Source organism: Martelella sp. FOR1707, assembly GCF_053484265.1.
In genome coordinates this window covers 452,165-509,835 of the sequence record NZ_JBAKFP010000005.1, presented here as the reverse complement: position 1 = coordinate 509,835, position 57,671 = coordinate 452,165, and the positions used below count along the sequence as shown (strand labels likewise).

Here is a 57,671-nt window from a genome sequence, read left to right as displayed (position 1 = left end):
GGAGATGTTGGTGCTGGGGGCGATCGCCACATAGCCGCCGAGCGTCCATGGCCGATCGAGGTTCACGCGGTCGATGAAATCCTCGTAGAAGGAGCGCAGCGATTCGCTCGGCGCATTGTCGGCGAGGATCGAGAAATGGTAGATCGCGGCCTTCTTCTCGCCCATTAGCGAGAGCGTATGGGCAAGCTCCTGACGCACCCGCGACAGGTTCGGCTTTTCCGCGAGAATTGCGCGCATGATCCCCGCCGCCTGTTTCAGCTTCCCCTGGCGCTTCAGGATCAGCGCATAGGTGAATTTCTGCGACAGGGCGGACATTTCCGGATCCCGGGTCAGATGCGCCGAGAGCGCCATCGCCTGGTCATACTGACCCGATTCGATCAGCCTCTTGATTTCGGGAAACGGGTTGTCCGCCAGCGCCGCCTTCCCGCCAAAGCCGACGATGAACGCCATGAGGGCCGGAGCCGCCATGCGTTTCAGACGGAGAATGAGACGTGCGAACTGCATCCGATGACCGCGAACTCTGTACCACTGCGTTTCGCGACCGCATGGCTTTGCCCGAGGTCTGCGAAAAGGCTTGAATTACATGCTTAGAACGGATCCGCGCCTTTGCGAAAGGTATCACCGCTCGATTGCCCGGAATATCTGCCGATCATGATCACGGGCCTTGCCCGGCCCGTGATCGTCCCGGCGACGGTCAGTTCCGGTCGGCGACGAAGGCGCCGACGGCGCCTGCCCCATCCAGCGACCCCTGGCCGTTCAGCATATAGGTCCCCGCCATGCCGGCAGCGCCGGCTCCGTAGAAGCCGCCCTCGACGGCGGAAGCCCCCTGGTTGATGACGCCGTAGTCATTACCGATCGCGATCGAATTGGCGTTCGAGTTGAACTCGGCCCCGGAAATGGTGGCATCGAAGGTGATATCGCCAAGATCGCTTTGCATGGCGCCGGCAAGCTGACCGGTGCCGAAATCGACATTGGCCTGGAAACCGCCCTCGATATAATCGAGATACTGGCCGGGGATCGTCGCTCCGCCCAGATGGCTGCCGGTATAGGTGGCAAAGCCCGTGAGCGGCATGTCGGATTCGGCCGTCATGTCGTTGCTTGAGCGGAGCGCCATCAGGGTTAGCTCTTCGTCATCCCCACCAACGTCGATCAGGGCCACCACCGGGCCATCCTTGACGTTCGGATTGTCGAAATAGCCGAGCTGCAGATAGGCATCGGCGTCGTCGGTCGTGTAGCCGCCCGCGCCATCGTAATAGAATGTTGTGGTTTCCCCGGCATAGGGACCCTCGTTGATCTGAACGGTCACGCTGTCATCATCGTTGACACGAATACCGGCCTCCGCCGTCCCCGACCCGTCGATCCGGCCCGTGTCCCAGTTCACGTCCCCGTAATAACCAAGCGCGTTGGTTGCGATGCCATCATTGCCATTGTTGCCGCAGCCAGCCGCGAGCGCGGCCGCGCCCAGCACGACACATGTCAGATATCTCATTGTCCCTCTCCAGTCACTCGTCAGATTAACAAGTAGTTAACTTTCTCAATCTCCGCTTGCAATGTCAACCAGAGGTAAAAGAAATTATAACCTGCAACTCAGGCAAGACGAATCGAGAAGAGATCAGCGATTGTTCCGTTCCGGCAACCCATGTAAGAGAGCGGTACGTCATACCGGACAGGGCCGAGAGGAGACCATAATTCAATGACCACCCAAACCCAGTTGCCGCTTTTCTACAGGAAGCCGCAGGTGCTGCGCTTCGAGGACCACAAGGCGATGGGGCTTGTCGGCAGCCAGGATTTTTCCTTCACGGCCGAGGCCACGGCAATCCCGCTTTCGGTCAGCGAATTCATGCCCTCGATCCGGCATTATCCGATCGTGTTCGTCGGCGGAAAAGAGCCCTCTCCGGTGGCGATCGTCGGGCTGAAGCAGGGCCGCAATCTGATGCTCGAGGAAGACGGCGCCTGGGCGGCGCGCACCTACATTCCGGCCTATATCCGCCGCTACCCCTTCATTCTGGTGCAGTCGCCGGACCAGGACACCCGCTACCTCGCCTATGACAGCGAGAGCGGCCGGATCAAGCCGCTTGCCGATGCGCCGGATGCCGCGCCGATCTTCAACGAGGACGGCACCGCCAGCAAGGCGGTCGAGCCTATGCTGCATCTGTGCGAGGCCTATCACCAGCACCGCGCGCAGGACACCGCCTTCCTGAAGGCGATTTCCGAGGCGGATATTCTGGTCGCCCGCCATGTCGACATGGATTTCCCGGACAAGTCGCGCTACCGCCTCGACGGTTTCAGCGTCATCGATATCGAGCGTTACCGCGCGCTGCCGGCAAGGACGCTGAAACAGTGGACGGAAAAGGGCTGGACGGACGCGATCGCGCTCCACCTCGCCTCCGCCCAGAACTGGGGCCTGTTGATGGAACGCAACCAGCGCTTCGTCAAAAGCGCCTGAACGGCCAACCGGCGGCTGGCCGCCGGTCAGGGCATATATTGCCCGCCATTGATGTCGATGATCTGGCCGGTGATAAAGCCGGCCATGGTCGGCGAGGCCAGGAACACGAAGCTCCAGGCGCAATCCTCCGCCGTGCCGAGCCGCCCGAGCGGGATCGCGTTCAGCGCCGCGTTCATGGCTGCGTGCGGCGTCTCGTCGTGAAACGGCGTCTCGATGACGCCGGGCGCCAGGGCATTGACGCGAATGCCGTCGCCAGCGAGTTCCTTGGCGAGACTGCGCGTCAGTGAATGGACGGCCGCCTTGGCCGCGGCATAAACACCCGATCCCTTGTTGCCGCCATGACGCCCGGCGATGGAGCCGAGATTGATGATCGAGGCGCGATCGCTTTCCCTGAGCAAGGGTGCGGCGTGGCGCACCATTCTGAGGATCGAGCGGGTGTTGAGATCGAAGACCTGCTCATAGATCGCCTCGTCGAAATCGGAGACCGCGACCCGGCCGATCGCGCCGGCATTGTTGACAAGGCAATCGAGCCCGCCCATCAGCTCCGCCGCTTCCTTCACGATCCGCTCGGTATCCGGCGCGCGCGAGACATCGCCGCCGACCACATGGGCCTTGCCGCCCGCCGCCCTCAGCTCCGCCGCCAGCGTTTCGGCCGCTTCCCTGCCGCTGTAATAATGCAGGCACACCTCGGCCCCGGAACGAGAAAACGCGGCCGCGGCCGCAGCGCCAATGCCGGAACTTGCGCCCGTTACCAGAACCTTCATTCCAACGAGATCGTCGACGGGTATCATGGGGCCAACCTTTCAATCGAGAATGCGAATTTTATAGACCGAAAGCCTCTTGCAAGGCCACCGGTGATTTTGCTCGAGAGCTGCCACTCAAATGCAAAAACCCGGCCGAAGCCGGGTTTTGGCGTCAATCAGAGCTTGATCAGTTGCAGGTGCTGATCTTGTTCAGCGCCGCGGTGATGCCGATCAGGGAATAGGTGTGGGACGTCTTGGTGCCGCGGGCGGAGGTGGCGTCCACCTCCATGGTGCGGCCGGCCTTCATGGCGGCCACCAGCGTCGGCTCCTGCGCGGCGTTTTCAAGCCAGCCGCCCTTGCCCTTGTGATACATCGGGAAGCTCTTGCCATCGACCACTACGTCGATAGTCGAGCCTTCCTTGAGGGTGAAGCCCATCATCGCCTGCGGCTCAAGCGAAACGTTCTGGCCCGGATATTTGGTCACCACGAAGAAGTTGTCGCCGTGATCGACATTCGCCGGATCCTTCTTGGCCGGCACCGAAAGGGCGTAACACACCTTGCCGGCATCCGACTGGTAGGAATAGGCGACCCATGCGTCGAATTTCTGGATGGGCGTCGGCGTCTGCGCGGAAGCGATCGAGGCGCCGGTGAATAGAAGTACCAGTACGAGGACGATTCTTTTTGCAAACATGTGATCCTGCCGATTTTCTCTGCTTTGGGCCGGTCGCGGCACCATAAAGATGCGCGCCCCGCGACTTTGAGACTTGTCCAAATACATACGCAAGCGAGGTTACCAAAATCTCAACACCGAAACGGTTTCCGACCTGGTCTCGCGCATGTGCGTCCTGACGATTATGCCACGACAAATGCCGCCAATCACGGCAAGATTGCGGCAGAGGGCGGATCGAATTCCAATCAGTGCTTGCGGATCGATGTCAGCGCCGAATCCGCGCGATCATAGTGCTCATCCTCGATGTTCCTGCGGATCATGGTCAGGGCCGTGGTCAGCACCGCCAGATCGTCGGTAAAGCCGACGAACAGGAAGATATCCGGAATGAGATCGGCGGGCATGATGAAATAGGCAAGCGCCGCGTAAAGCACCACCCGCGCGCCGAGTGGCGTGTTGCGGTCGGTGGCGCAGTAATAGGCAGCGACGGCATCGCGGGCGAAGGGGATGCGCGCCGCCGTGCGGGTCAGCTTGCGCCAGAAACCCTCGCGCACGATCCGCTCGTTTTCGGCCTGCGTCTCCTCGTCGCCCGGCTCAAGAATGTCGCCATATTTGATATCGCTCATGACAAACTCCGTGTTACCGGCGATATAGGGCGTGCGCGCTCAAATGCCATAGCGCCGGGCCGCCGCATCCATGATCTTCGACATTTCGATGTCGAGGGCGGAAACGCCGCCGGAGGAATGGGTGGTCAGCGACACGCCGACCCTGTTATAGACATTGCTCCAGGAGGGATGATGATCCATCCGCTCGGCGGCAAGGGCGCATTCGCTCATGAAGGCGAAGGCCTCGCGGAAATCGGCGAACTTGAAATCGCGGGTGATCGCGGTCTCGTCTTCGGCAAGCGCCCAGCCCTTGCGCGCGTCGAGCGCTGTGCTCAGCTCTTCCGGTTCCAGTCGGGTGTCATCCATGGCATCCTCCATTTCGAGAATATCGTTCATGAAATTGCGCAAACATCATGGCACAACCGCATAAACACGCCGTTCTGTTCGTCTGCAGCGGCAATATCTGTCGCTCGCCGCTGGCCGAGGGCCTGTTTGCCCAGCTTGCAAGAGACGCCGGGCGGCTTGACGAATTCAGGCTGGATTCCGCCGGCATCGGCAGTTGGCATCAGGGTGAACTACCCGATCCGCGCTCACGGGCGACGGCGATCCGCCATGGCTTCGATATCGCAAATCAGCGCGCCCGCCAGATCACCCGGCAGGATTTCAGCCGGTTCTCGCTGATCCTCGGCATGGATTTCAACAATGTCACGGCGCTGAACCGACTCGCCGGCCCCGCTCCGGATGCGACCGTGGCCCTCTTCAGCGAATACACGCTCGGCCGGCGCGAAGAGATCCCCGACCCCTATTATGACGCGGAAGACGGCTTCGAGACCGTCTACCACATGCTGTTGGCGGGCTGCCAGTCGCTGTTGTCGAAGCTGTAGGCATCCTGCGGATCGTAAAGATCGAACGCCTCCTCGACCTTGTAGGGCCCGCCGCCGACGGAATCGCGCGACGACATCAGCACGAAGCGCCCGACCGTGAACGGCAGCGTCTGGAAATTGCCGCGCGCGGCCAGGTAATCGACGACATCGGAAACCTTGGCGCCGCGCAGCCGCGCCAGCGTGACATGCGGCATGAACTTGCGCGGATCGGCCTTCAGCCCGAGCCTCTGACAGATGCGGTCGATATCGGCCTGCAGCGCGACGAGCTCTGGCGAGGGCGACACGCCGGCCCAGATCGAATGCGGCTTCTTGGAGCCGAAATGGCCGGTTCCGGCGAGGCTGAGGCGAAAGGACGGACGCTCGATCCGGTCAAGCCAGTGAACGACCTCGTCTGCGGTGCGGAAGTCGACATCGCCGATGAACCGCAAGGTGATGTGGTAGTTCTCCACATCGATCCAGCGGGCCCCGGGCAGGCCGCCGCGCAACAGCGAAAGACTTAACGCCTGTTCGCGCGGGATTTCGAGGGCGGTGAAAATTCTCGGCATGGCGAGCTCCCCGAATCTGCTAGTCGTACCCTCAGCGAATCACTTAACCCGCCTTGAGGCAAGCGTTAATTTGATTGTCCCCCGCTCTGTGGCCTGATCGACCGGATGAAGGCTTCGACGCTGGGCAGCGTCTTTTCCACCATCACATCCACGCCCGCCGCATTGGGATGCATGCCGTCGGCAAGCTGGTATTCGGCATGGGTGGCGACGCCATCGAGGAAGAACGGATAGAGCTCCAGCCCATACTCGCTGGCGAGTTCGGGATAGATCGCGTTGAAGTCCGCGCCATAATCGGCGCCCATATTTGGCGGCGCCATCATGCCCATCAGCATCACCGGAATTTCGCGGTCCTGAAGCCGCTCGATGATCGTCGACAGGTTTTCGGCGGCCCGATCCGGCGAAAGGCCGCGCAACGCATCATTGGCGCCAAGCTCCAGGATCACGGCATTGGCGCTGTCGGGCACCGACCAGTCGAGCCGGGCCAGACCGCCGCTGGTGGTATCGCCCGAAACGCCGGCATTGGAGATCGCAACATCGTAGCCGGCCTCCTTGAGCGCGGTCTCAAGCTTTGACGGGTAATCCTCGCCCGGCGCGAGTTCGTAGCCGGCGACCAGACTGTCGCCGAGCACGACGATTTCGAGCGGCGTTTCGGCGCTTGCCGAGGCGCCGGAGAGCGCAAGAGCGGCAAAAACAATCGGCGCTGTCGCTTTTAATCGCATGGTCGAACTCCTAAATCCAGTTTTCACCCGGTCCATCGGGACCGTAGCTGCGTATTCCTCTATGTGTTGAGCCGATCATCGAATTTCAAAGCGGGAAGCGAATTTGTCCGAAAATCTGATTGCACTTGAAGACGCCCACCTGACCTTAGGCAGGGGCACCGCCGCCGTTCATGTGCTGAAGGGCATGTCGCTTGACATCGGCAGCGGCGAATCTGTCGGCATTCTCGGCCCCTCCGGCTCCGGCAAATCGACGCTGCTGATGGTGATCGCCGGCCTCGAGCGGCTCGACAGCGGCGAAATCACCATTCTCGACACCCCGCTTTCGAACCTCTCGGAGGATGCGCTTGCAGCCTTCAGGGGCGAAAATATCGGCATCGTGTTCCAGTCCTTTCACCTGATCGCCAACATGACGGCGCTTGAAAACGCCGCGATCCCGCTGGAGCTTGCCGGCAAGCGCGACGCCTTCCAGCGCGCCCGCGCCGCCCTTGAGAGCGTGGGCCTCGGCCATCGTCTCAGCCATTATCCCGGCCAGCTTTCCGGCGGCGAGCAGCAGCGGGTGGCGATTGCCCGGGCGCTGGCGCCGGAACCGGCGGTGCTGATCGCCGACGAGCCGACCGGCAATCTCGACGGCGATACCGGCGCGCAGATCGCGGACCTGCTTTTCGCTCGCCAGCGCGAGATGGGCACCACGCTCGTACTGGTCACCCATGACGCAACGCTTGCCGCGCGCTGCGACCGGCAGGTGCACGTCCGCTCCGGCGAAATCGTTTCCCCCGCCGGGCTTGCCGCGCAATGAGGCAAAACCGACTCAACCTTCTCCTCGCGCTGAAATTTGCGCTGCGCGAAATGCGCGGCGGGCTTTCGGGCTTCTACATCTTCCTCGCCTGCATCGCGCTCGGCGTGGCCGCGATCGCCGCCGTCAACTCGGTGTCGCAGGCCGTCAATGCAGGGATTGCCGAACGCGGCCGCGAGATTCTCGCCGCCGATATCCGCTTCGAACGCGACAACGAGCCGCTTTCCGGCGATGCGCTTGGCTATATCGAGACGCTGGGGCAGACGTCGCAATCGGTGACGATGCGCTCGATGACCCGGCTTCCCGATGGCACGGACCAGTCGCTCGCGGAGATCAAGGCCGTCGACGGGGCCTATCCGCTCTATGGCGAAGTCATAGCCGATCCCGCCATGCCCGTCGGCGAAGCGCTTGCCGAGACCGATGGCCGATACGGCGTTCTTGTCGCGCCACTCCTGGCGGAGCGGCTGGGGCTTGCCCCCGGCGACAGTCTGCTGCTCGGCAATGCAGAACTCGTCGTATCCGGCACTTTGGTGCAGGAGCCCGACGCGCTTTCGGAAGGCTTCGCCTTCGCCCCGCGCATCCTGATCAGCCGAGACGCGCTCGACGCCTCGGGCCTCGTCCAGATCGGCAGCCTTGCCGAATACGGCTACCGCGTGCGGCTCGCCGATCCGGCGACAACGCCGGAAGCGGTGAAGACCGAGGCGGAGGAGAAATTCCCCGATACCGGCTGGCAGATCCGCACCAGCGACCGCGCGGCCCCCTCGCTCAGCGAGAATGTCGACCGGCTGTCGGAATTCCTGACGCTGGTAGGCCTTGCCACGCTGATCACAGGCGGCGTCGGGATTGCCAATGCGGTCAGCGCCTATCTGGAAAGCCGCCGCCGGGCGATCGCCGCCTTCAAATGCATGGGCGCGCCGGCTGACATGGTGGTCGCGATCTATTTTCTGCAGATCATGCTGGTCGCGCTGATCGGGATTGCGATCGGCCTCGTTTTCGGGGCCATCATCCCGCTGATCGCGCTGCCGCTGCTCTCCTCTCTGCTCGAAATCGCGATCCCCGCCGGCATCTTCCCCCTCGCTCTGGCGCTGGCGGCGCTGTTCGGCATCCTGACCGCGCTCGCCTTCGCGATCCTGCCGCTCGCCGCCGCCCGCAATGTGCCGGCGACCGCGCTGTTGCGCGAGCACAGTTTTGACGAGGGCGGCCGCCCGGCCTGGCCGTTCCTGGTGGCCACCGGGGTGACGCTGGCAGTATTGGCCGCACTTGCGATCTTCACCGCACAAGAACGCTTCGTCGCGGCTGTGTTTCTTGCCTCCGTCGCCGGCGCCTTCGTGGTGCTGCGGCTGGTGGCGCTCGCCATCAAGTGGCTTGCCGCGAAGTCCCCGCGCCCGCACGCGCCCTCGCTCAGGCTCGCGGTCGGCAATATCCACCGTCCCGGCGCGCTGACGGGTTCGGTCGTGCTTTCTCTCGGCCTCGGGCTCACGCTGCTGGTCGGCCTGGCGCTGATCGACGGCAATCTCAACCGCGAGCTTTCGCGCTCGCTGCCGGAACGCGCGCCCGATTTCTTCTTCGTCGACATCCAGGGCAGCGAGGTCGACGGCTTCAAGGCGCTGATAAACGAGGAAGCGTCTGAGGGCGAACTGGCGCTGGTGCCGATGCTGCGCGGCCGCATCCTCGCCCTCAACGACACGCGGGCGAGCGAATGGGAAGCCCCTTCGGAAGACGCCAAATGGGTGCTCAGAGGCGACCGCGGCATCACCTATGACGCCGACCTGCCGGAAAACTCGACGCTCGCCGAGGGCGAATGGTGGCCAGAGGACTATAGCGGCGATCCACTGGTGTCGTTTTCAGCGGAGGAAGGACAAGAGCTCGGCCTCAAGCTTGGCGATACCGTAACCATCAGCGTGCTCGGCCGCGATATCACCGCGACGATTGCGAATTTCCGCAATGTCGAATGGGACTCGCTGTCGATCAATTTCGTGATGGTGTTTTCGCCAAACACCTTCGCCGGCGCGCCGCATGCCTGGCTCGCCACCCTCACCGATCCGGGCTCGGATACCGCCAAGAACGCTGACATCCTGGGCGCCGTCACCCGCGCCTTCCCGACCGTCACCACGATCGAGGTAAAAGCGGCCCTGGAAATCGCGGGCGATCTCGTCAGCCAGCTTGCGACCGCGATCCGGGCGGCGGCGGCAATCGCGCTGATCGCGTCCGTGCTCGTGCTCTCCGGCGCGCTGGCCGCCGGCAATCGCCGGCGCGGTCATGATGCGGTGGTGATGAAGACGCTGGGCGCGACCCGCCCGGCGCTGATCCGGGCCTTCGTCTACGAGTATCTGCTCCTGGGGCTTGCAACCGGCGTCTTCGCGCTCGCCGCCGGTTCGGCTGCTGCATGGTATGCGCTGACGAAGATCATGATGCTGCCCTTTGCCCTGCTGCCGCCGGTGGCGCTTGCCACCGTCATCGGCGCGGTGATCGTCACCGTCGCCATCGGCCTTGCCGGCACCTGGCATCTGCTCGGCCAGAAGCCCGCGCTCTATCTGCGCGAGCTTTGAGGGCCTGGAGAAATGAGACTATTTGTCGCGGCGCAGCGCGTCCATCAGTTCGGCGTTACGGCGGTCGGCCCAGTAGTTCTGCACCGCGAACAGCGCCCAAAGCGCGGCAACCGGCCAGCCGATCAGGGTGATCTGCAGGATCAGGCAGATGACCCCCGAAAACGGTTTGCCGATGGTGAAAAACGAAAGCCACGGCAGAATGACGGCGATGAAATAGCGCATGAATATCCTCTTATCTGAAGACCGGACGAACGGGTCTTTTTAAGGGAAGATGGTGCTTTCGGTCGCGGTTTTGGAGGCCGGACGGCTCAATCTTACGAAAATTTGAGGAATTGGCGACCGATTTCAAACGGATATGCCTTGTATCACATTGCCATTCCCCTCATATTATCGTCAGGCTTGCTGGAGCCCCCCAGCGGCGCCTGGGCTGTCGCCATGCTGCGATGCCCGACACCGTGAGCAACGAGGGGCTTTTTTAGAGGAACTCAATGGCTGATCTTCGCAACTATCAGAACCACGCGCAGGCGGGAGCCCAGGCGAGCGCTGAGATCGATCAGGGACTGCGCGCCTATATGCTGCGCGTCTACAATCTCATGGCGCTTGGCCTCGTGATCACCGGCATCGCGGCTTTTGGAATCTTCACGGCCTCGGTATCGGGCGATGCCAGCGGCCAGGTTCAGCTTACCCAGTTCGGTCAGGTCATGTACGCCTCGCCGCTGAAGTGGCTCGTCATGTTCGCCCCGCTGATCGCCTTCTTCTTTCTGGCGTTCCGCATCAACAAGATGAGCGTCGCCGCCGCCCAGACCGCGTTCTGGGTCTATGCCGGGCTGACCGGTATTTCGCTGTCGACGATCTTCCTGGTTTATACCGGCCAGAGCATCGTCCAGACCTTCTTCATCACCGCTGCCTCGTTCGGCGCGCTGTCGCTTTACGGCTACACCACCAAGCGTGATCTGTCGGCGATGGGTTCCTTCATGGTGATCGGCCTGTTCGGCATCATCATCGCCATGATCGTCAACATCTTCCTGCAGTCGAGCGCGCTCGGCTTCGCGATCTCGGTTCTCGGCGTGCTGATCTTCGCCGGCCTGACAGCCTGGGACACGCAGAAGATCAAGGAAATGTATTATGAAGGCGACGGCCATGAAGTGGCTGGCCGCAAGGCGGTGATGGGCGCGCTGACGCTCTACCTCGACTTCATCAACATGTTCCTGTTCCTGCTGCGCCTGCTCGGCAACCGGAACTGATCCCGATCGAGGATATCAACCTGATCAAGGCGGCTTTCGGGCCGCCTTTTTCATGCCCGCTTCCATGAGGAGGGTAAGCGGATTATCGTTATCGCATCCCTCCAACCGCCGCGACCGAGACCATGACCGTAATCCTCCGCCCTGCCGCACCCGCCGATCTTACCGCAATCACCGAAATCTATGCCGAAAGCGTGCTGAACGGGGTCGCGAGCTATGAACTGGAGCCGCCGGGCCGGGACGAAATGGAAGCGCGGATGACCGCGATCACCGCCGCCCATTACCCCTATCTTGCCGCCGTCGAGGGCGACCGCGTGATCGGCTATGCCTATGCCAGCGCCTTCCGCACGCGGCCTGCCTATCGCTGGCTGGTCGAAAACTCGGTCTATCTCTCTCCGGAAGCACGCGGCAAGGGCGTCGGCAAAAGCCTGCTTTCGCGGCTGATCGAGGAATGCGAGACGCGCGGCTTCCGCCAGATGGTCGCCGTCATCGGCGGGGCCAGCCCGGCCTCCATCGCGCTCCACGCGGCGCTCGGCTTCACCGAGGCGGGCCGGCTGACGGGCACCGGCTTCAAGCACGGCAAATGGTTGGACACCGTATTCATGCAGCGCCCGCTTGGCGAGGGGAACCGGAGCGACCCGCTGCCATTATCGCTTTGACCGCGTGTGACATCGCCGCCGGCGGAACCATCCGCTCGGGCCGCGCATTGAAGAAGACGGGACGCCTTGCAAAGACGGACGAATCCCTGCACTTTCCTCATCCTCCCTTCATTTCGGGCAAGGAAAACGATTTGCGCTACGCCATCTATTTCACTCCCGCCATCGACCATCCCCTGACGATTGCCGCCAGCCGCTGGCTCGGCTACGACGCCTTTGCCGGCGAGGAACGGCCGTTTCCAGACAGTATCGCGCTCGCCGCCGGCCGGATGAGCGCCGTGACGGCGGCGGCCGCCCGCTACGGCTTCCACGCCACGCTGAAGGCGCCGTTCCGGCTAGCCGACAACGCCACGCCGGCAGCGCTGGAGGCCGCCTTCGACGTGTTCTGCCGCAAGCACAGCCCGTTCGACATACCCGAATTGAAGCTCGGCAAGCTCGGCAAGTTCCACGCCCTCGTTCCGGCTGGAGAAAGCCAGATGCTGCAGGATTTCGCCGCCGATGTGGTGCGCTATTTCGAGCCGATGCGCGCGCCGCTCGCCAATGAGGAGATCGCGCGGCGCAAGCCGGAGGAACTGAGCGAGACCGAGCGCGACAATCTGGAGCGCTGGGGCTACCCTTACGTCTTCGATGACTTCCGCTTCCACATGACGCTGACGGGGCCGGTGACCGGAACCGACATGCATGTGATCGAGACAGCCATCGAGGATTATTTCGCCCCCTTCGTCGGCAAGCCGCTTGAAATTTCCGGCCTCGGGCTGTTCATGGAGGAGCGGCGCGGCGCGCCCTTCGTCATCCGCCGCTGGCAGCCGCTGACGGGTGGCCAAACCACGCTTTTCGGGACCGAAGAGACAGGTACGAGTGAGACTGAGGCCGGAGAAACCGAGGAATGAGCGCCGAAACCGTTTTCACCAATGCGCGGATCGTGCTTGAGGACGAGATCGTGCATGGCGCGCTCCTGGCGCGCGACGGCGAAATCGTTGACATCTCGGGACACCCGACCCGCCATGGCGACGACATGGAGGGCGACTACCTGATCCCCGGCCTGATCGAGCTTCACACCGATCATCTCGAAGGCCATTATGCGCCGCGCCCCGGCGTGCGCTGGGACAAGATCGCGGCCGTGCAGGCCCATGACGGCCAGATCATCGCGTCCGGCATCACCACTGTTTTCGACTGCCTGCGCATGGGATCCGACGATACCGACGGCTTCGATCTCGGCGAGATGCGCGACATGGCCGACGCGATCCAGCAGGCCGAGCGCGAAAACCGGCTGAAGGCCCAGCATTTCCTGCATCTACGCTGCGAGGTTTCCGCCGCCAACGTCATGGAGCATTTCGCCGGCTTCGAGAACGATCCGCATGTCAGGCTGACATCGCTGATGGACCATGCGCCGGGCCAGCGGCAGTTCACCGATCTTTCCCAATACGAGCTTTTTTACAAGCCGAAGCGCGGACTTTCCGATGAGGCCTTCGCCGCCTTCGTCGCGGAGCGTCAGGGCCAGTCGGAAAAATATGCCGGGCGGCACCGGCAGATGATCTCCGACCACTGCGCCGCCCGCGGCATCGCCATTGCCAGCCACGACGACGCCACGCTTGCCCATGTGGAAGAGGCGATCGGCCATGGCGTTGCGGTCGCCGAGTTTCCGACGAGTCTCGAGGCCGCCAACGCCTCGCACAAGGCTGGAATGTCGGTGCTGATGGGCGCGCCCAATGTGGTGCGCGGCAAATCGCATTCCGGGAACATCGCCGCGCGCGATCTCGCAGAGCGCGGCGTGCTCGATGTGCTGTCGTCGGATTACGTGCCTTTCAGCCTGCTCTACGCGCCGTTCATCCTCGCCGATACGATCGAGACGATCAGCCTGCCGCGCGCGCTGAAGATGGTGACGGCGACTCCGGCGAGAGCCGTGAAGCTTGACGATCGCGGGCGGATCGCGCCGGGGCTGAGGGCCGATCTGGTGCGCGTCCACCGCCCCGCCGGCGCGCCGGTGACCCGCGCTGTCTGGCGGGCCGGCAAGCGGGTGGCCTGACCGGATGGCCGAGCCGGGCAGGATGATCGTCGTGGTCGGCCCGAGCGGAGCGGGCAAGGACAGCGTGATCAACTACGCAGCTACCGTCCTTCGAAGCCATCCGCGCTTTGCCGTGGTGCGGCGCGTAATCACCCGGCCGAGCGACCACGACAGCGAGATCCACGAGACCATGACACCGGACGCCTTCGCGGCAAAAAAGGCTGTGGGCGGCTTTGCGGTTTCATGGTCCGCGCATGATCTGGACTACGGCATACCGGCCGAACACCGCGCCTTCGTCGCCAATGGCGGGGTGGCGCTCTGCAACGGTTCGCGCAAGGCGCTCGATGATTTCCGCGCGGCCTTTGCCCGGCTCACCGTGGTCAATGTCACCGCGCGGCCCGAAATCCTTGCCGCAAGGCTTGCCGCGCGTGGGCGCGAGAGCGCCGAACAAATTGCCGCCCGCCTTGCCCGGTCGACCATGGCGGTTCACGGCGAATTCGATGTGGTTACGATCGACAATTCCGATGCGCTTGAAACCGCCGGCGATCGGCTGGTTGCGCTTATCAGGGAAAGCCTTGCAGCCAGTGAGCCCTGAACCTCAGGCCTCGACCTCGACATCCGTCAGCGGACGCGAGCAGCAGGCGAGGATATAGCCCTCCTCGATCTCGTCATCGAGAATGCCGCCATTGTGCTGCATGTCGACCTTGCCGGATTTGCACATGGTGCGGCAGGTGCCGCAGATGCCGCTCTCGCAGGCGGCGGGAATACGGACCCCGGCATTGCGTGCGGTCTGCAGGATCGTGAAGCCGGGCGGCACCTCGGCGCGTACGCCCGAATCGGCGAATTCGATCACCAGCCGCCTGTCCTCGTCCGCGCTTTCGCCGACAAAGACCGCCGGCGTCGGCGCTTCCGGCTTGAAGGTCTCCTGGAAATAGTTGTTTTCCATGTCGAAGCTGGAGCTTTCAAGCGAATCCCGAACCGTCGCCATGAACGGATCTGGCCCGCAGCAGAACACGCGACGCTCCAGGAAATCCGGCACCAGAAGCGCGATCTTGGCGCGGTCGATAAAGCCCTTCAGCCCGGACCAGAGCTGCGTGCGCTCCAGCTCGGTGACGATGAAGCCGAGATTGAAGAACGGCATGTAGCGCGCCTTGTACTCCAACTCCCAGCGGAAGATGATGTCGTTGGGCGAGCGGGCGCAGTGGATGAAGGCGATATCGGTGTCGGGATCGCGGTCGCCGAGATCGCGCGTCATCGACATCATGGGCGTGATCCCCGAGCCCGCCGAGATGAACAGGTATTTCTCCGCCGGCTTGGTGACATAGGTAAAATCGCCGAGCGGGCCGATCGCCTTCAGCTTCATGCCGGGATGCAGGTTCTCGAACATCCAGCGCGTGCCGATGCTGTCCTTCTGCGCCTTCACCGTCACCGCGATGGTGAAGGGCCGGGTCGGGCTGGACGAGATCGTATAGGTCCTGAGGATCGGCTCGGGGCCGACAGGAAGTTCCAGCGTGATATACTGGCCCGGCATATAGCGGAACCAGATATTCTCCTGCTCCGCCTTGAAGGTGAAGGTCATCACGTCCGGCGCTTCCGGCGTCCAGGCCACGCATTCGAGCATATGCTCGCGGCCATTCCACGGCACCATCTCGTCGATATGCTTGAAGGGCTGCGGCTTGATCATGTCAGGCAACGATCGACAGCGGCGCGGCGGTGTCGGAAAGCCGCGAAATCGAAGTGTTCGCGTACCATTCGACGAACTGCATCACGCCGCCCTCATCCTCGTCGCAATAGGGGCCGGGCTCATAGGCGGGCGAGCGGATGCCGCGCGCGTTCTCTTCAACGATCTGGCGGTCCTGGTCGTTGGTGAAGGTCCAGACATGGGTGAGTTCCTCGAGATCGTAGTCGATGCCCTCGACCGCGTCCTTCGGCACCAGCCATGTGGTGGTGACCTCGGTTTCCTCCGGCCCGAGCGGCAGCACACGGAAGGAGATTGCGTGGTCGCCCAGGAAATGGTTCCAGGTGGTGGGATAATGAAACAGCAGCAGCGCGCCGATTCCGGCGGCGTTGGTCTTCGGCCCCATCGGCTTCTTCACCGCGCGCTGGCCGGACATGGTGTAGCTTTCCGCCCCCGCGATCAGCGGCATGCGGGTGATGCGGAACTGGCCGTCGGGATTGATGAAGAATTTCGCCTCAAGTCCCGCCGCCTCGCAATGGGCCCAGTGCGCCTGGATTTCCGGATCATCCGCCATCCCCTGCACGCCGGTGACGGAGGCGGCTTCGGGATAGGTGCGGCAAAGCTCCGGGTGATTGGCGGCGCAGTGATAGCACTCGCGATTGTTCTCCCAGACGAGCTTCCAATTGCCCTTCTCGACGATCGAGGACTTGAAGGCCACTTTGGTCTCGCGAATGTTATGGGGCGCGATATAGGGGGCGATCGTCTCCCTCAGCGGCGCGATATCGGGCGCGGCATCGGCGAGGCAGATGAAGATATAGCCCTCGATGCTCTCGCAATGGACCGGCTTCAGCCCGTATTGCGCCTTGTCGAAATCCTCGCCCATGTGGCGGACATATTGCAGCGAGCCGTCGAGGTCATAGGTCCACTGGTGATAGGGACAGACGAGCTTGGCGGTGGTGCCCTTTTCCGCGGAGCAGACGCGCGAGCCGCGATGGCGGCAGGAATTATGCAGCGCCCGGATGACCTTGTCGCGCCCGCGCGTGAGGATCACAGAATAATCGCCGATCTGGATCGTCAGGTAATTGCCCGGACGCGGCAGTTCGCAATCATGGGCGACGAACAGCCAGTCGCGATAATAGAAATTCTCCATGTCGACGCGGAAATAGTCCGGGTCGGTATAAAACGGCCGGGCGAGCGTGAAACCGTCGCGGCGGTTCTTCAGCTCTTCCAGCATCTTCTGGCGTATCGTCATGGCGGCCTCCGGGGCGAAGACGGGCAATAATTTTCATTTAATCACCCGCGCCCTTCGGCATGCATTCCATTCACGACATGACTTTCGGAAAAGACGACACGCGTCTTTTGCGCGTCACCCGCGCGCCAGCGCCGTGACTTCGATCTCGATCCGGTATTTCGGGTCGATCAGGCCGCATTCGATCATGGTCGCCGCCGGCGGGTTGTCGCCGAAGGTTTTCGCCAGCAGCGGCCAGCAGGCCTCGAAATCCGGCGCATGCGGCAGGTAATAGGTGACCCGCACGACATCGGCAAAGCTCGAGCCGGCCTCGCCGAGCGCCTTCTCGATGGCCGCCAGCGCTGAGCGGCACTGGCCTTCGACATCCTCGGGAATATCGATGCCCTGTGCGGTGGTGCCCGCCACATGCACGAAGCCGCCCGCGACCACGGCGCGGCAATAACCGATCTTCTTCTCATAAATCCCGCCCGAGAAAATCCGTCGCATCAGAAAATCCTTTGTTCAGCGTTTGGGTTGTTTTAAACGATGATGGAACAGGAAGGGCGGGATTACCATGGCGCGGATCATCGATATCAGCCGGGAAGAAGAGCTTGCGCTGGCGGAGGGCCGGCAGTTGCTGATCGCCGGCGAACTGGTCGCGATACCCACCGAAACCGTCTACGGCCTTGCCGGCGACGCCACAGATGCGGACGCGATCGCGAAAATCTACGCCGCCAAGAACCGACCTTCCTTCAACCCGCTGATCTGCCATATGGCCGATCTTGCGATGGCCGAGCGCTATGCCGAGTTCTCGCCGCTGGCGCGCGAACTTGCCGAGGCCTTCTGGCCCGGTCCGCTGACGCTGGTGCTGCCGCTGAAGCCGGAGGCCGGGATCGCAACCGCGGCCACCGCCGGGCTTTCCACGGTCGCCGTCCGGGTGCCGCGCGGCTTCGCCGGCCGGCTGATTGCCGAAACCGGCCACCCGCTGGCAGCCCCCAGCGCCAACCGCTCCGGCCGGCTGAGCCCGACCACGGCCGGCCATGTGGACGCCGATCTCGGCGACCGGCTGCAACTGATCATCGATGCCGGTCCCGCAATCGTCGGGGTCGAATCAACGATCCTCAAGGTCGAGGGCGAGACCATCACCCTGCTCAGGCCGGGCGGCATCCCCGCTGAGGCGGTGGAGCGGCTGACGGGCCTTTCGGTGACGCGGCCCGCCAGCCCCGGCGCGATCGAGGCCCCTGGCATGATGGCCTCGCATTATGCGCCCAACGCCGCCGTGCGGCTCAATGTCAGCCATGTCGAGCCCGGCGAGGCGCTGATCATGTTCGGCGCGCCCGTGATCGACAATGCCGCGGCTGCCCATGTCACGCTTCAGCTCTCCAAGACCGCCGACACAGCGGAGGCGGCAAGCAGGCTCTATGACGTGATGAAACAGGCCGATCTGAGCGGCGCCAGCGCGATCGCTGTGACGCCCATTCCCCATGATGGCATCGGCGAGGCGATCAACGACCGGCTCGCCCGCGCCGCGGCCCCCCGCCCCAAGGACTACGACTGAATGCCCGGCCCTGAGAAAGACCTGATCGCCCGTTTCGCCGAAATCGTCGGCGCAAGCCACGCCCTGACCGAGCCCGGCGATATCGCACCCTACCTCACCGAGACCCGGGGCCTCTATCACGGCGCGACTGCGCTGGTTCTGAAGCCCGGTTCCACCGCAGAGGTGGCCGCGATCATGAAGCTTGCGAGCGAGACCAAGACCCCGGTCGTGCCCGCATCCGGGCGTACGGGCCATGTCGGCGGTGCGGTTCCGCGCGAGGAGGGCACCGATATCGTGCTCTCACTGGAACGCATGACCAATATCCGCAAGATCGATACCGCCGGCAATTTCATGGTGGTCGATAGCGGTGTGATCCTTGCCGAGGCACAGAAGGCCGCAGCCGACAATGACCGGCTGTTCCCGCTGTCGCTCGGCGCGGAAGGCTCGGCGCGCATCGGCGGCAATCTTGCGACCAATGCCGGCGGCACGGCGGTGCTCGCCTATGGCAATATGCGCAATCTCTGCCTCGGCCTCGAAGTGGTGCTGCCCACCGGCGAGATCTGGAACGGCCTGCGCTCGCTGAAAAAGGACAACACCGGCTACGACCTGCGCGACCTGTTCATCGGCGCGGAAGGCACGCTCGGCATCATCACCGGCGCGGTGCTGAAGCTGTTCCCCCGCCCGAAGGGCCATCAGGTGGCCTTTGCCGGGGTCGCCTCGCCGGAAAAGGCGCTGGCGCTGTTCAATCTCGCCGCCACCCGTTGCGCGTCCGCGCTGACGGGCTTCGAGCTCATGGCCGAGATGGCCTTCGCGTTCACGGTCAAGCATACCGAAGGCGCGCGAAACCCGCTGTCGACCGCCTATCCCTGGTACACGCTGATCGATGTTTCGACCTCGGACAGCCAGGAATCGGCCAACGCCATGATCACGGCATTGCTGGAAGAGGCCTTTGAACAGGGCCTGGTGGAAGACGCCGTGATCGCCAAGTCCGACGCCGAAATCGCCGAACTCTGGCATATGCGCGAAACCATGTCGGAGGCGCAGAAGCCGGAGGGCGGGTCGATCAAGCACGATGTCTCGGTTCCGGTCTCCGCCGTGCCCGCCTTCCTGCAAGAGGCGGATGCGGCAGCGATGGCGGCCGTGCCGGGCGCGCGCATCTGCGCCTTCGGCCATCTCGGCGACGGCAATATCCACTACAACATCTCGCAGCCGGAAGGCGCGGACAAACCCGCCTTCCTGGCGCGCTGGGGCGAGGTCAACGCAATCGTCCACGCCATCGTGCTCGCCCATGGCGGTTCGATTTCCGCCGAACACGGCATCGGCCGGCTGAAGCGCGACGAGCTTGCGCGCATTCGCGAGCCGATCGAGATCGAGCTGATGCGGCGGATCAAGAAGGCCTTCGATCCCGCCGGCATCATGAACCCGGACAAGGTGTTGAAGGCCTGATACGCACCCGCAGCTTTGGGGCGGCTCAGGCCGCCTCCGCCGCGATGACGGTTTCCCGGTTTCCGTAAAACAGGCCGAACCGCGCCCTGCGCCGGTTCAGCCACAGCACCGTGATGGCGATCGCCAGCATGCCGAGATCGCTGATCGGCGCGGCCATCCACAACCCCGTTTCGCCGAATATGAACGGCAGGATGAAGATCAGCGGCAGGGTGAAGACATAGGTGCGCCCGAGCGTGATCGCCGCCGCCCTGGAGGCCATGCCGAGCGCCTGGAAATAGCCGGCAAGCACCATCAGCGGCGCGACGAGGACATAGGCGGCGGTCACGATCCGCACGATATGCACAGCCTCGGCAATCACCGCCGGATCGGTCACGAACAGCGCGGCGATCGGCCTTGCACCGACAATAAAGGCTAGCTCGACGGCAAACCCGTAGCCAAGCCCCGTGGCGAGGCCGACAAGCAGTGTCCGGTCCGAGCGACCGAACATATGCGCGCCGAAATTATTGCCGACGATCGACTGGCAGGCGAAGTTCAGCCCCAGGAGCGGCAGGAAGGCGAAGGTCAGAAGCCGCGAGGCGATGCCATAGGCGGCGATCGCGATATCGTGGTTGTCGCCGCTCCAGATGCCGATGCCGATAATATAGCAGCCGGCCGAAAGACTGGTGCCGGCAAGCCCCAGAGACGGCGGAAGGCCGAGCGCCAGAATGCGCGGCCACGCCTCCGTCAGCCGGTGGCCGGTGCGGCGCAAAAGCGCAAGCGGGGTGCGGCCCGAAAGCCGGAGCCAGATCACGACGCCCATGGCCACTGCCTGCGCCGCAAGCGTGCCGATAGCCGAACCGGCAACGCCCCAGCCAAGGCCGGCGATCAAGACATAGTTGAAGCCGATATTGGCGAGCGTGACCAGAACGCCGATCCCGGCCATCACCCCCGGCTTGCCCTCCGAGCGCAGGGCGTCGCCCTGAATCGAGATCAGAAACTGCAGCGGACTGCCGAAAATCACGAATGCCAGATAGGTTTTCGCCATGGAGGCAAGCCCGGCATCGCCTTCGGAAAACCAGTCGACAAGCCTGACGCCGAGCGTGAGATAGAATGTCATCAGCAGCACGGCCACAACCAGCGACAGCATCATCGCCGATTGCAGCACCGCCTGCGCGCCGTCATCATCGCCGGCGCCGAGCCGTCGCGCCAGAATGGAGGCCATGCCGGAGGACACCAGTGTCGACAGCGCGGCCACCGCCATGAAGATCGGGAAGACCAGCGTGACGGCGGCCAGCGCGCGGGGACCGACGAGCAGGCCCAGAAAGATCGCGTCGACGATGGTGTAGAGCCCGCTGACGAGCATCAGCAGAACGATGGGCGCGGCGGTTCTCAGAAACAGCGGCCCGACCGGGCCGGAAAGATAAGGATTCGCGCGGGGCGAAGCGACATCAGACATTTTCGTTGCCCTTCAAGGACACTCATGCCGCCGGAACGGCCACGCACGGTACCCGCATTGCCTTATGCTTCGAGTGTCGCTGGAGAAACGAAAAACCGAAGATCGGACTGACTTCACCATCGCCATTTCGGCGCGCGGGCGGCAGGCGTCAGCAGCCGCGCGCAATTAGCCCGCGTAATGGCCGCAAGTCAAGCGGGCGGACACGCAGACCGTGTTGGCTTTCGTCTCACTCGCCCACCGTTACCACAGGGGCCTGGCCTGTCCGAATCTCAGCAAACGTCTGACTGTCTTTGTTTCTCGGACCTTTCAGCCCCAATCTCCCCCCTTGAGGGGGAGATGTCGCGAAAGCGACAGAGAGGGGTAAAGGGCGTAAGCCCTAAAAGCCGCACACTCCGAACTAGCAGAGAAGTTTCACCCCTCTCTGCCCCTGTCGGGGCATCTCCCCCTCAAGGGGGGAGATTGTTTGCCGGGCGGCGAGGCTTTGGCAGGAACCGCACGTTCCGCGCATAATCGCAACGCCGGCAATGTGTATCCGGCCGTCGCAGAGCAAACCCCATACCTCACGGCCGGTTCCTGAGCGCCTCGGCCTCGGCGTAGAACTTCTTTTCCCAGTCCTTGTGGTTATCCAGCCCCTCGCGGATGAAGGGCGTGAACACGGCGAGGTTCATCAGCATCCAGTTGACCATCTTGGCCGGGAACCGGGTTGGCTTGACGAAATCGACGAACAGCACCACGCGGGTCTTGTCGGTGTGGTTCCAAGCCTCGTGCTCATAGGCATCGTCGAAGATCAGCACCTTGCCCTCTTCCCAGTGGCAGATCTGATCCTTGACGCGGATTGCGAGCTGATCGGGCTCGGCCTCGGGCACGATCATGCCGAGATGGAGGCGCAGCACGCCGTTATAGGGGCCGCGATGGGCCGGCAGGTGCTTGCCGGGCTCGAAGATCGAGAACATCACCGTGGTGAGACCGGGGATTTTCTGCATCGCCTCCCAGGTCTTGGGGCAGGCCTTGATGTTCTGCTCCGATTTCAGCCCGTAGCCGAGCAGGAAGAAGGTCTTCCAGTGATTGTCGTCGGAGATCGTCTTCACATCGGTCGAGATGTCCTGAAAACTCGGCAGCTCCGACTGGCGCAGCAGGATCTTGTCGAGCTCGGCGCGGATCGCGGGCGCGGCCGCTTCGATCTCCTTCGACCACGGGAAGGTGGCATTGTCATAGACCGGCGGGTTGCCGTGGATAGCGTATTTCAGGTTGAGCTTCTCGGCCCAGTTGACGATGCCCATGAAGAAGCGGGTGACGGCGCTCGGGCGATCCATCGGCGTGATGCCCTCGGTGCCGAAGGTCTGGCCGTGACCGGCGGTTTCACTCTCTGCTTTTGCCATGATGCCCCTCTTTGATGCTGCGCGTTGGACCTTCCTGCACGCGATCAGCATAACATTGTAACGAAAAAGGAAAAAGTGCGGCGGCAAGGGCGGATATCCACGCGTTTTTGCTTGCCAAGCGCCCGGGATGCCGAAACATTTGTCTCACCTCTCCTTGCGAGCGATTGATGACACCACGCCAACGCATCATACCGGTCCGGCGCGAATATAACCGCTGGGTCGCAAACCAGACGCTGGAAGACTACGCGCTGCGCTTTACCGCCAAGAGCGCGCGGCGGTTTTCCTCCAGCCGGATTTCGCAGACCGCGATCGGCGCGATCTCGTTTCTGGCGCTGGAAGCGATCGGCGGTACGATCACGCTCTCCTATGGCACCACCAACGCGTTTTACGCCGCGATCGTCGCCTCGGTCGTGATGCTGCTGGCGGGTCTTCCGATCGCACGCTACGCGATCCGCCACGGCGTGGATATTGATCTGCTGACGCGCGGCGCATCCTTCGGCTATATCGGCTCCACGGTGACCTCGCTGATCTATGCGAGCTTCACCTTCATCCTGTTTGCCATCGAAGCCTCGATCATGTCAGGCGCGCTGGAGCTTGCCTTCGGCATACCGCTCTGGATCAGCTACGTCATCTCCGCCGTGGTGGTGATCCCGCTCGTCACCTATGGCGTGCAGATGATCTCGCGGTTTCAGTTGATCACCCAGCCGTTCTGGATCGTGCTCAACATCGCGCCGTTCATCTTCATCGCCTTCATGGACTACGAAAAGTTCGAGCTGTGGCGGGCCTTCGGCGGGCTGCATGCAGAAGCGGCGGAACCGGGCATGGCCGCGCCGTTCACGCTGGCCGGCTTTGCGGCGGCGGCCGGCGTGATCTTCGCGCTGATGCCGCAGATCGGCGAGCAGGTCGACTTCCTGCGCTTTCTGCCCGCCACCGGCAAGCGCAAGCTCCGTCACCGGATCGCGATCTTTCTTGCCGGCCCCGGCTGGGTCGTGGTCGGCGTGCCGAAGCTGATGGCGGGGTCGTTTCTGGCCGTGCTCGCGCTTTCCACCGGCATGCCGGCGAGCGAGGCCGCCGATCCCGCCCATATGTACCTCACCGCCTTCGGCTACATGATCCCCAACCAGACGGCGGCGCTGATGCTGATGGCCGCCTTTGTGGTGGTCTCCCAGCTCAAGATCAATGTGATGAACGCCTATGCGGGCTCGCTCGCCTGGTCGAACTTCTTCTCGCGGCTGACCCACAGCCATCCCGGCCGGGTGGTGTGGCTGGTGTTCAATGTGGCGATCGCGCTGCTGTTGATGCAGCTCGGCATCTACCGGCTGCTGGAGGCCTCGCTCAGCGTGTTCTCGATCGTCGCCATGGCCTGGCTGTCGACGATCTCGGCCGACCTCATCATCAACAAGCCGCTCGGCCTGTCGCCGCCCGGCATCGAGTTCAAGCGCGCCCATCTCTACGACATCAACCCTGTCGGGCTTGGCGCGATGACGCTTTCATGCGCGATCGCCCTAGCCGCCCATTTCGGCCTGTTCGGCGCGCTCGCTGTCTCCTTCGCGCCGTTCATCGCCCTTTTCGTCGCGCTGATCGCCTCGCCGCTGATCGCCTGGGGAACGGGCGGGCGCTACTACCTCGCCCGCCGCCAGCGCAAGGGCTGGCAGGAAAAGACGGCGATCACCTGCTCGATCTGCGAACACGCCTTCGAGCCGGAAGACATGGCGTGGTGCCCGGCCTATGCGGGACCGATCTGTTCGCTGTGCTGCTCGCTCGACAGCCGTTGCCACGATCTTTGCAAGCCGAACGCCAAGTTCGAGGCCCAGCTTGGAAGCGTCGCCCACAAGCTGCTGCCGGCGCGGATCGTCGCCCAGCTCGCCACACGGCTCGGGCGCTACGGCATCACGCTCGCGCTTTCGATCACCGCGATCGGCGCGATCCTGGCGATGATCGCCTATCAGACCGCGCGCGCGGCGCCGGAAACGCAGGTGGTGGTCTACAACACCGCGCTGATCGTGTTCTTCGTCTTCGCGCTGATTGCCGGCGTGGTCGCCTGGTTCTTCGTGCTAGCCCAGGACAGCCGCAAGGTCGCCGAGGAGGAATCCTCGCGCCAGACCACGCTGCTGCTCAAGGAAATCGCGGCGCACGAGAAGACCGACGCCGCGCTGCAGGCCGCCAAGGAGGCCGCCGAATCCGCCAACCGCGCCAAGAGCCGCTATGTGGTGGGCCTCTCCCACGAACTCAGAACGCCGCTCAACGCGGTGTCGGGCTATGCGCAATTGCTGGAGCGCGACCCGTCGATCCCCGAGGCGCGCCAGCCGGCAATCCAGTCGATCCGCCGCTCCGCCGATTATCTTTCGGGCCTGATCGACGGGTTGCTCGATATTTCCCGGATCGAATCCGGCCGGCTGCAGGTCTATTCCAACGAGATCAATCTCGGCGAATTCCTCGATCAGATCGTCGACATCTTCGAGACTCAGGCCCGTGCCAAGGGTCTTGCCTTCCGTCACGGCCGCGACCGGAACCTGCCCGCCTATGTGCGCACCGACGAGAAGCGCCTGCGCCAGATCCTGGTCAACCTCTTGTCAAACGCGGTGAAGTTCACCGATCATGGCACCGTCACCTTCGATGCCCGTTATCGCAGCCAGGTCGCCACCTTCACCGTGACCGATACCGGCAGCGGCATCGATGAGAAGCATCTCGGCCGTATCTACGAGCCGTTCGAGCGCGGGGGAACGCGCGACAAGCCGGGCCTCGGTCTCGGCCTGACGATCACCAAGCTGCTGGTCAACACGCTTGGCGGCGATATCGCGGTCAAGAGCCGCCCCGGCGAGGGCGCGACCTTCTCGGTGCGGCTGATGCTCGCCTCCGTCGACCGCCCGACGCCGCCGCAAGCCGGCGTGGACGCCGGCGTCTATGACGGCCCGCCCCGCACGATCATGGTTGTCGACGACAATGAGGATCATCGCGCGATGATGGCCGATATCCTGCACCCGCTCGGCTTCAACGTGATGCTGGCCGAAAGCGGCGCGGCCTGTCTCGAACAGACCGCGATCGAACCGCCGGACCTGTTCCTGCTCGATATCCGCATGCCCGGCATGAATGGCTGGCAACTGGCAACGGCGCTGCGCGAGCGCGGCGTGACGCGGCCGATCATCATGCTCTCCGCCAATATCGGCGACGACGCCGAGATCGGCCACGGCGATGACAGCCATAACGACACGCTGTCCAAACCCGTGAACCTGAAGCGGCTGAAAGACGTGCTCGGCATGCATCTCGGCCTGACATGGCGGCAAGCGGCGGATGCTGCGCCGGTCAGGGCGGCAAAAACGCCGGAACGGGTCGTCCCGCCGCCGAAAACTGAATGCGCGGAATTGATCCGTCTGGCGGAGATCGGCTATCACCGGGGCATCAAGGACAAGCTCATGACGCTCGCGGCCACGCACAAGCCGTTTGTCGAGGCGGCGACAGGCTATGTCGATCGTTTCGATCTCGATGGCTTCCTGCGCTTCGTGAGATCGCTTCCGGCCGAGGGGGACGGGGATGGCTGAGCCACAGGAAATCGTTCTCCTGGTCGATGACAGTCCGGATGCGCTGAGTTTCCTCACCGAGGCGCTGGAGGCCTCCGGCTATTCGGTGCTGATCGCGACCTCGGGCGCGAGCGCGCTGTCGATCGTCGAGCGGATCACGCCCGATATCGTGCTGATGGACGCGGTAATGCCGAAGATGGACGGGTTCGAGGCCTGCCGGCGGCTGAAGGCCGGCCCCTCCGCCGAGACGCCGGTGATCTTCATGACCGGCCTTTCGGAGACCGAGCATATCGTCCATGCGCTGGAATCGGGCGGGGTCGACTACCTCACCAAGCCGATCAACATCGACGAGTTGCGCGCCCGCATCCGCGTCCATCTCGCCAATGCCCGCTCGACCCAGAGCGCGCGGGTGGCGCTCGATGCCACGGGACGCCACCTTCTAGCCTCGGACGCCGAGGGCGGGCTGCGCTGGATGACGCCGCAGGCAAGCCGGCTGATCCACGACGCGGTCGGCGCCGGCGCCGATCTCGGTTTCGTGTCGCGCCAGCTTGCGGACTGGCTTGCAGGCGGCGAACCGGTGGCGAGCCCCGACGCCATCCTGCCGATCACCGAAAACGGCAAAAAGCTGTTCCAGCTCGCCTTTCTGGAGAAGACCGGGGCCAGCGAATACCTGTTCCGCGTCACGCCCGCGAACCCCGTCAGCGACGACGAGGCGCTGCGCAAGGAATTTCCGCTGACCGCGCGCGAGGCCGAAGTGCTGGCCTGGATCGCCAAGGGCAAGACCAACCGCGATATCGGCGATATCCTCGGCCTTTCCACCCGCACGGTGAACAAGCATCTCGAAACCATCTATGTGAAGCTCGGAGTCGAAAACCGGGCGTCTGCCGCCGTAAAGGCCGCCTATGTGCTGCACGGGATGTGAGCGAGCCGCCTGAGGAGCCGGCGCGACTCTGCCTTCCTTGGGCAGCCTCCATCGCATAGCCCCCAATCTTCTCGCCTCGGAGAGGAGAGATAGTGAGGGGGGAGTCTATCCCCGCGAACGCCCGTGCAACTTGAATTGCCGCGCCATCCTCACTGCCCCTTCGGGGCATCTCTCCCGCCAGCGGGAGAGAGTATTGGGAGCAAGAACAGCCGCCACCGACTTTTACTCAGGCGGGCGAAACCGGCGAACAGCGAGCAATACAGCCCCTGTGCATACAAAAAGGCGCGCAGCTCCCGCCGCGCGCCTTTCAATACCTGAGCGTCGTTACTGCCCGAGACCCTCGAACAGCGCCGTCGACAGATAGCGCTCGGCAAAGGACGGAATGATGACCACGATGGTCTTGCCTTCATTCTCGGGCCGCGAGCCGACCTCGATCGCCGCCTTCAGCGCGGCGCCGGAGGAAATGCCGACCGGCACGCCCTCAAGACGGGCCACTTCGCGGGCGAGCGCGAAGGCGTCGTCGTTTTCGACCTGCACGATCTCGTCATAGACCGAAGTGTCGAGCACGCCGGGCACGAAGCCGGCGCCGATGCCCTGGATCTTGTGCGGCGCGGGCGAGCCGCCCGACAGAACCGGCGAGGCGGTCGGCTCCACGGCCACCACATGCACGTCCTTCTTCTTCTGCTTCAGCACCTGGCCGACGCCGGTGATCGTACCGCCCGTGCCGATGCCGGAGACGAAGATATCGACCTCGCCATGGGTGTCGTTCCAGATTTCCTCGGCCGTGGTCTTGCGGTGGATTTCGGGATTGGCCGGGTTTTCGAACTGCTGCGGGATCACCGCGTTCTCGGTTTCCGCGGCGATTTCCTCGGCCCTGGCGACCGCGCCCTTCATGCCCTTCGGCGGCTCGGTCAGCACCAGTTCGGCGCCGAGCAGCGCCAACATCTTACGGCGTTCTATCGACATCGATTCCGGCATGGTGAGGATCAGCCTGTAGCCCTTGGCGGCGGCCGCAAACGCCAGCGCGATACCGGTATTGCCGGATGTCGGCTCCACCAGCACGGACTTGCCGGGCGTGATCTTGCCGGCCTTTTCCAGCGCGTCGATCATGGCGAAGCCGATGCGGTCCTTCACCGAGGCGATCGGGTTGAAGAATTCGAGCTTGGCGAGCAGGTTGGCCTTGACGCCATGTTCCTTCGCCAGTTTGTCGAGGCGAACGAGCGGCGTATCGCCGATCGTCTCGAGGATGGATCCGTATACCTTCCCGCGTCCGGGCTTGCCGTTCTGTTCCATGACTGTGCTCCCTTGAATTCGTTACAATCTAGGTAGGGTCGCGGGAGCGGAAATTCGAGGCAAGAACAGGTCACGCTCCGCATCCCCGGGGAATGCGATTCCAATTACCGCTCAACTGCCGCAAATTCATTCCACATCGCGCAACCAACCGGCCCGTCTTCACTGAAAGAACGCACTGTACCACCAGAAACACGCGCCGCCCACGACGATCACCGCCAGCGTGACCAGGGCGAGAAGCCTGCCATAGGTCCTCGTGCCGCTGCCATAGGCCAGCACCACCTTGGTGACGAGGTTGGAGACCGTCGCCGTGAGCACCGCGATCGCGGCGGTATGAACGGGCACGGCCTTGCCGGCCAGATGCGCGGTCGAAAGCGTGATGGCGTCAAGATCGGGAATGCCGGAGACGAGCGCGATGAACACAATACTCGCCGGCCCCAGGAATTTGACCAGCACCTTCGCGAGAAAGCTGATGACGCCCAGCAACGCGCCGAACCGCAGCACCGACTGCAATTCGAACGGGTTGGAAAGCTCGAGTTCGGTGTTCGATCCGGCGGTGTCCCGGCTGCGGCTCAGGAGGAAGCCCGCAGCGAGGAAGACGCAAAGCCCCGGCGCAAGGGCCAAGGCCAGCGGCTTCATCAGCACCGGGGCCACGACCGAAGCGATCACGAAGCAGCGCACCAGCGACAGTCCGCCGGCAATCGACGCCGCGCCCGCGAGCCTTTGCGCCAACGCCGGCTGGCCGACGGAAATGCGCGCGAACGACAGCGTCGTCGCCGTGGAGGACACGATGCCGCCGGTGGCGCCGGCAAACAGGATGCCGCGCTCCGGACCGCCGATGCGCATCGCCACATAGCCGGCATAGGAAAGGGCCGCGATCATCACCGTCATCAGCCAGACGGAAAACGGATTAAACCCGCCCCATGGATCGATCGCGCGGTTGGGCAGTAGCGGCAGCGCCACGAAGCTCATCGTCAGAAGCACGAGCGCGGAACGCAGCTCCACCCATGTCATGGACTTGAGAAAACCGTGCAACGCGTGGCGGGCGGCCAGTAGCACGGTGGTGACGACCCCGCCGGCGGCCGCCAGCCGCATATCGCCGGTGGCAGAAACAATGCCGAGCGCAAACACCACGAGCGCGGCGATCACGCCGGTCACGCTGAAATCATGCCGCGGGGTCGCGGCCAGATATTCGAACACGACAAAGGCAACGGTCAGCCCCGCCGCCAGCATCGCCGGCAGCGCCGTGCCGGTCTCGATGCCGAGATAACCGGCCAGCCCGCCCAAAAGCCCGACAAGCGCAAAGGTGCGGATCCCCGCCACCCGCTGCCCGTCGGCAAGATCGCGCTCCTGCCAGCCGCGCTCGATCCCGGCCAGGAGCCCGATCGCCAACGCCAGCCCGACCCGCTGAAACGCTTCCATCATATCCATCGGCAAAACCTCCGGGAAATTCACGGCGCCTTCACGCCGCCTTTGCGGGAAGCTAACCCATCATCGGCCTGGACGGAATTGGAAATGGGAGCGCAATCCTGTCAGGTCCCAACTTGCCATAGCCCCCTTTTCGGCTACAACGGGGCCATTCATCAGGAGACCACCATGCCCGACGCCCATCACCTTCTGGCTTTCGTACTGATCGCGCTCGCCATGGTTCTGACGCCGGGCCCGAACATGATCTACCTGATTTCGCGGTCGATCTGCCAGGGTCCCGCCGCCGGCCTGGTCTCGCTTGCGGGCGTTGGCATCGGGTTTGTCGTTTACATGCTGTCCGCGGCCTTCGGGCTGACGGTGCTGCTGCTGGCGGTTCCCTTTGCCTATGACGCCATCAGGTTTCTGGGGGCCTGCTACTTGCTCTACCTCGCCTGGAACGCGATCCGGCCTGGCAGTCAGTCCGCCTTTGCCGTCCGCCGGCTGCCATCGGACAGTATTCGCAAGCTGTTCGTCATGGGATTGGCGACCAACCTGCTCAATCCGAAATCGGCAGTGCTGTATCTGTCGCTTCTGCCGCAATTCATCGATCCGGAACGGGGGCATATCCTGTCGCAGACGCTGACCCTGGGCTTTGCACAGATCGGCGTCAGCATGGCCGTCAACGCCTTGATCGTCATCGGCGCCGGGGCCATCGCCGTCTTTCTGGCAAAGCGTCCGCTCTGGTCGCGCATCCAGCGCTATTTGATGGGAACGGTCCTCGCCGGCCTTGCCGCCCGGATGGTGCTGGAAGCGCGGCGTTAGAACTCCGCAAGCGGACCGAAACCGGCCTGTATCTTGCCAATCTGTTCAGCAAGCGCTTCCGACGCCATCAGATAGGCATGCTCATCGGCAACCGGCTGCGCTTGCGGCCATTGCAGGAGGTCCGGGCTGAACCGGGTTTCGACTTCCGGAAAGCCGCCGCCAAGTCCGTCGCAGATTTCGGAGAGAGCAGGCATCGCCAGGGCAATTATATCGTAGATCACCAGTCGCCCTTCCTTTGCCTTCCAGGCGATGACGGCATCGGTCCCGGGAAGATGGGTCAGGGTCATCTCATCCCTCTGCCACAGCGCGTTGAGCAGAAACAGTTCCTTCATTCCACAAACCGCAAAGCGGCGGGAGACCGGTTCGCGACGATCGAGCATCCCGGCAACAAGCGCGACATCGTCTTCACTCTCCATTGAGAGCGTGCGGCCGAATGCCGTTTGCGGATAGCCTGCCGGCGCGGGCCCGCGGAAACCGAACAACCGGACCTGCCGCAGGCCATAGGGCTCGTAAATCCCCGGCTTGTCGGTCATCAGGATATCGGCCTCGTGGCCCGTTGCGCGGGCGTGTTCAAAGGCGCGGCGCATCAGGTCACCGTAAAGCCCCTGCCCCCGATATTCCGGCCTGACCGCACCGGACTGATAGGCCGCAGCCATAATCCGCCGACCCTCGACCATCAGCGGCATCGAAAACACCGAGAAGTTCGCGACGCACCGCCCATCCGCATCGAAATAGCCGAACGGCATGGTGGTCTTGTCCAGACTGGCAAGCGAAAGCGCGGGCCGGATATCGATCTCGAACGTCTCCTCCAGCAGAGCCGCAAGGGCCTCGAAGGCGGCGGGATCGGACAAATAGTCCTGCCGGAATATCAGCCCGATTTCCACCTCAAACGCCCGTCGACCCAAAACCGCCCGCGCCGCGCTGCGTTTCCGTCAACGCGTCCACGACGGTGACCGGCATCTGCTTGACCGGGGCGATGATGACCTGGGCGATGCGCATGCCGCGTTCGATTGTGAAGGCTTCCTCGCCGAGATTGACGAGCAGCACTTTCACCTCGCCGCGATAATCGCTGTCGATCGTGCCGGGGGTGTTGAGGCAGGTGATGCCGTGCTTGAAGGCGAGGCCGGAGCGCGGGCGGATCTGAGCCTCGTAGCCTACCGGGATTTCGAAGATGAAGCCGGTCGGGACCAGCGCCCGCTTGCCGGGCTCAAGCGTCATCGGCGCTTCGAGCGCGGCGCGGATATCCATGCCGGCGGAACCGGAGGTTTCGTAGGCAGGCGGCTCTATGCCCTCGGCGTGTTCCAGGCGTTTCAGCTTCAGCGTCATTTTCGTTTCCATGTTCATTGCAGTCACCCGGGACCTGTCACGTTGCACGGCCACCTCACCTCTGGCCGATCTCCCTCGCATAGCCCCCCAATCTTCTCGCCCCGGAGGGGAGAGATGTCGCGACAGCGACAGTGAGGGGGGAGCGTATCATCGCGAACGACCTCACAGCTCTGGTATGCAGCTTCACCCTCACTGCCCCTTTCGGGGCATCTCTCCCGCAAGCGGGAGAGAGAATTGGGAGCAAGCTGCGCCATATGCGATACCCCTGTTCTCAAGGGGGGAGATTGTGGGTTGCGAGGCCCTCATCGATCTCGCCTTTATCCTTCGCCATCGGCGTGTGACAGGTCAATTGCATCTTGTAGCCCAAATCGCTACATAGGCCGCCATCAACAGGATATTCAGCCGATGCCCGAAACGCTTGCCGAGGCGGTTGCCCGCCGCCGCACCTTCGCGATCATCTCGCATCCCGACGCCGGGAAAACCACGCTGACCGAAAAGCTGCTGCTGTTCGGCGGCGCGATCCAGCTTGCCGGCGAGGTGAAGGCGAAAAAGGACCGCATCCAGACCCGGTCGGACTGGATGAAGATCGAGCGCGAACGCGGCATTTCGGTGGTCACCTCGGTGATGACCTTCGAATATGACAACACCGTCTACAACCTGCTCGACACCCCCGGCCACGAAGACTTCGCCGACGACACCTATCGCACGCTGACGGCCGTCGACGCCGCCATCATGGTGATCGATGCGGCCAAGGGCATCGAGCCGCGGACGCTGAAACTGTTCGAAGTCTGCCGCCTGCGCGATATCCCGATCATCACCTTCGTCAACAAGATGGACCGCGAGGCCCGCGACACGTTCGAAATTCTCGAGGAAGTGCAGGAGAAGCTCGCGCTCGACACCGTTCCGATGACCTGGCCGATCGGCCAGGGCAAGAGCTTTGCCGGCACCTATCACCTGAAGGACAGCGCCGTGCGCTATGGCGACAGCCAGACCGAGCTCACCAAGGTGAACGGCCCGGAAGTGGTTTCCGAGAAACTGCCGGAGCATGAGCGGCAGGACTGGGCGGAAATGGCGGAACTTGCGATCGACGGCTATCCGGCCTTCGACCGACAGGCGTTTCTGGAAGGCCATATGACGCCGGTCTATTTCGGCTCGGCGCTTCGGAACAACGGCGTTCGCGATCTCATCCACGCGCTCTCCGACTTCGCGCCAGCGCCGCGCGCGCAGGTGGCGGATGTCCGCACCGTGGAGGCGACCGACCCGAAGATGAGCGCCTTCGTGTTCAAGATCCAGGCCAACATGGACCCGAACCACCGCGACCGCATCGCTTTCGTGCGCGTGTGCTCCGGCACGCTGACGCGCGGCATGAAGGCGCGGCTTGCCCGTACCGGCAAGCAGATGGGCCTCACCGCGCCGCAATTCTTCTTCGCCTCGCAGCGCCAGCTTGCCGATACCGCCTATGCCGGCGATGTTGTCGGCATTCCTAACCATGGCGCGCTCCGGATCGGCGACACGCTGACCGATGGCGAGGCGCTGGTGTTCCAGGGCGTGCCGAACTTCGCGCCGGAAATTCTCCGTCGCGTGCGGCTGGAAGATGCGATGAAGGCCAAGAAGCTGAAGGAAGCGCTGCAGCAGATGGCCGAGGAAGGCGTGGTGCAGCTCTTCACGCCCGAGGACGGCTCACCGGCAATCGTCGGCGTTGTCGGCGCGCTGCAGCTCGACGTGCTGAAGGAGCGGCTGAAGGCGGAATACGGCCTGCCGGTGTCCTTCGAGATGGCGCGTTTTTCCGTCTGCCGCTGGATTTCGGCCGAGAAGAACGCCGATCTGGAAAAATTCATCTCCGGCCATCGCGGCGATATCGCCCGCGACCTCGACGGCGATCCGGTGTTCATGGCGCAGGACGGTTTCTCGCTGAATTACGAGAGCGAGCGGGCGCCGGAAATCCGGATGATCGCGATCAAGGAATATCATCAGGCAAAGGCGGCCTGATATGGCTGAGAAGGAAACGATCGGCATTTGCGGCATGGGCCGCATGGGTACCGCCATGGCGCGCAGGCTTTCCGCCTATGGCTTTCCGCTGGTGGTCTGGTCGCGCGGCGGCGTTTCGATGGAGCTTGCCTCCGAGACCCACGCCGAGGTGGCGATGAACCCCGCCATGCTCGCCCACAAGGCCGATATCATCCTCACCTCGCTGATCGATGATGCGGCGGTGGAGGCGGTGCTTGAGGCGCTGCTGACCACATCGCTTCCCGGCAAGCTGGTGGTCGAGACCTCGACCGTCAGCCCCGCCTTGCTGAAGCGCTATTCGGCGGGCATCAAGGCCAAGGGCGGCAGCGCCATCGACGCGCCGATCTCCGGCGGCCCGGAACTGGTGATTTCCGGCAAGGCCGGGCTTTATGTCGGTGGCGCGGATGTTGATTTCGAGCGCTTCATGCCGGTTGCCGACACGCTCTCCGACCGCATTCACCACACCGGCCCGCTCGGCACCGGTGCGGCGGCCAAGATCGTCAACAACATGGTGCTCTGCGGCTATTGGGAAGTGCTGCGCGAGGCGCTGATGACCGGCAAGCGCGCCGGCCTCAGCCTCGACAAAATGCTCGATATCCTGATGACCAGTCCCGTCGGAACGCCCGCGCTGAAAGCCCGCGCGCCGCGCATTCGCGGCCATGACAGGAGCGTGGGCTTTCCCGTGCGCGGCGCGGTAAAGGACGCCACGCTTTTCGCCAGCGTCGCCGACAGCTATGACGTAGATACGCCGGCGATCGACGCGGCCCTTGCCAGCTACAAGGCCTGCCTTGAAAACGGCAGCGGCGATGAAGACCTTGCGGCGATGCTGCGCATGGCGTTGTCGCAGGACTGAAGCCTATTCCGTTGCTTCGCCCGGCAGCGCGGTGACCCCGTCAAGCCAGGGAGCGGCAGAGCGACACCAGATCTGCCGTTTCGGCGGCAGCGCATCGCGCTGGTCGATCATGCCCCAGCGTATACCCCAATCGTCTTCGTCGGCGCCTTCACCACCGGTAAAAAGCGGCGAACCGCAGTTTTCGCAGAAAAACTGCTCGCGTTTGCGACCGCTCTCGGCCATTTTCCAATAGCTGCGCGTCACGCCCGATGTGATCTCGACATCGGGACGGGGCACGAGAACGGTGGTCCGATAGGGCGAGCCGCTCAGGCGCTGGCAATCGGTGCAATGGCATATCACCACGTCATCCGGGTCGATTTCGGCTTCGAAGCGGACCTTGCCGCAATAGCATCCGCCGGTGATCTTCATGCGAACTCCGTTTTTCAAGGGTTACGCACCGTCGCACGAAGACAGGCGGCGAGACAACGGTCACGGACTTGAAGAATTTTGAAGCAGGCATCACATCTGCTGAATAGATGATCGGAGAATTTGGCCATGAACATCGGACAGGCTGCGAAACAATCGGGACTGCCGCCCAAGACCATCCGCTATTACGAGGAAATCGGCCTCGTCGTGGCGGATCGCGCCGAAAACGGCTATCGCGATTATTCCGCCAATCATGTCCACCGGCTGAATTTCATTCACCGCTCGCGCGATCTCGGCTTTTCCGTCGAGGAATGCCGGCTGCTGCTGTCGCTCTATGACGACGACGCCCGCGAAAGCGCCGAGGTGAAGGCGCTGGCAACCGCCAAGATCGCCGAGATCGACGAGAAGCTTGCCCGTCTCGCCGGGCTGAAGGCAACGCTCCAGCACCTCGCCGACCATTGCCACGGCGACCACCGGCCCGACTGTCCGATCCTGGAAGAACTGTCGTCCGGCAGCAATTGTTGCAACTGACGCCTTACCGCGTGGGCACCGGCTCCTCGCCGCGATAATCGTAGAACCCGCGGCCGGATTTGCGGCCGAGCCAGCCGGCATCGACATATTTCACCAGCAGCGGGCACGGGCGATACTTGTTGTCGGCGAGGCCCTCATGCAACATCTGCATGCCCGAAAGGCAGGTGTCGAGGCCGATGAAATCGGCAAGCTCCAGCGGTCCCATTGGGTGGCGGGCGCCCAGCTTCATCGCGGTGTCGATGTGGTCGACGGTCCCGACGCCCTCGTAGAGCACGTAGATCGCCTCGTTGATCATCGGCAGCAGGATGCGGTTGACGATGAAGGCCGGGAAGTCCTCCGAAACGGTCGGCGTCTTGCCGAGCGCACGCACGAATTCCCGCGCGGTCTCGAAGGTCGCCTCCTCGGTGGCGATGCCGCGCACCAGTTCCACAAGCTCCATCACCGGCACCGGGTTCATGAAATGCACGCCCATGAACCGCTCCGGCCGATCGGTGGCGGCAGCAAGACGGGTGATCGAGAAGGACGAGGTGTTGCTGGCCAGCAGGGTTTCCGGCTTCAGGATCGGGCAGAGTTTCGCGTAGAGCGCGCGCTTCTCCGCCTCGTCCTCGGTGATCGCCTCGATCACGATATCGGCGGAGGCAAGGTCCTGGAGATCGGTCGAGGCGGTGATCAGCTTCAGCGCCTTCTTGCGCTCGTCATCAGACAGTTTGCCGGAGGTGACCTGTCGCGCCAGATTGCCGTTGATGGTGGCAAGCCCGCGCTCGATCTGCTGTTGTCCGGCGTCGATCAGGTGGACGTCGTAGCCGGCGACTGCGCAGACATGGGCGACGCCGCAGCCCATGGCCCCGGCGCCGATCACGCCGACGCGCTTGATAGTATCGGCCATCTCGCACTCCCTCGTTCCTCGTCTCTCGGTCACGGCAGGCGACCCCGGACTTTGATAAAGCCTCGGGCCCGGTTTTTCCAGTGCCTTGCGGCAGGACGGCAGGCGGCGGCACAAAGCAAGGGAATATCCACCCGCCCCCTGTTGTCGCACCGAAAAACCCGCTAGAGCCTGTCGGAGAGGAACGACAGGCGGAAACATGCAGACGCGACGCATCGCAATCTTCGGCGCGACCGGCTCCATCGGTATCAACACGCTCGATGTCATCGCCCAGCTTGGCGGGCGGGACGCCTTCGAGATCACCGCGGTGACCGGCAATTCGAATGTCGAGGCGCTCGCCCGGCTCGCGATCGAACACGGCGCCGCCATGGCCGTCACCGCCGATGAAAGCCGCTATGACGACCTGAAGCAAGCGCTTTCCGGCACCGGCATCGAAGCCGCTTCAGGCGCCAGCGGTCTCGACGAGGCGGCCAACCGCAACAATGGCATCGTGATGGCAGCGATTGTCGGCACGGCCGGGCTTGCCCCGACGCTTAAGGCCGCTGCCGCCGGCGCGGATATCGCGCTTGCCAACAAGGAATGTCTGGTATCCGCCGGACCGCTTTTCATGGAGGCGGTGAACCGCGGCGGCGGCATGCTGATCCCGGTCGACAGCGAACATTCCGCGATCTTCCAGGTCTTCGAGGAAAACCAGCGCCGCGCGCTCGACCGGGTGGTCATCACCGCATCCGGCGGCCCGTTCCGCCAGATGTCGCTGGACGAGATGCGCCATGTCGACGCGGCGACCGCGCGCGCCCACCCAAACTGGTCGATGGGGCTGAAAATCTCGATCGACAGCGCCTCGATGTTCAACAAGGCACTGGAAATGATCGAGGCGCAGCATCTGTTCGACCTTGCGCCCGAACAGGTGGAGGTGGTGGTTCACCCACAATCGATCATTCATTCCATGGTCGGTTATGCCGATGGCTCGATCCTGGCCCAACTCGGCGCGCCCGACATGCGCACCGCCATCGGCTATGCGCTCGCCTATCCCGAACGCCGCCCGCTTTCGGTGGAAAGGCTGGATTTCATCAAGCTCGCGCGGCTCGATTTCGAAGCGCCCGACGAGACCCGCTTCCCCGCGCTCCGGCTTGCCCGGCTTGCCATGACGCGCGGCGGCCTGCAGGGCGCGGTGCTGAACGCCGCCAAGGAAGTGGCACTCGAAGCCTTCATCGAAGGCCGTTGCGGCTTTCTGGAAATGGCCGAAATCACGGAAGGCGTGATGGACGCCCTCTACGATCTGCCAGCGGCAACCGGTATTGGGGACATCTACGCAGCCGATGGCGAAGCGCGCCGAAGAGCGGCTGAGCTTTTGAACTCGTAGGCATTACCATTCAATGCGGCTGCCGTCATAGGCAAGGAAGATACCCGTTTCGCCTTCCTCCAGCCCATCAAGCGCGGCAAGCATGTTTTTCGCGGCCTCGCCCGCTTCAACACGACGATTGCCAGCCGCAAAAGGTTCGGAAAGCGATGTGGCAACCGTGCCCGGGTGCAGCGCTACCACAGACAGCCCGCGCAGCTTTCGCCTTGCCTCGATCGATGTGGTGCGGACAATCTGGTTCAACGCCGCCTTCGATGCCCGATAGGATGTCCAGCCCCCGATGTGATTGTCGCCGATCGAGCCGACGCGCGCGGAAAGACAGCCAAAGATCGCGCGGCGATCGCGAGCGACCAGGGGCAGAAAATGCTTCAGCACCAGCGCAGGTCCTGTGGCATTGACGGCAAATTGCCGCGCCATCGCTTCGCCATCAAGCGCCCGGATGGTCTTCTCAGGCCCAACGCCATTGATATGCAGCGCCCCGGTCGCGCAAAGGATCAGGAACCGTTTCGCAGATTCCGCGATTGAAGGCTCGCTCGTGATCTCAATGCCATCCGAACTTCGCGAAAGACGCTCAAGCCCGGCACAACGCGGATCATCGGCAAGGGCCGTTGAGAAGGCCTGGCCGATGCCGCCTGAGGCGCCGATCACGAGCGCACGATAGCCTTCGGCAAGGCTGTTCATACTGGCTGCCGACATTGTTCTCTCCCTTTTGAGAGAGCACTACGACCCGACGGCTCTTGCAGATCAGGCAGCGAAGATCGCCCGCCATATCTCTTCGGGGAAGGCGCCGTTGCATCCTTCGACGGCGGTGTTCGTCATGATAACGGCCGTCGTGCCGCTGGCCGGATCCAGAGCCCAGCAATTGCCGTAGACCCCGCCCCAGGTCACGGCCCCTTCCGGCAGGACCGTTCCGGCTTCCGCCGGATTGACGACAACCGATCCGACATAGCCGAATGACTTGCCCGGGCGCACGGCAAGCGATCCGGTCTGCGTGGAAAGTGCCGCCCTGGCGGTCTCCGGCGTCAGCAGGCCTTGCGGACGGAGAAGGTCCTGCAACAGTTTCAGGAAATCACCGGCCGTGCCCGCCATGCCGGCGCCGCCGGACTGATAGGCGCGGGGGTTGAAGATGCGCACCGGCTCGAACGTGAAGGCGATGCCCTCCGCGTCGTGCACCGTATGGCGCGTGCCCATGCGCTCCGGCTCGGGCGCGCCGTCGCCATAGGGCGTTGCCAGCCGTCGCGCGTCGGTGACGGAAAACCAGGTGTCGTCCATGCCGAGCGGGTCGGCCACATATTGCCGGATAACGGCTTCAAGCTCGACACCGGCGACAGAAGACAACATCGCGCCGAGAATGTCGATCGCCACGGAATAGGCCCATGCCGTGCCGGGCACAAAGGCGAGCGGAAAATGGTTCAGCCTGGAAAAATTCTGCTCGAAGGTAAGATCGGTATCGGTGAGGCCCGTGTTCACCGTTTCGCCGGGCGGCAATTGCCCAGCGCCGCCGGTATAATCCAGTCCGGCCGTATGGGTAAGGAGATGACGAACCCTGATATCAGCCGGCGCGCCATCCGGCCCGGTCGGGTGAAACCAGGGCAGATGATCGCTCACTTTGTCGTCGAGCGAAAACAACCCCTTCTCCATCATCACAAGCGCTGTCGTCGCGACAATCGGCTTGGTGACGGAGGCAAGGCGGAAAATCGTGTCTGCAGCAACAGGTTGGCCGCTTTCGCGATCGGCGAGACCGGCGGCGCGGGAAAAGATGAGTTCATCGCCGCGCGCAACCATGACGACGGCGCCCACGATGCGCTTCTCGCCGATGGCCTGGTCGATGGCCGCGTTTACACGTGTTTCAATTGTCATGAGAAAAGTCTCCGCTACGGTTTTGCCAAAGCAGAACGCCGGAGGCCGAAAACTTCAAGAAAAAAGCGGGCCGTGTTCCGCCCGCTTCTGAAAAAATCGTCCCGGCGCGGGTGTTGCCGCCATCAGGCGACGGCGCGCGCCAGAGCACACTGCGACCACAGCGAATGCAGCGCCGAAACAAGGTGGTCCATGTCGGCATCGGTGTGCAGCGGGGTCGGCGTGAAGCGCAGGCGCTCGGTCTTGCGCGGCACAGTCGGATAGTTGATCGGCTGGACATAGACGCCGAAATCATCGAGCAGAATGTCCGAAATCCACTTGCACTTGGAGGCGTCGCCCACCATCACCGGCACGATATGGCTCGGATTGGCCATATGCGGGATGCCCTGGCGGTCGAGCTTGGCGCGCAACGTCTCCACGCGTTCGCGGTGACGGGTCCGCTCGATCTGGCTGACCTTGAGGTGGCGGATCGAGGCGACAGCACCGGCGGCAAGCGCCGGCGGCAGCGCGGTGGTGAAGATGAAGCCCGAGGCAAAGGAGCGGATGAAATCGACGACCGCCTTCGACCCGGTGATATAGCCGCCCATGACGCCGAAGGCCTTGCCGAGCGTACCCTCGATGATGGTGATCCGGTCCATCAGCCCCTCGCGCTCGGCGACGCCGCCGCCGCGCGGGCCGTACATGCCGACGGCATGGACCTCGTCGAGATAGGTCATCGCGCCGTATTTGTCGGCGAGATCGCAGATTTCCTTGATCGGCGCGATATCGCCATCCATCGAATAGACCGATTCGAAGGCGATCAGCTTCGGCGCATCCGGATCGGCGGCCTTCAGCTTGGCCTCGAGATCGTTGAGGTCGTTGTGGCGGAAGATCGCCCGCGCCGACTTGCCGTGACGGATGCCCTCGATCATCGAGGCGTGGTTGAGCGCGTCGGAAAAGATGATCAGGCCCGGGATTTTTTCGCCCAGCGTGCCGAGCGTCGCCCAGTTGGAGACATAGCCGGAGGTGAAGATCAGGGCTGCTTCCTTGTGGTGGAGATCGGCCAGTTCCTGCTCAAGCTGCACGTGGTAGTAATTGGTGCCGGAAATATTGCGTGTGCCGCCGGCCCCTGCCCCGCAAGCCTCGATCGCCTCCTGCATGGCGGCGATCACGGTGGGACACTGGCCCATGCCGAGATAATCGTTGGAACACCAGACGGTGACGTTGGAGGCGGCGCCATCCTTGAACCGGGAGGCGCGCGGGAATTCGCCGCGATGACGCTTCAGTTCGGCGAAAACGCGGTAGCGGCCCTCATCATGCAGTTCCGCCAGCTCGTTTTTGAAGAATGCTTCGAAATCCATTACCCAGATGCTCCACCACCGGCCTTGTTGTTTTCCGACAGGATTTGACGAAGAGCGCGCCCCGTCAACCCGTATCGCGGCCTGTTTCCTGATCCTGCGACAATCAGCCCTTAGTTTGAACTATTCCAAACTTTACCTACGCGCAACCGCCTCGGCAAAACTTGATCAGGGTCAATTTGCCGCACAGATTCGGATTTTTCAGAAAAATGGAACATATCATTTCCCCGGACATTAAGCATTCACCTAAGGCGTAATGGCCCGGCGGAAGACCTTTTTGCTTTTCGCCGGAACGCTATTCGGGTATGTGTTGGAAGAGCGGCCGCAGGCTGCATGTGAGGGACGGCGGCGATCGGGTCCGGGACAATGGAGCGGTCGGATCGCGGCGGAACCAAAGCGCAAAAGGTGATGAGGGAATCATGAAAAAGATTTTTGCAGGAATTGTGATCGGCGTTGCTTCGCTTGCGGCAACGGCCTGCACGCCCACCCAGGAAGGTGCGGCCATTGGCGCCGGCACCGGCGCCCTGGTCGGCACGGCCATTGACGGCGGCGGCCTCGGCGGCGCGCTCGTCGGCGGCGCAATCGGCGCAGGCGCCGGCGCTCTTGTTGGCCGCGCGGTCGAGAACCAGCCCGGCAAGTGCTACTATCGTGACCGCTACGGCCGCGAATACACCGACGATTGCCCCCCCGGCTATCGCTAAGACATAGGGCCGCCGCCTCAAAAGGAGGCGGCCCCGCCAAGGCGCGTCAATTGCGGCGAATGTCCGTGGCAAACCAGACCCGACACACAGCGTCCGTAACCAACGGTTAATGCTGTTGCCGGGTTTTCGGTTTTCTGGGGCTATGCATTTGGAAACCTGCTAATATTTTATCGCATATGTAATTTTTCGCGATCCGGTTCGAGTTGAAGATGGTACCCCGTTCAAAACGGCAAAGTTCAGGAATATCCCGCGCGCTCAGGCTGCTGCCGGCGATATCCGTTGCGATCTTCGCCGCCGGCGGCGAGGCGCAGGCGTTCAGCCTGTTCGGCATCCATCTCTGGGGCGAGGAGGAGGTGGATATCTCCTCCGTCCAGGACCCCGTCCACTATACCGTTACCTTCAGCGTGACCGGCGGCGACAGCGAGCTGGAAAGCTTCCTGCGCAGGCGCTCGGCGCTGGTCAGCGACGAGCGCCAGCCCGTTGACGGCGATCTCGGCGTGCTGGTGAAGGCGCGCGACGACCTGCAGATTCTCGTCGGCTCGCTGTTCGAGAAGGCCTATTATGGCGGGCTGGTGAATATCACCGTCGACGGACAGTCGATCGAGGATATCGTCGGCCTGCCCGATTTCGGGCGCGAGGATCCCGTTCCCGTCAACGTCTCCATTGAGGCCGGGCCGATGTTCACCTTCGCGCGGATCAACCTCGAAGGCGCGCCGGCAAGCTTCAACCCCGCAAAGCTCGATCTCGTGGCCGGAAAGCCTGCCTATTCGACCACCATTCTCGCGGCAGCGCGCGAGATCACCACCGAGCTCAAGGATCAGGGCCACCCGTTCGCGACCATCACCCGGCGCGAGGTGATTGCCGATCACGCGAATTCCACGGTCGATGTCGATATTCGCGCCGATGACGGGCCGGTCGCAGACCTCGGAGCAATCGCCGTGAAAGGCTCGGAGGCCGTCGAACCCGATTTCATCCGGCGCTATTCGCGGCTGAAGCCCGGCGAGCAGTATTCGCCCGAGCAGCTCACCGCCGCCGCCAACCGCCTGCGCTCGCTGAACACCTTCGATTCGGTGACGATCACCACCGCGAGCGCGCTGGACGATAACGGCCAACTGCCGACGACGATCACTGTGCGCGACGGCAAGTTCCGTTACTTTGGATTCGGCGCCACCGTGTCGTCGATCGACGGCCTCGGGCTTGAGGGCTACTGGGGCCACCGCAACCTTTTCGGCCAGGCCGAGGGCCTGCGGCTGGAGGCTGGCGTTTCCCGGATCGGCGCCTCGGACGATTACGGCGTCAACTCGCTCGATCTTGCCGGCGGCATCACCTTCACCAAGCCCGGCCTGTTCCATCCGTCCGGCATGTTTACCGCAAGCCTGCTGACCGCCACGGAAAACCCGGACCCCTACAATGCTAAATCGGTCGCCGGCAGCGTCAGCTACACCTTCGAGCAGAATGAGTACAACACGATCAGCGCCGGCCTGACGCTCGACTACTCGCACATCAAGGATGCTTTCGGCACCGAGGATTACCTGACCTTCTCCGCGCCGGTGGGTTTCGACCGCGATACAAGGAACGACCCGCTGAATGCCACCAAGGGGATTTATCTGATCACCACGGCCGAGCCGTCCTATGATTTCCTGAACGGCAATTTCTTCACCTCCTTCGATGCCGTCGGCTCGACCTATTTTTCGGCGGGCGAGGATGACCGTTTCACCCTTGCCGCCCGCGTGGGCGCCGGGACCATTGTCGGCGGCGGCGACCTCAAGGACATTCCCGCAAACGACCGGTTCTATGCCGGCGGCGGCGGCAGCGTTCGCGGCTATGCCTATAAATCGATCTCGCCGCGGCTCGCCAATGGCGAGGAGACCGGCGGCCGCTCCTATGTCGAGGCGACGCTGGAGGCCCGCATCGGCGTGACCGAAAACATCCAGGTCGTGCCGTTCATCGATGCCGCCGACGTCTCCGCCGACCAGTTCCCCGACTTTTCCGATATCCGCGCCGGCGCCGGCATCGGCGTGCGTTATCTGACCGGTTTCGGCCCGATCCGCCTCGATGTCGCGGTTCCGCTCGACCGCTATCCCGATGGCGACCATTACGGAATCTATGCCGGTATCGGACAGAGTTTTTAGACAACTCCTTGCAATTGACGATGCATTCATGCCTTTCATGGCATGATTGGAAAAGCGCGCAAATCGCTCTAAATGCTTAAGGAAAATCGCGCCCGAGGAGTTTCATGGCGGTGTTCTTCAAACGACTGTTTCAGGTGATTGCGGGCTTACTGGCTTTGGTGATCGTGATTGTCGCCGCAGCGGTCATCCTGATCGGCTATACCGATGCCGGCGCGAATTTCGCCGTCCGCCAGATCACCAAACGGATCGCCTCCCCGGATTTCGCCGTCCATGTGGGTCGCGTCAGCGCGCCGCTGACCGGCAATTTCACCGTCGACAGCGTTACCGTCTCCGATATCAAGGGCCCCTATGCCACGGTCGAGGGCATTGCGCTTGACTGGTCGCCGATGGCGCTCTTCAGCGGCCGCTTTGCCGCAGAAAACCTGTCGGCGCGCACGGTTTCGCTTGCCCGCCTTCCCGTTCCGGGTAAGCCCGCGCCGGAAAAGGCGCAGTCGGATGGCGGCTTTTCCCTGCCGATCGGCATTGACATCGCAAAATTCGACTTCCCGCAGATCGACATCGCCGAGGCCGTTGTGGGCGAAGCCTATCCGCTTTCCGCCTCCGGCCATGTGAGCGCCGTCTCCGACCGGATATCGACCGCGCTCGACATCGAGCACCGCGCCCGCGCCGGCACCTATGTGAAGGCCGATATCGATTATGCGCCGGGAGAGAATGTCCTCGATATCACCGCCGAGGTGAACGAGCCGGAAGGCGGCATGGTCGCGACCCTGCTGAAACTGCCGGGCACGCCGGCGCTCAACATCGCGATCGACGGCGACGGCCCGCTTTCTGACTGGAAGGGGCGGCTGACCGCCGCGCTTTCCGGCGAGCGGCTCGGCGAGATCGATATCCGCCATCAGTTGAATGAAAAGGACGAGCGCACCGTGACCGTCACCGGTCAGGGCGAATTCGCCGCGCTGACGCCGCCGGAATTCCAGTCGCTCGTCGAAGGCCAGACCGGCATCGATGTCCAGGCGACGCTTTATCCCGGCGGGCGGATCGCGATCGGCAGGGGCCAGATCGAGACTGGCAGCTTCGTACTGAACGCCTCAGGTGCCTATGATCCGAAGGGCGAAAACGATCTTGAGGTCGCGCTTGAGGGCGTCAATGGCGGTTCCGTGCCGTTTTCCATGGCGATGGGCGATGACGGCACGCTGTCGCTCTCCCTGGAAAACGCCAGCATCAGCCTGCACGGGGCGGCGGAAAGCGCAGACCTTTCGGCATCCGTCACTCTGTCCCAACTCTCCCTGCCGCAGCTTTCGACAAGCGGTGTTTCGATGGCCGCCAACGGCAAGGGCTTCAACCTTGCAACTCGCACCGGCGCTTTCAACGCCGGGCTTTCGCTTGAAAGCCTTGCATTCACCGATGAAAGCCTCGACCGCATGATCGAGGCACCGCTTTCGCTCAAGACGCGGGTGACGCTTGCAAAAGAGAGCGTGAAGCTTGACGATATCGCGCTTGAAAGCGGCAGCATCGGCGCCACCGCCAATGTCGACTACGACGTTGAGTCACAGGAGGCGACCGGCCACGCCAAGCTCTTCGTGCTCGCCGACGCGCTTCCCGACGCGGCTGCCGGCCTGATCGACGACATGACCCGGATCGAAAGCGATTTCTTCCTCTCGACCGCTTCAGGGGCCGTGGCGCTCTCCAATCTCGAAGTCGAGAACGGGCTGCTGACCGCCGGCGGCGATGTCCGCGTCAGCGGGGGCACGATCGACGCCACGCTGAAAGCAACGGTTGCCGAGCTTGGACGGCTCGCGCCGCAGGTCAAAGGCTCGGCCGTGCTTGACGCCACGATCGGCGGCGAGCTGACCGCGCCCGAAATCGACGCCACGGTGAGAGCCGACAGTCTCGACATCACCGGCGAGACGCTTGAAAATTTCGTGGCCACGATCAAGGGCAAGGCGGACATGTCGGCACCCACCGGCGCGCTCACCGCCAAGGGCAGCTATGCCGGCGCGCCGCTTTCGCTGTCGGCAAACGTCACCTCCAATGAAGGTCAGATCGAGATTGCCGGCATTGACGGCGCGGTTGGCGGCAACACGCTTTCCGGCGACATCATCCTGAATGAAAAGTTCCAGCCCGCCGGCGGCATCAGCTTCGATTTCCCGGACCTGAAGCTGCTCGCCGGCCTTGCCGGCCAGAAGGCCGAAGGCGCGATCTCCGGCCGCGTAGAGCTCGACAACGCCAATGACAGGCTCGGCCTGTCGATCGACGCCAGAAGCGACAGCATCACCACCAACGGCATAACGGCAAGAAATCTCGACGCCGACATGACGGTCGCCGATGTCGCCGCGCTGAAGGCAAGCGGCAAGATCACGCTCGGTTCCGTTGCCGTCGCGGGGCAAACCATCACCGACATCACGCTTACCGCCAGCAACCAGGACACGACCACGAACTTCGACCTCGCGGCCCGCTACGACGGTCAGCCGGTATCGCTGGAAGCGGCCGTGAACCGCGGAGATACGCTGACGATCGATCTCAGGCGCCTCGAGGGCTCGCCGATGGGCCTTGGCCTCCGGCTTGTCGAGCCCGGCCGGATCACCATCGCCAACGGCACGACCAATATCCAAAGCCTGAGGCTCGGGATCGGCGGCGGCACGGTTGCCGTGAACGGCAGCGTCGGCGACAGGCTGAACCTGACGGCCAATATCAACGGCGTCTCCGCCGCGATCGCCAACCAGTTCGTCCCCTCGCTCGGGGCCAGCGGCACGATTTCGGGCACGGTGATGGCGGGCGGCACCACGGCCAACCCGACGGCCGACTACAATCTCCGCCTCGACAACGGCAATGTGGCCCAGACGAGCGCGCTTGGTGGACAGCCCTTCAACATCACCACAACCGGCCGCTATGACGGCAGCCAGGTGACGACCGATACCACGATCACCAATGCGCAGGGCATCAATGCGCGCGCGACCGGCTCGGTCGGGCTCACCGGCAACAGACCGCTGAACCTCTCGATCAATGGTCGTCTGCCGATGCAGATCGCCGCAGCACTTGCCGCCAATTCCGGTTTCGCCATTTCCGGCAATGCCGATGTCAACATGACGGTGGGCGGCACGCTGGCGAGCCCGAGCTATTCCGGTGGCGTCGACCTTGCCATCAGCGCGCTCACCGACATCAGGCGCGGCATTTCACTCAACGATATCGGCGGGCGCGTCTCCCTTTCCGGGGACCGGGTGCAGATCGACGGCATCACCGGCAGACTTGCCGCCGGCGGCACGCTGACGATCAGCGGCAGCGTCGGCCTGACTGGCGGCTTTCCCGCATCGCTGAAGCTCGTGGCCGACAATGCGGTCATCAATGACGGACGATTGCTGACGACCACGGCCAACGGCACATTGACGCTGGAAGGGCCGATCCTGACCCAGCCGACGCTTGCCGGCCGGCTGACGCTGGCCCGCACGGCGATCGTCATTCCCGACCGGCTGCCGGCGTCGATATCGCAGATCGATATCGTGCATCAGGACGCGTCGAAGGCCGTGCTCAGACAGGCGGAGGCGCTTTCTCCGCCTCAGGCCAGCGAAGCGCGCTCCTCGATGGCGCTCGACCTGACCATTTCGGCACCCAACGCGATCTTCGTGCGCGGGCGCGGCGTCGACGCCGAGCTTGGCGGCAATGTGCGCATCACCGGCACGACCCAGGATCCGATCGTCAGCGGCGGCTTCGACCTCATCCGCGGCCGGCTTTCGATCCTCAACCGCAGGCTCGATTTCACGCAAGGACGGATTACCTTCGGCGGCGCGCTGATCCCGATGATCGACTTGAGGGCCAACACCAATGCCGGCTCCACCGCGATCACCATCGCGCTCGAAGGCGTGGCCAACGACCCGCAGGTGAAGCTGAGCTCCGTGCCCGCGCTGCCCGACGACGAAATCCTGGCGCAGTTGCTGTTCAACCAGTCCTCATCCCAGCTTTCCGCGCTTCAGATCGCCCAGCTCGCCGATGCGGTGATCCAGTTGACGGGCGGGACCGAACAGTCGCTGTTCGGCTCGATCCGGGACGTGCTTGGCGTCGACAACCTCGACCTGACGACGGATTCAACCGGCAATACCGCGGTCAGCGTCGGCAAGTACTTGAACAGCAACACCTATCTCGAGGTCGAGCAGAGCCGGGATACCGGCACGCGGGCGAGCGTCAACATCGATATCGGCCGCAACTTTATTCTGAAGGGAGCGGCGGGATCCCGGGGCGAGGCTTCCGGCGGCATTTTCTACGAGAAGGAATACTAGTCCCGTCCATCCTCGGCCACGAGACACGCCCCAAATGGCGGTTTCTGCTCCTGCAAGAAGCCTGCCGGAAGCGCTCGCCAGTTGAAAAGATGGCGATAACATGGCAATCGAATAGCCAGAGCGACGGAAGCGTCGGATATCAGGAGGCATGCCCTTGACCAGCGAGCATAGCGCGCCCGAAGCCGCGGGGCAGCCCTCCCTTATCGCCTTCGTCAGACGCGAGCGTGTCCTCGGCATTGCCATCGTCACCAGCATCATCGCCTTCCTGTTCGAAGACAGGCTGTTTCACGACATGGGCCACCCGGTGAAGCTTGGCTTTCTGCTCGCCTGGTTCTTTTTCGTGATTCTGGCATCCGCCGTCGGCGTCGTGCGCCATGCCGAGGCGGTTTCCGCGCGGCTGGGCGAGCCCTTCGGCACGCTTGTGCTGACGCTGTCGATCACCGGCATTGAGGTGTTGAGCATCACCGCCGTGATGCTCAACGGCGAGAACAACCCGGCCCTGGTGCGCGATACGCTGTTTTCGGTCGTGATGATCATCATGGGCGGCATGCTGGGCATTTCGCTGCTGCTCGGGGCGCTGCGCCATCGCGAGCTCACCTTCAACCTGCAGGGCGCCAACGCCTATCTGGGCGTGATCATTCCGCTCGCCGTGTTCAGCCTGATCCTGCCAAACTTCACCCGCTCCACCGAAGGGCCGACCCTGAGCGACCTGCAGAAGGTGATGGTCGGCCTGATGGCGGTTGGGCTTTATTTCATTTTCCTGATGATGCAGATGGGACGGCACCGCGGCTATTTCTCCCAGCCGCTTGAGGAGGACGAGGAGCACGCCGACGAGCACGAAAAACCGTCCGGACCACTGTGGCTGAGCGTCATCCTGCTGTTCTGCTACATTGTGCCGGTGGTCTATCTCGTCGAACAGCTCGCCAAGCCGGTCGACTATATCATCGAAACCCGCGGGGCGCCCGGCGTGATCGGCGGGGTGCTGATGGCCATCCTGGTCACCACGCCGGAAGGCATTGGCGGGGTCCGGGCCGCCCTCAACAAGCGGCTGCAATCCTCCGTGAATATATTCCTCGGATCCGTGCTCGCCACGATCGGCCTGACCGTGCCGATCATGCTTGCGGTTTCGAGTGCGCTCGGCCTCAATCTGCAGCTCGGCCTCGCGCCGACGGACGCGATGCTTCTGGTTCTGATTCTGGTCGTCAGCATCGTCACATTCTCCAGCGGGCGCACGAATCTTTTGCAGGGCGCAGTGCATTTCCTGCTGTTCGTCGCCTTCCTTCTCTTGATCTACAGGGGATAACCGAAAGGACCGCCGACAGATGCCAAAAGCAAGCCAATGCCTGAAACCGCACCGTTGGGGCCTTCTTTTTGCATTATTGCTTGTTGCATTGTGCGGATCGGCCGTCCCGTCCCTCGGCCAGCAGACAGACGAACCGCTACAGATCAGGGTTGGCTACCGCGTGCTGCCGCCCTTCATCACCAAACACGACGACGGAACGCTTACGGGCATGGCGAGCGAACTCTGGCGGGAGATCGAGGACGGCTTCAACATCAAGCCGACCTATGTCGAATATGAAACCGTCGCCGACCTGCTCGCCGCAACGGCGGCGAGAGACGTCGACGTGGCCGTCGGCGCTATCTCGATTACCGAAGAACGCGCCGAAATCGTCGATTTCACCCAACCCTGGTTCGATTCCGGTCTGCGCATCATGATCGATAACCGGACCACTTCCTCGCTGGTCAATGTCTGGAACGGTCTCGCCGAGGCCGGTTACCTGCGCTACTACGCGTGGCTGCTCGTGTTCATCCTCATCGGCACAATCGGCCTGACGGTGTTCGACCGGCACTTCGACAAGAATTTCCCGAAGCGCTGGCGCGACGGCGTGGCGGAGAGCTTCTATGCCGTGATGCTGGTGGTGACCCGAGGCACGCTTCCGGCCCGTTCCAAGCTTTTCGGCTGGTATGGCAAGATTTTCTCGGCCTTCTGGCTGATCATCGGCATCGCCGTCGTTGCCTATATCACGTCTTCGGTTACCAGCGTCATGACCAGCATCGCGATCACCGGCAGCATTACCGGACCGGATGACCTGCCGGGTCGCACCGTCGGCGTCTTCAGGGGATCGACGGCAGAAAACCGGATGCGCCGCAACGGCATCGACTTCATCACCTATACCGGCATGGACGATGCCGTCACGGCGCTGCGCGGCGCCGAGATTGACGCGATCGTCGGCGATGCGCCGGTGCTGGAATATTTCAAGGCCCAGAACCCCGAACTCGGGCTCGATGTCGTCGGTCGCATCTTCGCGCCCGACAAATTCGGCTTCGCCCTGCCCTATGGCCAGGACACGCTGATCCAGCCGATCACGGTGCGCCTTCTGGCGCTGCAGGAGGATGGCGTGGTGCGGGAGCTCGCGCAGCAGTATTTCGGCAATGAGCGTTAACGAGGATTCCGAGGCGGCGGCGCTTGCCGCGTGAGAAACCGCCGCCTTGAAATCGCGTCCGGCCTGTCCCAAGTCAAATGGAAGATTGAAATCCCTCATGCATAGCAGACCACCTTCTCGCGGGCCTGCGCAATTCATTTTCCATTACGGGAGACAACAATGGCTGACAAAATCGCCGACAAGGCCGGCACATTTTCGATCGGCGGCAAGCTGAAGGTCAATCGCCTCGGCTATGGCGCCATGCGGATCACCGGCAAGGGCATCTGGGGCGAACCCGATGATCGCGAAGGCGCTATCGCCACGTTGAAGCGTCTGCCGGAGCTCGGCGTCGATTTCATCGATACCGCCGACAGCTACGGCCCCGACATTTCCGAATGGCTGATCAAGGAAGCGCTCCATCCCTATAACGAGGTAAGGATCGCCACCAAGGGCGGGCTGACCCGCACCGGGCCGAATGTCTGGCTGCCGGTCGGGCGGCCAGAATATCTGCGCCAGCAGGTTCACAAGAGCCTGCGCAATCTGGGCGTCGAACAGATCGACCTCTGGCAGCTTCACCGCATCGACGACAAGGTGCCTGCCGACGAACAGTTCGGCGCGATCAAGGAGTTTCTCGATGAGGGCCTGATCGCCCATGCGGGGCTATCCGAAGTGTCGGTCGCCGAAATCGAGGCCGCCAACAATATCTTCCCCGTCGCCACCGTCCAGAACCGCTACAACCTAGTCGACCGCACCAGCGAGGCGGTGCTGGATTACTGCGCCGAAAACAATATCGGCTTCATTCCGTGGTTCCCGCTGGCAGCCGGCGACCTTGCCAGCAAGGGCTCGCTGCTGGACGAGATCGCCACGAAGCACGGCGCCGCGCCGAGCCAGATCGCGCTTGCCTGGGTGCTGAAGCGCAGCCCGGTGATGCTGCCGATCCCCGGCACCTCCAACGTCAAGCACCTGGAGGAAAATGTCGCGGCGGCCAATATCACGCTGTCCGACGAGGAGTTCGCAGCGCTCGATGCCGAGGGCAAGAAGGCCTTTGAAAAGGGGGCCTGATCCGCGACCTCCAAAGACCACAGCGCCGCCGGCTGCATTTTCGCCTTGCCGGCGGCGGAAATATCGTCAACCCTGACGAAAACGGGGATTTCCTGCCATGAAATACGTCAAGCTCGGCCGCACCGGCCTCGATGTCTCCCGCCTTTGCCTTGGCTGCATGACCTATGGCGCGCCCGACAAGGGCAGCCATCCATGGTCGCTTACCGAGGAGGAAAGCCGGCCCTTCATCCGCAAGGCCGTCGAGGACGGGATCAACTTCTTCGATACGGCCAATGTCTATTCCGCCGGCACCTCGGAGGAGATCGTCGGTCGCGCGCTGAAGGACTTCGCCCGGCGCGAGGAAATCGTGCTGGCCACCAAGGTGATGAACCGCATGCATGAGGGCCCTAACGGCGCGGGCCTTTCGCGCAAGGCGATCATGCAGGAAATAGACAACTCGCTGCGCCGGCTCGGCACAGATTATGTGGACCTCTACCAGATCCACCGTTTCGACTACGACGTGCCGATCGAGGTACGCTGGAAGCGCTCCACGACGTGGTGAAGGCCGGCAAGGCGCGCTATATCGGCGCCTCCTCCATGCATGCCTGGCAATTCGCCACCATGCTCGCCACCCAGAAGGCGAATGGCTGGACAAAATTCGTGACCATGCAGAACTACGTCAACCTGCTCTACCGCGAAGAAGAGCGGGAAATGCTGCCGCTGTGCGAGGCCGAGGGCATCGGCGTCATTCCGTGGAGCCCTATGGCGCGCGGCCGCCTGACCCGGCCTTTCGACACCGCGACCAACCGCACCGAAACCGACGAATTCGGCAAGACCCTGTTTGCCGAAACCGCCGACGCCGACCGCAAGGTGGTCGAGGCCGTCGAGGCCATCGCCGGAGAACGCGGCGTGCCGATGGCGCAAGTGGCGCTTGCCTGGGTGCTATCGAAAAAGGTCGTCTCCGCGCCGATCATCGGCGCCTCCAAGCCGCATCACCTCGATGATGCCGCGGGCGCGCTGGAACTCTCGCTCACCGAGGACGAGATTTCGCGGCTCGAGGCGCCCTATATTCCCCACCGCGTCATGGGCTTCAAATAGCAGCCGGCGCGCTATTTCGACCGGGTCCCCGGCACCGGTCAAGCCGGGTCGAAGACCGGTTGCGGCAGTGATTGCGCCCGCCGGTTGAGCCCGGGGGAACTTTCGTGTTAGTAAACCGTTAACCATCAGATGTGTCCCGCCTCTGGCAGGACACTGGCGGGGAGGCTTTGTCCTGGCACGGGGAGGGTGTCATGACATGACGCGCGCGCGGAACGTATTACCGTTCGACTGTGCGCCGGAAGGCCCCCGCCACCTCTTCCCTCGTGGGTCCCGGCCTCGGCCGGGAAACAGTCCCGCCGCCGCTTGCGCGGCATTCCCTCCCCAAGACCGTTCACTGCGGTGGCCACGCCGCCGCGCCTTCCAGGCAATTCCGCCTGAGCGCAGTTTATCGGAGGAGATAACATGCAGAAGACAGCTTTCATCCTGGCCTCGCTGATGGCGACCACGGCGCTGCCCGCGACCGGCTTTGCGGCGACGGAACTGACGATGTGGTATCACGGCGCCGGCAACGAGACGGAATCGAGCATTCTGAAAAACATCGTTTCCGAGTTCAACGAAAGCCAGGATGACTGGGAGGTGGTGATCGAGAGCTTTCCCGAGGATTCCTACAATGATTCCGTGACGGCGGCGGCGCTCGCCGGAAACCTGCCGGATATCATCGATGTGGATGGCCCGATCATGCCGAACTGGGCTTGGTCCGGCTACATGCAGCCGCTGCCGATCGATGAATCGAAGCTTGAAGGCTTCCTGCCCGGCGCGATCGGCGAATGGGACGGAAAGATCTACTCCGTCGGCCTGTGGGACGCAGCGCTGGCGATGATGACGCGGCAGTCCTATCTCGACAAATATGACATCCGCAAGCCGACGCTGGAAGAGCCGTGGACGGCCGAGGAATTCGATGAAATCCTTGTCAAGCTGAAGGATAGCGGCGATTTTGAATATCCGCTGAACCTCGGCATGGCGGATGCCGGCGAATGGTACACCTATGCCTTCCTGCCCTTCCTGCAATCCTTCGGCGGCGACCTTGTCGACCGATCCGACTACCAGAGCGCCGAGGGCGTGCTGAACGGCGAGGCGGCGATTGCGTTTGGCGAATGGTGGCAGTCGCTGTTCGAGCGCGGTCTGGCACCGGGACCGAGCCAGGACCCGGCAGACCACCAGAACGGCTTCATCAACGGCGATTACGCCATCGACTGGAACGGCAACTGGACGGCACGCGCCAAGCTTGATGCCTTCGACGACGTGGTGTTCCTGCCCGCACCCGATTTCGGCGAGGGACCGAAGATCGGCGCGGCGAGCTGGCAGCTCGGCATTTCGGAATCCTCCGAGCATCCGGAGGGGGCCGCTGCCTTCATCGAATTCGCGATTCAGGACCAGTATCTGGCGGATTTCTCCAACGGCATCGGTCTCGTGCCTGCCACCCAGGCTGCCGCCGATATGTCTGACTTCTATAAGGAAGGCGCGCCGCTTGCCGTGTTCTACGGTCTTTCGGATGCGCAAGGGTCACTGCGTCCGGTCACGCCCGGCTATGTGGTGGAGACCAGCGTGTTCCAGAAGGCGATCGCCGATATCGCCAATGGCGCGGATGTCGCCGACACGCTCGATGGCGCGGTCGACGAGATCGACACCGACATCGACCGCAACCAGGGCTACGGCCACGGCGGTTAAGGGGACAAGGGGCTGGCTTCGGCCGGCCCTTTTGTTTTGTCTGGGGGCAGCATGAGGGTGAGGCACCCCCAATCTCCCCCCTTGAGGGGGAGATGTCGCGAAAGCGACAGAGAGGGGTACAGGGCATAAGCCGCTGACGCCCTGCTCTCGGAAAGGGTTCACCCCTCTCTGCCCTGCCGGGCATCTCCCCCTCAAGGGGGGAGATTGGACTGTGGCAAGGCATCGTTCGACCTAAACGCGCGGATGTGGAGGATAGGCAGGCCGTCGGCCCCGCCGAAACCTCAGTAGAAGGACAGACACATGAGCCGGAAACTGACGGAGAACAACGGGGCGGGGTGGGCTTTTGCGGCGCCGTCGATCCTGCTGATCGGCCTGTTCATCATCCTTCCGTTCTTTCTGGCGATCGCGTTTTCGCTCACCGATCAGCGACTGATCTCGCCCAATCCGACGCGCTATGTCGGCGCGGAGAATTATCGCGATCTGCTGGGCCTCAATATCATCAAGCTGGAGCCGGAAACCGCCGATGACGGCACGCTGGCGCGCGATGAGGACGGCAATCTCGAATATCCGCGGGTGCGTTCCCTCACCCGCTCCGACGACTATCCGCAATATTTCGGCATGCGCGAATGGTTCCGGGTCCATGCCGGCAACACCGCCTATGTGGTGGTGGCGCGCGATGTCGTGTTCATGCGGGCGCTGGTCAACACGCTGATCTTCGTTGCGGTCACCGCGCCCGTGCAGGCCGGGCTGGCGCTCGGGCTTGCGCTCCTGATCAACCAGCGTATACGCGGCGTGAATGTGTTCCGCGCCGTGTTCTTCATGCCGGTCGTGGTGTCGATCGTGGTGGTCTCGCTGCTCTGGCGGTTCATCTATGACGGCAATGACGGGCTCTTGAACGCGCTGTTATCCGGCCTGACCTTCGGTCTGTTCCAGCCGGTGGACTGGCTCGGCAACACCCATACCGCGCTCGGTTCGATCATCGCCATGTCGATCTGGCAGGCGGTCGGCTTCCACATGGTGATCTGGCTTGCCGGACTGCAGACCATACCGCCGACGCTCTACGAGGCCGCGGCCATCGAGGGCTCGTCGAAATGGCAGACCTTCCGCTACGTCACCTGGCCGGGGCTCCGCAACACCGCCGTTCTGGTGCTGGTGGTGATCACCATGCAGGCCTTCGCCGTCTTCGCCCAGATCGACGTGATGACCAAGGGCGGGCCGCTCGACAGCACACAGACGCTGGTGTTCCAGGCCGTCGAGCGCGGCTATGGCCGGCAGGATATCTCCGGCGGCTCGACCATCTCGGTGGTGCTGTTCGTGCTGGTGCTCGCGATCTCGCTGGCGCAGCGCTATTTCACGCGGGAAAGGAACTGAGCCATGGCCGCCATTTCCAACGATAATCACGGCCTCAGGCTCGCCGTCCGCTATCTCGTTCTGGTGCTGGTGGCGCTGGTGTTCCTGCTGCCGCTGCTGTTCATGGTGATGTCGTCGCTGAAGCCCGACCAGCAGCTCCTGAACGACACGTCCTCGCTGCGCGCCTTCCTGCCGGTCGGCGATATCAGCCTCGAAAATTACGCCGGCGCGTTCCGCCGCGCGCCGATCGGCCTGTTCGTGTTCAATTCGGTGATGATCACCACGATCACCGTGCTGGCCTCGCTGTTCCTCTGCTCGCTCGGGGCGTTCTCGTTCACCTTCGTGAGGTGGCGCGGCAATGCGGTGGTGCTGTCAATCGTGCTCGCAACGCTGATCATCCCGTTCGAAACGATCGCCATTCCGCTGCTTCTGTTCGTCTCGCGCCTGCCCTGGATCGGCCTCGAGGGATTTTCCTGGGGCTGGCTCAACACCTACCGCGTCCAGATCATCCCGTGGATTGCCGATGCGCTGACGATCTTCCTGTTCGTGCAGTATTTCAAGGACCTGCCGCGCGAGCTGATCGAGGCCGCGCGCGCGGAAGGAGCGAGCTGGTGGCAAATCTACCGCCGGGTTGTGATGCCGCTTTCCGGCCCGGTGATCGCCACCGCCGCCATTCTGAAAGCGCTGAAAATGTACAATGAACAATACCTCTGGCCGCTGATCGTGGTGCAGGACGAGGCCCACCGGCCGATCATGGTCGGGCTCGGCTATTTCTTCCAGCTCAACGTGCCGTGGGGCGAGGTCATGGCCTATCTGTCGCTGATCACCGTGCCGGTGCTCGCCTTCTATCTCGTGCTGCAGCGCGCATTCATCGCATCGATCGCATCAACCGGCGTGAAGGGCTGAGGGAGAACGAAATGGCAGAGCTGTCACTCAAATCGGTCCGCAAATCCTATGGCAAGGTCGAGGTCATCAAGGGCGTCGATCTCGACATCAAGGACGGCGAGTTCGTGGTTTTCGTTGGCCCGTCCGGTTGCGGCAAGTCCACGCTTCTAAGGATGATCGCGGGGCTTGAGGATATCACCGACGGTACGCTGGAGATCGGCGGCAGGAAGGTGAACGACCTGCAGCCCAAGGAGCGCGGCATCGCCATGGTGTTCCAGACCTATGCGATCTTCCCGCATATGTCTGTGCGCGAAAACGTCGCCTTCGGGCTGACGATCGCCGGCGTGCCGAAGAAGGAAAAGGAGGAGGCGGTGCAACGCGCGGCGCGCATCCTGCAGATGGAGCATCTGCTCGACCGCCGCCCCTCGCAGCTTTCCGGCGGCCAGCGCCAGCGGGTGGCGATCGGCCGCGCGATCGTGCGCAATCCCTCCGTCTTCCTGTTCGATGAGCCGCTCTCCAATCTCGATGCGGCGCTCCGCATGGACATGCGCATGGAGATCGGCAAACTGCACAACCAGCTCGACGCCACCATGATCTACGTGACCCACGACCAGGTGGAGGCGATGACGCTTGCCGACCGGATCGTGGTGCTGAAGGATGGCGTGGTCCAGCAGGTGGGCACGCCGATGGAGCTCTATCACGAGCCCGCCAACCTGTTCGTCGCCGGCTTCATCGGCTCGCCCTCGATGAATTTCATGGATGTCGATATCGTCGAAACGGACGGCGAGGGCATAACCGTCAGGTCGGAGGCGCTCGACCCAGTCACCATCCCGAAGACCCGTTTCGACTTCGCAGGCAGGACCACGGCCCGGCTGGGTCTGCGCCCGCAATATCTCGATGTCGTGGAAAGCGGCACGGCCGGCGGGCTGCACGGCAAGGTCACGCTGGTGGAACGGCTCGGCACCGAAACCGTGATCAATGTCGAGCTCACCCGCGGCGGCAGCATTGTCGCAGCACTCGCCGAGGAT

General features: G+C 63.2%; 51 protein-coding genes and 1 pseudogene (2 of these 52 running past the window's edge). 29 read left to right on the top strand and 23 right to left on the bottom strand.

Annotated elements, in window-relative coordinates; translation table 11 throughout:
• On the bottom strand, positions 1-504 hold the 5' end (the start) of the coding sequence (locus V6765_RS16690; RefSeq protein ID WP_448430754.1) for a surface lipoprotein assembly modifier. It extends 807 nt beyond the left edge of the window; only the first 504 of its 1,311 coding nucleotides appear in the window; the start codon lies at positions 502-504; its stop codon lies beyond the left edge, outside the window.
• 190 nt (positions 505-694) lie between these two features.
• On the bottom strand, positions 695-1,489 hold the full coding sequence (locus V6765_RS16685) for a transferrin-binding protein-like solute binding protein (protein ID WP_448430752.1): 795 nt from the start codon (positions 1,487-1,489) through the stop codon (positions 695-697).
• A gap of 204 nt (positions 1,490-1,693) precedes the next feature.
• Here V6765_RS16685 and V6765_RS16680 point away from each other — a divergent pair, with 204 nt between their 5' ends.
• Positions 1,694-2,446 (top strand): SapC family protein, encoded by a 753-nt coding sequence (locus V6765_RS16680; protein WP_448430750.1) that lies wholly within the window; start codon positions 1,694-1,696, stop codon positions 2,444-2,446.
• A gap of 26 nt (positions 2,447-2,472) precedes the next feature.
• Here the strand turns inward: V6765_RS16680 and V6765_RS16675 are convergent, their stop codons facing one another.
• The 4 genes from V6765_RS16675 to V6765_RS16660 form a co-directional block, all read right to left on the bottom strand.
• A complete protein-coding gene (locus V6765_RS16675; protein WP_448430748.1) occupies positions 2,473-3,237 on the bottom strand; it encodes an SDR family NAD(P)-dependent oxidoreductase in 765 nt (254 codons plus the stop codon).
• Between the two features lie 139 nt (positions 3,238-3,376).
• The gene (locus V6765_RS16670) at positions 3,377-3,880 is read right to left on the bottom strand and encodes an invasion associated locus B family protein (protein ID WP_448430746.1); all 504 of its coding nucleotides are present in this window, start codon (positions 3,878-3,880) and stop codon (positions 3,377-3,379) included.
• Between the two features lie 224 nt (positions 3,881-4,104).
• Positions 4,105-4,482 (bottom strand): YkvA family protein, encoded by a 378-nt coding sequence (locus tag V6765_RS16665; RefSeq protein ID WP_448430744.1) that lies wholly within the window; start codon positions 4,480-4,482, stop codon positions 4,105-4,107.
• Positions 4,483-4,521: 39 nt separating this feature from the next.
• Positions 4,522-4,857 (bottom strand): 4a-hydroxytetrahydrobiopterin dehydratase, encoded by a 336-nt coding sequence (locus V6765_RS16660; protein ID WP_448430742.1) that lies wholly within the window; start codon positions 4,855-4,857, stop codon positions 4,522-4,524.
• A gap of 17 nt (positions 4,858-4,874) precedes the next feature.
• Here V6765_RS16660 and V6765_RS16655 point away from each other — a divergent pair, with 17 nt between their 5' ends.
• Entirely contained in the window at positions 4,875-5,345 is a 471-nt protein-coding gene (locus V6765_RS16655) for a low molecular weight protein-tyrosine-phosphatase (protein ID WP_448430740.1), read from the top strand.
• Here the strand turns inward: V6765_RS16655 and thpR are convergent.
• Together thpR and V6765_RS16645 are read right to left on the bottom strand one after the other, a co-directional pair.
• Positions 5,297-5,890, bottom strand: a complete 594-nt coding sequence (gene thpR / locus V6765_RS16650) for an RNA 2',3'-cyclic phosphodiesterase (protein WP_018064776.1) — start codon at positions 5,888-5,890, stop codon at positions 5,297-5,299. The two genes, V6765_RS16655 and thpR, sit on opposite strands and share 49 nt — an antisense overlap.
• A 65-nt stretch (positions 5,891-5,955) precedes the next feature.
• Positions 5,956-6,609, bottom strand: coding sequence for an arylesterase (locus tag V6765_RS16645; protein ID WP_448430737.1), 654 nt, complete (start codon positions 6,607-6,609; stop codon positions 5,956-5,958).
• 103 nt (positions 6,610-6,712) lie between these two features.
• Between V6765_RS16645 and V6765_RS16640 the strand changes: the two genes are divergently transcribed.
• Positions 6,713-7,405: an ABC transporter ATP-binding protein gene (locus V6765_RS16640; protein WP_448430735.1), complete on the top strand. Its 693-nt coding sequence runs from the start codon at positions 6,713-6,715 to the stop codon at positions 7,403-7,405.
• Positions 7,402-9,951, top strand: a complete 2,550-nt coding sequence (locus tag V6765_RS16635) for an ABC transporter permease (protein ID WP_448430732.1) — start codon at positions 7,402-7,404, stop codon at positions 9,949-9,951. The genes V6765_RS16640 and V6765_RS16635 overlap by 4 nt, the downstream gene beginning before the upstream one ends.
• Before the next feature lie 18 nt (positions 9,952-9,969).
• Here V6765_RS16635 and V6765_RS16630 read toward each other — a convergent pair whose 3' ends face one another.
• Positions 9,970-10,173: a hypothetical protein gene (locus tag V6765_RS16630; RefSeq protein WP_018064780.1), complete on the bottom strand. Its 204-nt coding sequence runs from the start codon at positions 10,171-10,173 to the stop codon at positions 9,970-9,972.
• A 266-nt stretch (positions 10,174-10,439) separates the two neighbouring features.
• Here V6765_RS16630 and V6765_RS16625 point away from each other — a divergent pair, with 266 nt between their 5' ends.
• The 5 genes from V6765_RS16625 (at position 10,440) to phnN (ending at position 14,448) form a co-directional block, all read left to right on the top strand.
• Positions 10,440-11,195 carry a Bax inhibitor-1/YccA family protein gene (locus tag V6765_RS16625; protein WP_448430730.1) on the top strand — a complete coding sequence of 252 codons (756 nt, stop codon included), beginning with the start codon at positions 10,440-10,442 and terminating at the stop codon, positions 11,193-11,195.
• A 122-nt stretch (positions 11,196-11,317) separates the two neighbouring features.
• On the top strand, positions 11,318-11,851 hold the full coding sequence (locus V6765_RS16620; RefSeq protein ID WP_448430728.1) for an N-acetyltransferase family protein: 534 nt from the start codon (positions 11,318-11,320) through the stop codon (positions 11,849-11,851).
• 131 nt (positions 11,852-11,982) lie between these two features.
• A complete protein-coding gene (locus V6765_RS16615; RefSeq protein WP_448430726.1) occupies positions 11,983-12,738 on the top strand; it encodes a DUF1045 domain-containing protein in 756 nt (251 codons plus the stop codon).
• Positions 12,735-13,874 carry an alpha-D-ribose 1-methylphosphonate 5-triphosphate diphosphatase gene (locus V6765_RS16610; protein WP_448430724.1) on the top strand — a complete coding sequence of 380 codons (1,140 nt, stop codon included), beginning with the start codon at positions 12,735-12,737 and terminating at the stop codon, positions 13,872-13,874. The genes V6765_RS16615 and V6765_RS16610 overlap by 4 nt, the downstream gene beginning before the upstream one ends.
• A gap of 4 nt (positions 13,875-13,878) precedes the next feature.
• Entirely contained in the window at positions 13,879-14,448 is a 570-nt protein-coding gene (phnN, locus tag V6765_RS16605; protein ID WP_448430722.1) for a phosphonate metabolism protein/1,5-bisphosphokinase (PRPP-forming) PhnN, read from the top strand.
• Between the two features lie 3 nt (positions 14,449-14,451).
• On the opposite strand, the gene V6765_RS16600 is transcribed toward phnN, so the two are convergent.
• The 3 genes from V6765_RS16600 to V6765_RS16590 form a co-directional block, all read right to left on the bottom strand.
• Positions 14,452-15,537, bottom strand: coding sequence for a 2Fe-2S iron-sulfur cluster-binding protein (locus V6765_RS16600; protein ID WP_448430720.1), 1,086 nt, complete (start codon positions 15,535-15,537; stop codon positions 14,452-14,454).
• A 1-nt stretch (position 15,538) separates the two neighbouring features.
• Positions 15,539-16,783, bottom strand: a complete 1,245-nt coding sequence (locus V6765_RS16595; RefSeq protein WP_448430718.1) for an aromatic ring-hydroxylating oxygenase subunit alpha — start codon at positions 16,781-16,783, stop codon at positions 15,539-15,541.
• Positions 16,784-16,897: 114 nt separating this feature from the next.
• Positions 16,898-17,266 carry a RidA family protein gene (locus tag V6765_RS16590; protein WP_448430716.1) on the bottom strand — a complete coding sequence of 123 codons (369 nt, stop codon included), beginning with the start codon at positions 17,264-17,266 and terminating at the stop codon, positions 16,898-16,900.
• Between the two features lie 67 nt (positions 17,267-17,333).
• Here V6765_RS16590 and V6765_RS16585 point away from each other — a divergent pair, with 67 nt between their 5' ends.
• The gene (locus tag V6765_RS16585; protein WP_448430714.1) at positions 17,334-18,317 is read left to right on the top strand and encodes an L-threonylcarbamoyladenylate synthase; all 984 of its coding nucleotides are present in this window, start codon (positions 17,334-17,336) and stop codon (positions 18,315-18,317) included.
• Positions 18,318-19,742 carry an FAD-binding oxidoreductase gene (locus V6765_RS16580; RefSeq protein WP_448430712.1) on the top strand — a complete coding sequence of 475 codons (1,425 nt, stop codon included), beginning with the start codon at positions 18,318-18,320 and terminating at the stop codon, positions 19,740-19,742. It begins immediately after the preceding gene.
• 25 nt (positions 19,743-19,767) lie between these two features.
• Here the strand turns inward: V6765_RS16580 and V6765_RS16575 are convergent, their stop codons facing one another.
• Positions 19,768-21,177, bottom strand: a complete 1,410-nt coding sequence (locus tag V6765_RS16575) for an MATE family efflux transporter (RefSeq protein WP_448430710.1) — start codon at positions 21,175-21,177, stop codon at positions 19,768-19,770.
• 560 nt (positions 21,178-21,737) lie between these two features.
• Positions 21,738-22,556: an aspartyl/asparaginyl beta-hydroxylase domain-containing protein gene (locus V6765_RS16570; RefSeq protein ID WP_448430708.1), complete on the bottom strand. Its 819-nt coding sequence runs from the start codon at positions 22,554-22,556 to the stop codon at positions 21,738-21,740.
• 167 nt (positions 22,557-22,723) lie between these two features.
• On the opposite strand from V6765_RS16570, the gene V6765_RS16565 reads away from it, so the two are divergent.
• Together V6765_RS16565 and V6765_RS16560 are read left to right on the top strand one after the other, a co-directional pair.
• A complete protein-coding gene (locus V6765_RS16565) occupies positions 22,724-26,095 on the top strand; it encodes a hybrid sensor histidine kinase/response regulator (RefSeq protein ID WP_448430706.1) in 3,372 nt (1,123 codons plus the stop codon).
• Positions 26,088-26,996, top strand: coding sequence for a response regulator (locus V6765_RS16560; RefSeq protein ID WP_448430704.1), 909 nt, complete (start codon positions 26,088-26,090; stop codon positions 26,994-26,996). Before V6765_RS16565 ends, V6765_RS16560 begins: the two co-directional genes overlap by 8 nt.
• Before the next feature lie 324 nt (positions 26,997-27,320).
• Here V6765_RS16560 and cysK read toward each other — a convergent pair whose 3' ends face one another.
• Together cysK and V6765_RS16550 are read right to left on the bottom strand one after the other, a co-directional pair.
• Positions 27,321-28,289, bottom strand: a complete 969-nt coding sequence (cysK, locus tag V6765_RS16555; protein ID WP_448430702.1) for a cysteine synthase A — start codon at positions 28,287-28,289, stop codon at positions 27,321-27,323.
• A 159-nt stretch (positions 28,290-28,448) separates the two neighbouring features.
• Complete coding sequence (locus V6765_RS16550) at positions 28,449-29,717, bottom strand: MgtC/SapB family protein (RefSeq protein WP_448430700.1); 1,269 nt, start codon at positions 29,715-29,717, stop codon at positions 28,449-28,451.
• A gap of 165 nt (positions 29,718-29,882) precedes the next feature.
• Between V6765_RS16550 and V6765_RS16545 the strand changes: the two genes are divergently transcribed.
• A complete protein-coding gene (locus V6765_RS16545; protein ID WP_448430698.1) occupies positions 29,883-30,515 on the top strand; it encodes a LysE family translocator in 633 nt (210 codons plus the stop codon).
• On the opposite strand, the gene V6765_RS16540 is transcribed toward V6765_RS16545, so the two are convergent.
• Positions 30,512-31,399, bottom strand: coding sequence for a GNAT family N-acetyltransferase (locus V6765_RS16540; RefSeq protein WP_448430696.1), 888 nt, complete (start codon positions 31,397-31,399; stop codon positions 30,512-30,514). The two genes, V6765_RS16545 and V6765_RS16540, sit on opposite strands and share 4 nt — an antisense overlap.
• Before the next feature lies 1 nt (position 31,400).
• Positions 31,401-31,859, bottom strand: a complete 459-nt coding sequence (gene dut / locus V6765_RS16535; protein ID WP_448430694.1) for a dUTP diphosphatase — start codon at positions 31,857-31,859, stop codon at positions 31,401-31,403.
• Between the two features lie 387 nt (positions 31,860-32,246).
• Here dut and V6765_RS16530 point away from each other — a divergent pair, with 387 nt between their 5' ends.
• Both V6765_RS16530 and V6765_RS16525 read left to right on the top strand, forming a co-directional pair.
• Entirely contained in the window at positions 32,247-33,830 is a 1,584-nt protein-coding gene (locus V6765_RS16530; RefSeq protein ID WP_448430692.1) for a peptide chain release factor 3, read from the top strand.
• A 1-nt stretch (position 33,831) separates the two neighbouring features.
• Complete coding sequence (locus V6765_RS16525; protein ID WP_448430690.1) at positions 33,832-34,701, top strand: NAD(P)-dependent oxidoreductase; 870 nt, start codon at positions 33,832-33,834, stop codon at positions 34,699-34,701.
• A gap of 3 nt (positions 34,702-34,704) precedes the next feature.
• Here V6765_RS16525 and V6765_RS16520 read toward each other — a convergent pair whose 3' ends face one another.
• Complete coding sequence (locus V6765_RS16520; protein WP_448430688.1) at positions 34,705-35,109, bottom strand: GFA family protein; 405 nt, start codon at positions 35,107-35,109, stop codon at positions 34,705-34,707.
• 126 nt (positions 35,110-35,235) lie between these two features.
• Here V6765_RS16520 and cueR point away from each other — a divergent pair, with 126 nt between their 5' ends.
• Entirely contained in the window at positions 35,236-35,637 is a 402-nt protein-coding gene (gene cueR, locus V6765_RS16515) for a Cu(I)-responsive transcriptional regulator (protein ID WP_448430686.1), read from the top strand.
• Between the two features lie 4 nt (positions 35,638-35,641).
• On the opposite strand, the gene V6765_RS16510 is transcribed toward cueR, so the two are convergent.
• Positions 35,642-36,523 carry a 3-hydroxybutyryl-CoA dehydrogenase gene (locus tag V6765_RS16510; protein WP_448430684.1) on the bottom strand — a complete coding sequence of 294 codons (882 nt, stop codon included), beginning with the start codon at positions 36,521-36,523 and terminating at the stop codon, positions 35,642-35,644.
• Between the two features lie 196 nt (positions 36,524-36,719).
• On the opposite strand from V6765_RS16510, the gene dxr reads away from it, so the two are divergent.
• Positions 36,720-37,883, top strand: coding sequence for a 1-deoxy-D-xylulose-5-phosphate reductoisomerase (gene dxr, locus V6765_RS16505; protein WP_448430682.1), 1,164 nt, complete (start codon positions 36,720-36,722; stop codon positions 37,881-37,883).
• A gap of 3 nt (positions 37,884-37,886) precedes the next feature.
• Here the strand turns inward: dxr and V6765_RS16500 are convergent, their stop codons facing one another.
• The 3 genes from V6765_RS16500 to hemA form a co-directional block, all read right to left on the bottom strand.
• Entirely contained in the window at positions 37,887-38,576 is a 690-nt protein-coding gene (locus tag V6765_RS16500; protein WP_448430680.1) for an SDR family NAD(P)-dependent oxidoreductase, read from the bottom strand.
• A 48-nt stretch (positions 38,577-38,624) separates the two neighbouring features.
• Complete coding sequence (locus V6765_RS16495; RefSeq protein ID WP_448430678.1) at positions 38,625-39,740, bottom strand: serine hydrolase domain-containing protein; 1,116 nt, start codon at positions 39,738-39,740, stop codon at positions 38,625-38,627.
• Positions 39,741-39,862: 122 nt separating this feature from the next.
• Entirely contained in the window at positions 39,863-41,077 is a 1,215-nt protein-coding gene (gene hemA, locus V6765_RS16490; RefSeq protein WP_448430676.1) for a 5-aminolevulinate synthase, read from the bottom strand.
• Between the two features lie 416 nt (positions 41,078-41,493).
• Between hemA and V6765_RS16485 the strand changes: the two genes are divergently transcribed.
• The 11 genes and pseudogenes from V6765_RS16485 to V6765_RS16435 form a co-directional block, all read left to right on the top strand.
• Positions 41,494-41,775, top strand: a complete 282-nt coding sequence (locus tag V6765_RS16485) for a glycine zipper domain-containing protein (protein ID WP_230721098.1) — start codon at positions 41,494-41,496, stop codon at positions 41,773-41,775.
• 209 nt (positions 41,776-41,984) lie between these two features.
• Entirely contained in the window at positions 41,985-43,907 is a 1,923-nt protein-coding gene (locus V6765_RS16480; RefSeq protein WP_448430674.1) for an autotransporter assembly complex protein TamA, read from the top strand.
• Positions 43,908-44,011: 104 nt separating this feature from the next.
• The gene (locus tag V6765_RS16475) at positions 44,012-48,178 is read left to right on the top strand and encodes a translocation/assembly module TamB domain-containing protein (RefSeq protein WP_448430672.1); all 4,167 of its coding nucleotides are present in this window, start codon (positions 44,012-44,014) and stop codon (positions 48,176-48,178) included.
• 148 nt (positions 48,179-48,326) lie between these two features.
• Complete coding sequence (locus V6765_RS16470; RefSeq protein WP_448430670.1) at positions 48,327-49,481, top strand: calcium:proton antiporter; 1,155 nt, start codon at positions 48,327-48,329, stop codon at positions 49,479-49,481.
• A gap of 19 nt (positions 49,482-49,500) precedes the next feature.
• Entirely contained in the window at positions 49,501-50,622 is a 1,122-nt protein-coding gene (locus V6765_RS16465) for a transporter substrate-binding domain-containing protein (RefSeq protein WP_448430668.1), read from the top strand.
• Between the two features lie 159 nt (positions 50,623-50,781).
• Positions 50,782-51,663, top strand: a complete 882-nt coding sequence (locus tag V6765_RS16460; RefSeq protein WP_448430666.1) for an aldo/keto reductase — start codon at positions 50,782-50,784, stop codon at positions 51,661-51,663.
• A 97-nt stretch (positions 51,664-51,760) separates the two neighbouring features.
• Positions 51,761-52,740 (top strand): annotated as a pseudogene (locus tag V6765_RS16455) (aldo/keto reductase).
• Positions 52,741-53,142: 402 nt separating this feature from the next.
• A complete protein-coding gene (locus V6765_RS16450; RefSeq protein ID WP_448430664.1) occupies positions 53,143-54,408 on the top strand; it encodes an ABC transporter substrate-binding protein in 1,266 nt (421 codons plus the stop codon).
• Between the two features lie 300 nt (positions 54,409-54,708).
• A complete protein-coding gene (locus V6765_RS16445; RefSeq protein ID WP_448430662.1) occupies positions 54,709-55,779 on the top strand; it encodes a carbohydrate ABC transporter permease in 1,071 nt (356 codons plus the stop codon).
• Between the two features lie 3 nt (positions 55,780-55,782).
• A complete protein-coding gene (locus V6765_RS16440) occupies positions 55,783-56,664 on the top strand; it encodes a carbohydrate ABC transporter permease (RefSeq protein WP_448430660.1) in 882 nt (293 codons plus the stop codon).
• An 11-nt stretch (positions 56,665-56,675) separates the two neighbouring features.
• On the top strand, positions 56,676-57,671 hold the 5' portion of the coding sequence (locus V6765_RS16435; RefSeq protein ID WP_448430658.1) for an ABC transporter ATP-binding protein. It continues 99 nt past the right edge of the window; 996 of the gene's 1,095 nt are visible here — the first part of the coding sequence; the start codon lies at positions 56,676-56,678; its stop codon lies beyond the right edge, outside the window.

Coding starts and splice junctions, on each gene's coding strand:
- V6765_RS16655 (WP_448430740.1), top strand. CDS start 4,875: ATGGCACAACCGCATAAACACGCCGTTCTGTTCGTCTGCAGCGGCAAT.
- V6765_RS16620 (WP_448430728.1), top strand. CDS start 11,318: ATGACCGTAATCCTCCGCCCTGCCGCACCCGCCGATCTTACCGCAATC.
- cueR (WP_448430686.1), top strand. CDS start 35,236: ATGAACATCGGACAGGCTGCGAAACAATCGGGACTGCCGCCCAAGACC.
- hemA (WP_448430676.1), bottom strand. CDS start 41,077: ATGGATTTCGAAGCATTCTTCAAAAACGAGCTGGCGGAACTGCATGAT.
- V6765_RS16660 (WP_448430742.1), bottom strand. CDS start 4,857: ATGAACGATATTCTCGAAATGGAGGATGCCATGGATGACACCCGACTG.
- V6765_RS16525 (WP_448430690.1), top strand. CDS start 33,832: ATGGCTGAGAAGGAAACGATCGGCATTTGCGGCATGGGCCGCATGGGT.
- V6765_RS16670 (WP_448430746.1), bottom strand. CDS start 3,880: ATGTTTGCAAAAAGAATCGTCCTCGTACTGGTACTTCTATTCACCGGC.
- V6765_RS16520 (WP_448430688.1), bottom strand. CDS start 35,109: ATGAAGATCACCGGCGGATGCTATTGCGGCAAGGTCCGCTTCGAAGCC.
- V6765_RS16635 (WP_448430732.1), top strand. CDS start 7,402: ATGAGGCAAAACCGACTCAACCTTCTCCTCGCGCTGAAATTTGCGCTG.
- V6765_RS16480 (WP_448430674.1), top strand. CDS start 41,985: ATGGTACCCCGTTCAAAACGGCAAAGTTCAGGAATATCCCGCGCGCTC.
- V6765_RS16665 (WP_448430744.1), bottom strand. CDS start 4,482: ATGAGCGATATCAAATATGGCGACATTCTTGAGCCGGGCGACGAGGAG.
- dxr (WP_448430682.1), top strand. CDS start 36,720: ATGCAGACGCGACGCATCGCAATCTTCGGCGCGACCGGCTCCATCGGT.
- V6765_RS16560 (WP_448430704.1), top strand. CDS start 26,088: ATGGCTGAGCCACAGGAAATCGTTCTCCTGGTCGATGACAGTCCGGAT.
- dut (WP_448430694.1), bottom strand. CDS start 31,859: ATGAACATGGAAACGAAAATGACGCTGAAGCTGAAACGCCTGGAACAC.
- V6765_RS16445 (WP_448430662.1), top strand. CDS start 54,709: ATGAGCCGGAAACTGACGGAGAACAACGGGGCGGGGTGGGCTTTTGCG.
- thpR (WP_018064776.1), bottom strand. CDS start 5,890: ATGCCGAGAATTTTCACCGCCCTCGAAATCCCGCGCGAACAGGCGTTA.
- V6765_RS16675 (WP_448430748.1), bottom strand. CDS start 3,237: ATGATACCCGTCGACGATCTCGTTGGAATGAAGGTTCTGGTAACGGGC.
- V6765_RS16460 (WP_448430666.1), top strand. CDS start 50,782: ATGGCTGACAAAATCGCCGACAAGGCCGGCACATTTTCGATCGGCGGC.
- V6765_RS16600 (WP_448430720.1), bottom strand. CDS start 15,537: ATGATCAAGCCGCAGCCCTTCAAGCATATCGACGAGATGGTGCCGTGG.
- V6765_RS16440 (WP_448430660.1), top strand. CDS start 55,783: ATGGCCGCCATTTCCAACGATAATCACGGCCTCAGGCTCGCCGTCCGC.
- V6765_RS16565 (WP_448430706.1), top strand. CDS start 22,724: ATGACACCACGCCAACGCATCATACCGGTCCGGCGCGAATATAACCGC.
- V6765_RS16630 (WP_018064780.1), bottom strand. CDS start 10,173: ATGCGCTATTTCATCGCCGTCATTCTGCCGTGGCTTTCGTTTTTCACC.
- phnN (WP_448430722.1), top strand. CDS start 13,879: ATGGCCGAGCCGGGCAGGATGATCGTCGTGGTCGGCCCGAGCGGAGCG.
- V6765_RS16450 (WP_448430664.1), top strand. CDS start 53,143: ATGCAGAAGACAGCTTTCATCCTGGCCTCGCTGATGGCGACCACGGCG.
- V6765_RS16500 (WP_448430680.1), bottom strand. CDS start 38,576: ATGTCGGCAGCCAGTATGAACAGCCTTGCCGAAGGCTATCGTGCGCTC.
- V6765_RS16470 (WP_448430670.1), top strand. CDS start 48,327: ATGCCCTTGACCAGCGAGCATAGCGCGCCCGAAGCCGCGGGGCAGCCC.
- V6765_RS16575 (WP_448430710.1), bottom strand. CDS start 21,177: ATGTCTGATGTCGCTTCGCCCCGCGCGAATCCTTATCTTTCCGGCCCG.
- V6765_RS16645 (WP_448430737.1), bottom strand. CDS start 6,609: ATGCGATTAAAAGCGACAGCGCCGATTGTTTTTGCCGCTCTTGCGCTC.
- V6765_RS16585 (WP_448430714.1), top strand. CDS start 17,334: ATGGCGCGGATCATCGATATCAGCCGGGAAGAAGAGCTTGCGCTGGCG.
- V6765_RS16530 (WP_448430692.1), top strand. CDS start 32,247: ATGCCCGAAACGCTTGCCGAGGCGGTTGCCCGCCGCCGCACCTTCGCG.
- V6765_RS16595 (WP_448430718.1), bottom strand. CDS start 16,783: ATGACGATACGCCAGAAGATGCTGGAAGAGCTGAAGAACCGCCGCGAC.
- V6765_RS16485 (WP_230721098.1), top strand. CDS start 41,494: ATGAAAAAGATTTTTGCAGGAATTGTGATCGGCGTTGCTTCGCTTGCG.
- V6765_RS16570 (WP_448430708.1), bottom strand. CDS start 22,556: ATGGCAAAAGCAGAGAGTGAAACCGCCGGTCACGGCCAGACCTTCGGC.
- V6765_RS16680 (WP_448430750.1), top strand. CDS start 1,694: ATGACCACCCAAACCCAGTTGCCGCTTTTCTACAGGAAGCCGCAGGTG.
- V6765_RS16545 (WP_448430698.1), top strand. CDS start 29,883: ATGCCCGACGCCCATCACCTTCTGGCTTTCGTACTGATCGCGCTCGCC.
- V6765_RS16510 (WP_448430684.1), bottom strand. CDS start 36,523: ATGGCCGATACTATCAAGCGCGTCGGCGTGATCGGCGCCGGGGCCATG.
- V6765_RS16475 (WP_448430672.1), top strand. CDS start 44,012: ATGGCGGTGTTCTTCAAACGACTGTTTCAGGTGATTGCGGGCTTACTG.
- V6765_RS16465 (WP_448430668.1), top strand. CDS start 49,501: ATGCCAAAAGCAAGCCAATGCCTGAAACCGCACCGTTGGGGCCTTCTT.
- V6765_RS16580 (WP_448430712.1), top strand. CDS start 18,318: ATGCCCGGCCCTGAGAAAGACCTGATCGCCCGTTTCGCCGAAATCGTC.
- V6765_RS16550 (WP_448430700.1), bottom strand. CDS start 29,717: ATGGATATGATGGAAGCGTTTCAGCGGGTCGGGCTGGCGTTGGCGATC.
- V6765_RS16610 (WP_448430724.1), top strand. CDS start 12,735: ATGAGCGCCGAAACCGTTTTCACCAATGCGCGGATCGTGCTTGAGGAC.
- V6765_RS16625 (WP_448430730.1), top strand. CDS start 10,440: ATGGCTGATCTTCGCAACTATCAGAACCACGCGCAGGCGGGAGCCCAG.
- V6765_RS16685 (WP_448430752.1), bottom strand. CDS start 1,489: ATGAGATATCTGACATGTGTCGTGCTGGGCGCGGCCGCGCTCGCGGCT.
- cysK (WP_448430702.1), bottom strand. CDS start 28,289: ATGGAACAGAACGGCAAGCCCGGACGCGGGAAGGTATACGGATCCATC.
- V6765_RS16590 (WP_448430716.1), bottom strand. CDS start 17,266: ATGCGACGGATTTTCTCGGGCGGGATTTATGAGAAGAAGATCGGTTAT.
- V6765_RS16495 (WP_448430678.1), bottom strand. CDS start 39,740: ATGACAATTGAAACACGTGTAAACGCGGCCATCGACCAGGCCATCGGC.